Genomic DNA, 55415 nt, shown 5'->3' with positions numbered 1-55415 from the left:
CCGTCACCGACAAGCAGCATCCGCTGCGCCTCGACGACCTGCGCGGCGTCGGCGCGTCCCCCGGCCCGCTGCGGGCGGTGACCGCCGGATCGCTGTGCGCGGTGGTCAGCGACGCGCCCGAGGACCTGCGCCCCAAGCGCCGCGACGTCGGCGCGCACCAGGAGGTGCAGGAGCGGCTCATGGCCGACGGCACCGTGCTGCCGCTGCGGTTCGGGCTCGTGGCCGCGAGCGACGACGAGGTGCGGGCCGCGCTGGAGGAGCGCGCCGATGAATACACGGACCGGCTCCGGGAGCTGGAGGGCTGCACCGAGTACCACCTGAAGGTGGCGCAGGACGAGGACTCCCTGCTCCGGCAGATCCTCGCCGAGTCGCCTCCGGCGCGGCAGCTCAACGACGAGATCCGGGACGGTTCGGCGGACCCGTCGGCGGCCATGCGGCTCGGTGAGTTGGTGGCCCAGGAGGTGCAGGCCCGTCAGGAGGCGCTGGCCGCCGGGGTGGTCGAGGCGCTGCGGCCGTTCGCGCGCGAGGTGGACTCCACGCAGCCGACCGGGTCGGACTTCCTCAGTGTGTCGTTCCTGGTGGCCGACGATCAGGAAGAGCCTTTCCTGACCACGGAGTTGAGCGTCGCCCATCAACTGGGCGAGGGACTCGACTTCCGGCTGAACGGTCCGCTCCCGCCCTACAGCTTCGTCTGACCATTCATCCGAGAACAGGAAGGTCTCATGGGCCTGTTCACCCAGATCCTCACCCTCCCCCTGGCGCCGGTGCGCGGGGTCGGCTGGGTGATGGAGCGCGTCCTGGAGGCGGCCGAGGACGAGTACTACGACCCGGCGCCCGTGCAGAGCGAACTCGCCGCGCTGGAGCAGCAGTTGCTCGCCGGGGAGATCGACGAGGAGACGTTCGACCGACGCGAGGACGAACTGCTGGACCGGCTGGAGGAGATCCGGAACTTCCGCAATCCGCAACCCTGATCCGGCACCGGGGAACACACGAGTAGGGAAACACGAGGCCACCACCGTGAGTGAACCACTGGGCAACCGGCTCGGCTCCTCCCCGTCGCGGGCGGCGCAGCCGTACGGGCAGGGCTCGTCCGCCAACCTCGCCGACATCCTCGAACGCGTCCTGGACAAGGGCATCGTGATCGCGGGCGACATCCAGATCAATCTGCTCGACATCGAACTGCTCACCATCAAACTCCGGCTGCTCGTCGCCTCCGTCGACAAGGCGAAGGAGATGGGCATCGACTGGTGGGAGCACGATCCCTCACTGTCCTCGCGGGCCCGGAGCGAGCACTCGCTCGCCGAGGAGAACGCCCGGCTGCGGGCCGAACTGGCCACGCTCCGGCAGCCGGAGGAGCTTCTCGAGGCCGAGCCGGAGCTGCTGGACGAGGAGGAGGCGGAGCCCGAGGAAGAGGTGGAGGAGATCGAGGTGGAGGAGGAGCCCGAACCGGAGCCCCGCCCCGCCCGCCGCCGGAAGGCACGCCCGCGATGAGCGACCTCATGACCTACGTGTACGGCGTGACCCGCGCCGACGACGCGCTCGCGGAGCGGCTGACCGCGCTGGAGGGCGTGGTCGGGGCCCCGGTGCGCCTGGTGCCCGAGGGCGGCGACGGCCTGGCGCTGGTGGCGAGTTCGGTGCCGGTGGAGGACTTCCGTGAACAGGCGCTGCGCAGGCGGCTGGAAAACCTGGACTGGCTGACGGATGTGGCCCGCGCCCATCACGGGGTCGTGGAGGCGGTCGCCGCGCACGCCACCGTGCTGCCGTTGCGCCTGGCCACCGTGTACCTCGACGACAGCCGGGCCCGCGAAGTGCTGGACAGCGGGCGGGAGTTCTTCACGGACCGGCTGGCGCGGCTCTCGGGGCACGTGGAGTGGGGCGTGAAGGTGTACGTGGGCCCCTCGGCCGCCCCCGCGGCGCCGACCGAGCCCGCCGGGGCGGAGTTGAGCCCCGGACGCTCGTACCTGCGCGGCCGCAGACAGCAGCAGCACCACCGCGACACCGTCCACCAGGCGGCCCAGCGGGCGGCGGAGGGCATCGAGGCGGCGGGGCGCGCGCACGCCACGGAAAGGGCCCGGCACCGGGTGCAGCAGGGGACGCTCGCGGAGTCGGCGGCGGGCGAGAACGTGGTCAACGACGCCTATCTGGTGCCGCTGGAGCGGGGTGAGGCGTTCCGGGCCGAGGTGGCGCGGGCGGCGGACGGTCTGGCGGGGGTGCGGGTGGAGATCACCGGGCCGTGGGCGCCGTACTCCTTCGCGATGGCGCCCGAGGAGACCGAGGCATGACGACACCCGACCGGCAGGCCGCCTCCGAGCCGCTGGCACAGCGGCAGGTCGCGCTGATCGACCTGCTGGACCGCCTGCTGAGCGGCGGGGTGGTGCTCACCGGCGACGTGGTGCTGTCCATCGCCGGGATCGACCTGGTACGGGTGTCGTTGCGGGCGCTGATCGTGTCCATCAGCGCGGAGGTGCCCTCCCCGTTCGCGGAGACGAGGTCGGTGTCGGCGCCGGAGCTGCCGCGGGGCGGGCATGACGGCTGACGAGACGCGGGACGGGCCGGACCGGCGCAGGGCCGAGGTCGCGGCCGCCGCCGAGCGCGCGTTCCGGCTGCTGCCCGCGGCCCCCGCCGAGCTGGCCCCCTCCGGCGAGCGGGCGTCCGGCCCGGCGCGCCGGATCACCGCCGACCCCGACACCGTGGAGCGGGACCTGATGAAGCTGGTCCTGACCCTGGTGGAGCTGTTGCGTCAGCTGATGGAGCGGCAGGCGCTGAACCGCGTCGACGAGGGCGACCTCACCGAGGAGGAGGAAGAGCGGCTCGGGGCGACGCTGATGCTGCTGCACGACCGGATGACCGGGCTGTGCGAGCGGTACGGCCTGACGATGGAGGACCTCAATCTCGACCTGGGTCCGCTGGGCACGCTGCTGCCGCCCCCGGAGTGAGGGCGGCAGCGGCGGCAGGGGTCACTCGTGCCAGTGGGTGGGCTTGGTGCCGGGCGGCGGGTTGCCCGGTTCGAGCCGGACCACGAACCCCTTCGAGGTGGGCTGGTTGCTGATCTCGGCGACGCTGTCGAGCGGGATCAGCGGCTGCACCTCCGGGTAGTACGAGGCCGCGCAGCCCCGGCTGGTCGGGTAGGGGATGACCTCGAAGCCCTCCACCCGGCGGTCGACGTCGTCGTGCCAGACGCCGATGATGTCCACGAACTGCCCCCGGACCAGCCCGAGGTCGACCATGTCCTCGGGGTTGATCATGATGATGTTGCGGCGGCCGTGGATACCGCGGTAGCGGTCGTTGTTGGTGTACGGGATGGTGTTCCACTGGTCGTGCGAGCGGGTGCTCTGCAGGATCAGGTGGCCGGGGGGCGCCGCGGACATGTCCCACTCGTTGACGGTGAACATGGCCTTGCCGGTGGCGGTGGCGTAGACGCCCTCGTTGACCGGGTTGGGGAGCTTGATCCCGCCCGGCCGCGAGACCCGCCGGTTGAAGTCGTAGAAGCCGGGGATGATCTCGGCCACCCGGTCGCGGATGTTGCCGTAGTCGGCCTCGAACTCCAGCCAGGGGACGTCGACGCTGTCGCCGAGGGTGCGCTCGGCCAGGCGGCACAGGATGGCGACCTCGCTGAGCAGCAGCCGGGAGGCGGGGCGGAGCTTGCCGTAGGAGGTGTGCACCTCGCTGGAGGTGTTCTCCACGGTCACGAACTGGACGCCGCCCGCCTGGATGTCGATCTCGGTGCGGCCGAGGCAGGGCAGGATCAGCGCGGTCTCGCCGGTGACGGTGTGCGCCTTGCTCAGCTTGGTGGAGATCTGCGCGGTGACCTTGCAGCGCCGCATGGCCCGGTCGGTGATGTTGGTGTCGGGAGCGGCGCGGACGAAGTTGCCCGCCAGCGACAGGAACACCTTGACCTTGCCCTCGTCCATCGCCTTGACGGCCTTCACCGCGTCGTAGCCGTGGTGGCGGGGCGGGTCGAAGCGGAACTCGGACTTGAGCGCGTCCAGGAACTCGTCCGGCATCTGCTCCCACACGCCCATGGTGCGGTCGCCCTGGACGTTGCTGTGTCCGCGCACGGGGCTGGCGCCGCAGCCGACCCGGCCCAGGTTGCCGCGCAGCAGCAGGAAGTTGATGATCTCGCGGACGGTCGGCACGCCGTGCCGCTGCTGGGTGACACCCATGGCCCAGCAGACGATGGCGCTCTTGGCGTGCATGACGTAGTCGTGGGCCTCCTCGATCTGCTCCCGGGTGAGCTGGGTGGCGGTGAGGATGTCGTCCCACGAGATGCTGCGGGCGTGCGCGGCGAACTCCTCGAAGCCGGAGGTGTGGTCGGCGATGAAGTCGTGGTCGAGCACGGTGCCGGGCGCGGCGTCCTCGGCCTCCAGCAGCAGCTTGTTCAGGCCCTGGAACAGGGCGAGGTCGCCGCCGCTGCGGATGTGCAGGAAGAGGTCGGAGATCTTGACGCCGTCGCCGATGATGCCCCGGACCTGCTGGGGGTTCTTGAACCGCATCAGTCCGGCCTCGGGCAGCGTGTTCACCGAGATGATCTTGCCGCCGTTGTCCTTGCACTCCTCCAGCGCGGACAGCTGGCGGGGGTGGTTCGTCGCCGGGTTCTGGCCGACGAGGAAGACCAGGTCGGACTGGTAGATGTCGTCCAGCGAGACGGTGCCCTTGCCGGTGCCGAGCGTCTCGTGCAGGCCGAAACCGCTGGTCTCGTGGCACAGGTTGCTGCAGTCGGGCAGGTTGTTGGTGCCGAGGGCCCGGGCGAAGAGCTGGAGCACGAACGCCGACTCGTTGCTGGCCCGCCCCGAGGTGTAGAAGCACGCCTCGTCCGGCGAGTCCAGCGCCTTCAGCTCGTCCGCGAGCAGGTCCAGCGCGTCGGCCCAGCTGATCGGCTCGTAGTAGTCCGAGTCGGCCCGCTTGATCATCGGCTCGGTGAGCCGGCCCTGCTGGTTGAGCCAGAGGTCGGACTGCTCGTTGAGCCAGGAGACGGGGTGGGCGCGGAAGAACTCACGGGTGATCCGGCGCCCGGTGGCCTCGTCGTTGATGTGCTTGGCACCGTTCTCGCAGTACTCGTTCATGTGCCGGTGCCCCGGTGCCGGGTCGGCCCAGGCGCAGCCGGGACAGTCGATGCCGCCGACCTGGTTCATGGTGAGCAGCGTCGTCGCCGTGGTCTTCAGCGTCGCCTCGTCGAGGGAGTACTCCAGGGCGTGCGTCACCGCGGGGACGCCCGCCGCCCACTTCTTGGGCGGGCTGACGGTCAGTGGCTCGTCCGGCTCGTGCTTCGGCGCCTTCTTCATGGAAATGCCTCTCGCTCTGTCCTCGGCTCGGGGGTCAGCCGACGGGCCACTTGGGGACGCGGCTCCGGGGCGGGTCCGGCTCGGAGGGCGAGACCCGGCCATGGTGGATGGAGCCCCGCCAGGCGCCGCTGGCGTCGCCGAGGCCCTCGATGAACTCCTTGAAGTTCTCCAGCGACTCGTGCACGACCCGGCGCACCCGGTCCGCCGAGCCCGGCAGCCTGCCGCTGAGGCCGCGCGGCTCCAGGTGCAGCTTCACGGTGATCACGGTGCGGTCCGGCGCGGCCGCGCGGAAGGACACCTCGCCCCGCATCCAGGGGTCGCGTCCCACACTCCGCCAGGCGATCAGCGAGTCCGGTTCCTGCTCCACGATCTCGGCCATGAACTCCTTGCTGAACAGCCCCGCCTTCACCTTCCACCGGGTCATCGCGGGGCCCACCTGGTCCACGTGCCGCACGGCGGTCATGATCCGGGGAAAGCTCTTGAACTGGGTCCACTGGTCGTACGCGGTGCGGACGGGTACTCGGACCTCGACCGACTCTTCGACACTGCTCATGGTCCACCTGCTTCCAGGCACGGATGAATCCAGTCTTGCCGGACCGCGCACCCGTCGCCACAGCGGGAAACCGGGCACTCGAAACCGCATTTGCGAGCCTTCAGGCGAAAGGTGTGGACATGACGCGCAGCGACGAAACCCTGTCCGAGGGCATGTCCGCGCTGGTCACCGGCGGTTCTCGGGGTCTTGGCCTGCTGACGGCCGCGCGGCTGTCGGCTCGCGGATGCGAGGTGACGATCCTCGCGCGGGATTCCGAGGAATTGGGCCGTGCGATGGGCTGGATACGACGCCGGACCGGCCGCACGGTGCGTGCGGTGGTGTGCGACGTACGGGACGAGGCCGCGGTGTCGGCGGTGGTGGAGGAGACGGTGGCGGCGACCGGCGGCCTCGACGTGGTGATCGCCAACGCGGGCGTCATCCAGGTCGCCCCGGCCGAGGCGGCGGGCAGCGACGCCTTCCGGGACGCCATGGCGACGATCTTCGACGGCACCCTGTACACCTGCCTGGCCGCGCTGCCCCACCTGCGCCGCAGCCCGGCGGGCGGCCGCCTCGGCCTCATCGGCTCGGTCGGCGGGCTGGTCTCCCCGCCGCACCTCGTCCCCTACTCCTGCGCGAAGGCCGCCGTACGGGCGCTGGGCGAGGGGCTCCAGGCGGAGACGGCCGGGAGCGCGGTGAGCGTGACGACCGTCCATCCGGGCCTGATGCGCACCGGCTCGCATCTCCAGGCCGAGTTCGGCGGGCAGGCGGAGGCCGAGTACGCCTGGTTCTCCACGCTCGCGGGCACGCCGGTGCTGTCCATGGACGCGGAGCGGGCGGCGGAGAAGGTCGTACAGGCGGTGGAGCGCCGCCGTACCCGGGTGGTCCTCACCCCGGCCGCCCGGCTGGCCTCGGTCGCGCACGGGGTGGCCCCCACCGCGACGACCCGGGCGACCGGTCTGGCCGCCCGCGCCCTCCCCCGGTCCCCGGCCGACGACCACCCTCGCCCCCTGCGCCAGGGCCACTCCCTGCGCACTCCCCGCACCCCAACCTGGCGCCGGGCCCTCAACAAGGCCGGCCGAGCTCTCAACGACCGGGCGGCCCGCCGCTACAACCAGCGGACCCCGGGTCCGCCCACGAGCGCGTGACCGCGGCGGGGTGCGGGGGTCAGATCGGCTGGGGTTCGAAGTCCCAGTACGGGCGGGAGTGGGAGCGCATGTAGCGGGTCTGGTCGTGGTTGGCGCCGTGGCTGGCGGAGAGGGTGTTCAGGGCGAGGCGTTCCAGGGTGGCCGATTCCTCCCGGCGGCCCAGGGCGCGCAGGTCGAGGGCGAGGGCGGCGCGGAGGTTGGCGGACAGGACGTGGCCGGAGCCCATGGCGGGTATCGCCCGGCGCAGGGCGTCCCGGCCCAGGCGTTCGGCCTGCTCCAGGTCGCCCACGGCGGCGAGGGCGGCCGTGCAGTTCATGGCGCAGCCCAGCGCCCAGACGTGGTCCCGCCCGATCGCGGCCTCCATCTGCCGGGTCGACTCCTCCGCGAGCCGCAGCCCTTCCTCGACCTCGCCGTCGTCCAGCAGCGTCAGCGCGCAGTTGTTGCGGGCGCCGATCGCGTACGGATGGAGTTCGCCCAGCCGCTGGGCGTACGACGCGGCGGCGCTCTCGGCCAGGCCGCGTGCCTTGGGGCGGTCGCCGAGGACGCGGAGCAGCATCGCGTAGTCGAGGGAGACCATGAGCACGTCGGGGTGGTCGGCGCCGCTGACCTCCTTGAGGCGCCTGCGGGAGTCCCGCATCATCTCGCGCGCCTCCTCGAACTCGGCGTCGCGGCGCAGACACAGGGCGAGGTTGTGCTCGGCGAGCAGGGTCTGCCGGTGGGCCTCGTCGAGGGTCCGGCGCATCAGGTGCGCGTTGTACGACTGGAGGCTGCGCGCCTCCCGCAGGCGTCCGAGCAGGCGCAGCATACGGGCGGTGTAGTAGCCGGACTGGAGGGTGCGGCGGGCCCGGCCGCCGAGGAGGCCGACCCGGCGTTCGTACACCTCGCGGTGGAGCTTGCCGGACTGCTCGTAGTGGCCCTGGAGGCCGAGCGCGAGGGCGAGGTTGGTGCGGAACTGGAGGGTCTGCGGGACATAGCGGTCGCCGAGCCAGTCGGTGGCGTTCTGCGCGGCCTCCTCGTACAGGGCGCGTGCCTCGTCGTAGCGGCCGCGGGCCATCAGGGTGGCGCCGAGGCCGTCCTTGGCGCGCAGCAGTTCCAGGCCGCTGTCGACGCCCGCCCCGGCGAGGAGGCCGAGGATGGAGCGGTCGACCCGCTCCGCCTCCTGGTAGCGGCCGAGACCGCGCAGCATCCGGGCCTGCTGGTGGGCGGCGGCCAGCACGGCGCGGTCGGTCGGCTCGGAGGTGCGGCGCCAGCGGGCCAGCACCCGGCGGGTCAGCGCGTGGCCGTCCTGGTACTCGCCGCGCACCCGGAGGTAGTCGACGCAGTTCAGCAGGAGTTGGCGGACGTCGCCGTCGTCGGAGTCGAGGGCGCCGGAGGGTTCGAGGTGCGGGAGGATCTCGGCGTAGCGGTGCCAGTTGCGCGGCGAGCCGGGTTCGCCGGGGTCGGAGGCGACGAGGACGCGGGCGGCGGTGGCGGCGTAGTCGCGCTCGGTCTCGGGGGTGAGCGAGTCGCGGATGAAGCGGCGGAAGCTGCGGTGCATGCGCAGCGACACCACGCTGGTGGTGGTGTCCTGCCCGGCTTCGGTGGCGAACTCCACCCGCATGGACGTCAGTTCGGAGATCGTCAGCAACGCGGCGTCCCAGCTTCCCGGTTCGGTGACGGGTCCGGCGAGATGGCTGGGCAGGTCGCTGGGGCGGGCGGAGCGCAGCAGCCGCACCGGGAGCATGTCGGGCGAGAAGAAGGTGAGCAGGAGCAGCAGTTGGTGCACGGCGGGCGACCGCGCGGCCAGCGAGTCGAGGGTCTGGGCCCACACCTGCCGGTGCGCGACGGGGACTTCGGGCGTCTCGGGGTCGGAGCCGGTGGGCCGCAGGGCGTGCAGATAGCGGGGGATGTCGGCGAAGGGGTGGGCGTCGATCCAGGCCGCGCTCTGGTCGATGACGAGCGGCAGATCTCCCAGGGCGTCGGCCAGTTCGCCGGCCTGGGCCTCGGTCATCCGGGGTGCGCGGCGGCAGGCGAAGGCGACACTCTCGGTACGTTCGAAGGGGGGCAGGGCGTACGGCTTGGCACCGTACCGGGACCAGCCGGTGTTCTGCGCGGTGAGCAGGACCTGTCCGCGTCCCTCGGGCAGCAGGGGTGCGATCCCTTCGAGGTCCTCCGCACCGTCGAAGATGATCAGCCAGCGCCCCTTCTCGTCGCGTCTCAGCGCCCCCTGCACCGCCTCGATCTGCCCGGTGAGCTGGTCGCCCTCGCTCAGTCCGACCTCCCGGGCGAGCGCCGCGAAGCCTTCGCGGGCGGCCGCCTTGGTGGCGGCCGGGACCCACCAGATCAGGTCGTACTCGCTGCCGAACCGGCGGGCGTACTCGACGGCGGCCTGGCTCTTGCCGACGCCGGGCGGCCCGTGCAGCAGCACCCGGCTGCCGTGCTCGCCGCCGGAGTCGAGCACGTCGTGCACCTCGTTCAGCAGGTCCTCGCGGCCGGTGAACCGGGGGTTGCGGCGCGGGGTGTTGGACACGTCCGGCGGGTCCTCGGGGTAGCGCGGGCCCTCGTCGCGGCGGGAGTAGGGGGCGCCGGGCAGCAGCCCCACCTCGGCCAGCACCCGGCGCCGGGCCTCCTCCGGGCCGACCCCGCGCAGGGTGACGGCGCCCAGGCTGACCGCCTCGTCGGGCAGGGCGCGGGTGGTCACGGTGACCGCGCCGACCCGGTCGTGCAGCCGGGGCATCACCTCGCGCAGCACCCGCGCCCACTCCTGGTTGCGTCCGGTGTCGAAGCGGAGGTACCAGTCGTCCAGGACCAGCAGGACGCGGCCGGGGCGGCCGAAGAACGCCTCCAGCGACGCCATGTCGGGCAGCCTGCTGAGCGGGGACCACCGGATGGTGTCCACCGCGCAGCCCTCCTGGCCGAGCACCCACCCGATCCACTGCGCCCAGCCGTTGCTGACCCCGGCGTGGACGAGCGACACGGGCAGCGGATAGGTCAAGCGCCCTACGGTCATGGCCGGCTCCTCACAGCGGCTGCGGTTCGAAGTCCCAGTACGGGCGCAGCCTGCGCTGGGCGTCCCGGGTGTGCGGATGCTCGGGGCCGAGGGTGGCGCTCAACGTGCGTACGGCGTACCGCTCGTGTCCGGCCGCCTCGGCCGATTCGCCGAGGCCGCGCAGGTCGTCGGCGAGGGCGGCACGCGCGGAGAGCGCCAGGGGATGGGTGGCGCCGAGCAGGCGGGCCGCGCCGAGGGCGGTCTCCCGGCTCAGCTCGTGGGCGCCGGGCACGTCGTAGGCGAGGCTGCGGGCGCCGCTCAGGTTCAGCGCGCAGCCCAGCGTCCACGGGTGGTCGCGGCCGACCGCGTCGGTGATGCCCCGGAACGCCGTCTCGGCCAGGGCCAGCGCCCGCCGGTGGTCGCCGGTGTGCCCGACGGCCAGGCCGAGGTTGCCCAGCGCGCCGACGGTGTACGGGTGTTGGGGCCCGAGGAGTTCGCCGTAGAGCTGGGCGACGGACTCCGTCAGGCGCACCGCCGTCTGGAGGTCGCCGTGTTCGCGCAGGAAGGCGGCGTGGTCGGACTGGATCACCAGGGTGTCGGGGTGGCGCGGGCCGAGGACCTGGGCGGCACGCTGGGCGGCGCCGGACAGCCGTTCCTCCGCCTCGGCGTAGTCCCCGGCCCGGCGGCGGGAGACGCCCAGTTGGTGGTCGGCCAGGATGGACTGCGGGTGCCGTTCGTCGGAGAGCTGGCGGAGCATGCGCGTGATCTGCTCCAGCCGGGACACCGACTCGGGGTAGTCGCCCAGCGTCCGGATCAGGCGGGCGTAGACGGCGCCGGAGTGCAGGGTGAGGTGGTGGCGGGAGCGCAGCCGCCGCTGCCGGATCTGCAGCACGTCCCGGAGGATCGCGCGGGCCTCGGGGTAGCGGCCGAGGAGCAGCAGGGCGAGGCCCTGGTTGTGGCGGGCGGCGAGGGTCTGCGGGGCCTCGGTGCCGAACTGGTCCGCGAAGCGGGCCGCCGCCTCGGCGAACAGTTCGCGGGCCCGGGCGTACTGGCCCAGCGCCAGCAGGGTGCTGCCCAACGCGTCCTTGGCACGCAGCAGTTCGGGGTGGTCCTCGGGCCGGTCGGCCTCCAGCCGCGCGACCACCGCGCGGCCCAGCCGTTCGGCGCGCGGGTAGCGGCCGGCCATGCGCAGGATGCCGCCCAGCTTGTGCTGGAGGGAGAGCAGGGCGCCGTGGGCGGGGTCGAGGTCGCGCCGCCAGTGCGTGTGCACCTCCTCGCAGAGCACCAGCGCGGTGCGGTACTCGCCGCGCACCCGGAGGTACTCGACGCAGTTCAGCACCAAATCCTGGACGGCGGCGCGGGGCGAGTCGAAGGCGCCCGCGAAGCCGAGGTGCGGGACGAGCAGGGCGTAGCGCTCCCAGTCGCGGGTGTCGGCGGGGCGCCGGGGGTCGGCGCCGACGAGGACCTGGCAGGCCGTCTCGGCGTAGGTCCGGCGCTGCTCGGGGGTGAGGTTCTCGCGGAGGAAGCGCTGGTAGAGACGGTGCATCCGGACCTGTTCCACGGCCGGGTTCTCGGCCAGGTCCTGTTCGTAGTCGAGGCGTACGGCGGTGAACTCGGAGAGTCCGCGCAGGGCGAGGTGCCAGGAGCGGGGGTCGCGGACCAGTTCGTCCAGGGCGGGCGGGAGATCGCCGTGGCGCACTTCGGTGAGCAGGCGGACGGGAATCTCGTCGGGGGCGAAGAAGGCCAGCAGGTTGAGGAGTTCGGCGGCCTCGGGGTTGCGTTCGCGCAGGGTGGCGAGGGTGGTGGACCAGGCGGTGCGGAAACCTTCGGGGTAGCCGCCGGTGTCGTCGCCCTCGTCGCCTTCGGCGTGCTGGTCGTCTTCGGCGCCGGTGTCCGTGCCGGTGGCCCCGTCCTGTAGCAGCCGCAGGTACTCGGCGGGGGGCACGTCGGCGTTGGCGGCGAGCCAGGCGGAGCTCTGGGCGAGGAGCAGGGGCAGGTCGAGCAGGGTGGCGGCCAGCTCGTCCGCCTCGGCGGGGTCGAGCCGGGCGGCGCGGCGGCGGACGTAGGCGACGCTCTCGGTACGGGTGAAGGAGTGGACGCCGCTCACCCGGGTGCCGGGGACGCCGGACCAGTCGCGGGTGGTGGCGGTGAGCAGGACGTGGGCGGGGCCGTCCGGGAGCAGGTCGGTGAGCTGGGCGGGGTCCTCGGCGCCGTCGAAGACCAGCAGCCAGCGGCCGGGCGGCGCGGCGCGGGCCGCCTCGTGCACGGCCCTGATCCGCTCGCCGATCCGCTCCCCCACCGGCAGGCCCAGCCGGGGTGCGAGGGCGGCGAGGCGCTCGCGGGCCTTGGCGCGGTGGCTGGCGTCGATCCACCAGACCACGTCGTGGTCGCTGCCGAAGCGGTGGGTGTACTCGATGGCTATCTGGGTCTTGCCGGTGCCGCTGATGCCGTGCAGCACGATCCGGTCGGCGCCGTCCCCGGCGGTGGGCCCGGTGAACGCGGCCCGGATGTCCTCCAGTTCGGCGTCACGGCCGGTGAAGCGGCGGTTGCGGCGGGGGGTGTCGAAGACCTCGGGGGGTTCGTTGGGGAAGCGGGGCGCGGCCGCGGCCGCGGGCCGGGCCGGGAGGGCGGGGTCGATGCCGAGTCGGCGCAGCAGCCTGCGGGCCGCCTCCTGCTCGTCCAGGTCGTGCAGGTCGGCGGGGTCCAGCAGCTGTACGGCCTCCGGGACGGGCTGGGTGGCCACGGTGACGGCGGCGAACCGTCCGGCCTGTCGGCCGAGGGTGTCGCGCAGGACCCGGTTCCAGTCGTCCTCGGGGATGGGGCCGAGCCCGAAGTACCAGTTGTCCAGCACGAGGAGGACCCGGCCGGGGGCGCGGGCGAGGGTGCCGAACTCGTCCTCGAAGGGCACGTCGACGCGCGGGTCCCAGCGGGCCAGGGCGACCTGGTGGCCGCGTGCGGTGAGCTGGTGGGCGATCCAGGCGGCCCAGGGCCGGTTGAATCCGGCGTAGCTGATCGTGAGGTGCCGGTCGTCGGCGCTTCTCGGGCTGTCCATGGGTGTCGTCACCTCCGCGGGCCGCGCCGCACCGGGTGCGGAGCCTTGCTGACGGGTCAGATGGGCTGGGGTTCGAAGTCCCAGTGGGGTCGTTTGAGTGCCTCCGCCGAACGGGTGTGGGGGTGCTGGGGGCCGAGGGTCTCGCGGAGCCGGGTCACCGTGTCGCGCCGCAGTTCCTCCACGTCCTCGGGTCGGCCGAGGGTGAGCAGGTCGCAGGCGCGGGCGGTGGCGGCGGCGAGGGTGAGGGGGTGGTCGACGCCGAGGTGCCGGGCGGCCGCCCGGTGCAGCTCGCTGTCGTGGGCGAGGCTGAGCGGCGTCTGGTCGGTCTGGGCGAGCCGGGCGGCCAGGTTGAGACGGCAGCCCATGGTCCAGGGGTGGTCGTCGCCGACGGCACGGGACATCAGCTGCCAGGCGTTGTGCGCGGAGACCTCGGACTCGCCGCGTTCGTCGCCGTCGGCCCACTGGGCGAGGGAGAGGTTGGCGAGGGAGCCCGCGGTGTAGGGGTGGTCGGGGCCCAGCAGGCGCAGATAGCGGTCGTACAGGGCGCCTGCCAGGTCGTGGGCGCCGCGCGGGTCGCTCATCCGGAGCAGGGTGGCCTGGTCGGAGGCCATCATCAGGGTGTCGGGGTGGAGTTCGCCCTGCACCTGGTGCGAGCGGGCCAGGACGCTGGTGAACAGGGTGGTGGCCTCGTCGAGGCGGCCGTCGCGGCGCAGGCACTGGGCGAGGTTGTGCTCGGCGCGCAGGGTCTGCGGGTGGCGCGGGCCGAGGACCCGGCTGTGCAGCCGGGCGTTGTTCTCCTGCACGGTGAGGGCCTTGCGGTAGCGGCCGAGCAGCCGGGTCATCCAGGCCAGGCACAGTCCGGAGTAGAGCGTCTCGTAGTGGTCGGCGCCGAGGTCGTGGGCCCGTAGTTCGAACAACTCCCGGTGGATGCGCAGGGATTCCTCGTACTGCCCGAGCAGGCCGAGGGTGAGGGCCATGTTGCTGCGGGCCCGCAGCGCGCGCGGTTCCTGGGGGCCCGAGCGCTCGGCGTGGCCCCGCCAGACCTCCTCGAACAGGTCGCGGGAGCGCTGGAACTGGCCGAGGGCCATCAGGGTGCCGCCCAACCCGTCCTTGGTGCGCAGCAGTTCGGGGTCGTCGGGGGCGCGGCTGCCGGACAGCTCGGCCACCGCGGCCCGGCCGACCGCCTCGGCGTCGCGGTAACGGCCCACCCGGCGCAGCAGGTTGGCGTGCTGGTGGACCAGGATCAGCATGTCGGCGTCGCTGTCCGGGTACCGGGGCCGCCAGCGGGCCACCGCCTGCTGGCACAGCCGCAGTCCGGTGTCGTACTCGCCGCGCAGCCTGAGCGCGTCGACGCAGTCCAGCACCAGTCGGCGCACGCCCGGCTCGTCGCGGTCCAGGGTGTCGGCGAAGTCGAGGTGCGGGACGAGGGCCGTGTAGGTGTGCCAGCCGCGCCGGTCGGCCGGGCGGCCGGGGTTGGCGGCGGCCAGGACGGCGTTGGCGGTCCGGGACAGCTCCGCCCAGCGGCCGCGGCTGAGGCCGCCGCGTACGTAGCGGTGGTAGAGCCGGTGCATCCGCGCCGACTCCACGCCGTACTCCAGGGACGGGTCCTGGCTGTAGGTGAGGTGGATGGCGGTGAGGTCGGCGAGGCTGGCCAGGGCGTTCTGCCAGCGGGCGGAGTCGGCGAGGACCCGGGCGAGGCGGCCGGAGAACACCGAGGCGGGGGCGGTCTCGATGAGGCGCACCGGGATGGCGTCCGGGGAGAACAGCACCATCAGCTCGATGAGTTCGGCGGCCTCGGGGTCGTGTTCGCGCAGCGAGTTCAGCAGCAGGCCCCAGGAGCGTACGAAGCCCGTGGGGTAGTCGTCCTCGGTGCGTACCGCCAGTTCCTCCGGGGACTGGCGGTCCAGGTCGTCCAGGTAGGCGTCCACGGACTCGGCGGGGTCGGCGATCAGCCAGGCGGTGGTCTGGGCCAGCACCAGCGGCAGGTCCTCCGCGGCCTCGGCCAGGCGCACGGCCTGCTCCTCGGTGGCCCTCGGGACCCGGCGGCGGATGAACGCGGTGCTCTCCTTCCGGGTGAAGGGGCGCACCGTGTACTCCTGGAAGCCCAGCATGGCGGCCCAGTCCCGGCTGATGCTGGTGATCAGCACGTCGCCGGGGCCCTCGGGGAGCAGGTCGCGTATCTCGCCCATGTCGTCGGCGCCGTCGAAGATCAGCAGCCAGCGGCGGCGGGGCCCGCCGCGATGGCGCAGCTCGGCGTGGACGGCGCGGATGCGTTCGCCCACGTCCCGGGCGACCGGCAGATCCAGATGGGCGGCGAGCGCGGCGAGTTCCTCACGGGCGGTGCCGCGGCGGCCCGCGGTGATCCACCACACCACGTCGTAGCCGTCGCCGTAGCGGTGGGCGTACTCGGTGGCCAGGTGGCTCTTGCCGACGCCCGAGATGCCGTGCAGGACGACGCGGGCGCCCGCCGGGCCGAGGAGTTCGGACAGCTCCTCCAGGTCGTCCTTGCGGCCGGTGAAGTAGCCGTTGCGCCGGGGGGCCTCGCGGGCCTGCTGCGGGTCGTTGGGGAAGCGCGGGCCGTCCGGGTTCCGGGGGTCGTCGCCGGGCTCGATGCCGAGCCGCCCGAGGATCTTGTGGCGGGCCTCGGCCTCGTCTAGTCCGGCGACGTCGACGGGGCGCAGGATGTCCATGGCCTCGGGCAGCGGCTCGTAGGACAGGGCGATGGCGGCGAAGCGGTCGCGGTGCGGCTGGACGATCAGCCTGCATGCCTCGGACCAGGCGGACTCGTCGCGCAGGTCGGGCCGGAGGGCGCGTTCGTTGATGAGCAGCAGGACGCGGCCGGGCGCGGCGAGCAGGGCGCTCAGCGATTCGGTGGGCGTGCGGGTGGCGGTGTCCCAGTGCAGCAGGGTGGTGGTGCAGCCCGCCCGGTCCAGCTGGTGCGCGGTCCACAGCGCCCAGGGGCGGCTTTCGCCCGCGTAGCAGATGCTGATGTGCCCGGCGCCGGGGCGCTGGGAGGCCTGCTCCTCGGGGGCTGCCTCCGGCGGGCCGGGCTGCCGGACGAGCGGGGTGGGCAGGGTGTACGTGGCTCCGTCGGCGGTGTGCAGCAGTCCCCCGTCGGGGCCGACCCACTCCTCCACGGCCGTGTCCCGGCCGATGAGGATGGTCCGGGTGGAGCTGGCGGTGACGAGTTCCACCACCCGCGGATCGGTGTCGGGGACGGTGACGGCGAACTGGCCGGGATCGAGGGGCGAGTCGCTCAGCATCAGCCGGGGGCCGTCCCAACCGAGGTGCAGCCGGGTCGTCGGCAGTCCCTCCGCGATGACCGCCACATCGGCGAGGGCGAGCCGCAGCGGCGGCGGCGGTTCCGGCGGGTCGAGGGTCAGACGGACGGCGGAGAGGGTGAGCAACTGCCATGCCGTGGTGGAGCGTTGAACACGGTCGGGCAGGGTCTCCCACACCTCGGTGAACCAGCGGGCGATGGCCTCGCGCTCCTCCTCGACCAGCGCGCGCAGCGCGGGCCGCAGCGCCTCCTCGATGCGTACGTCGGCGTCGGGCCGCCCGCTCACCGCCTGCCAGGTCGCCGTCTCCTGGGCGACCATGGCCGGGGAGGCACCGGCGCGTAACTCCTGGAAGGTGGGCCAGAGCCGGTGGACGGGGTCGTTCTCGCGGGCCTCGGCGAGCCGGTCGGTGAGCTCGGCGCGCAGCTCCTCCAGCAGGGCCGGGTTCAGCTCGACGTATCCGAAGCCCCGGTGGGTGACGAGGTCGCCGAACCACAGGTCCACCTCGGCGGCGACGTCCAGTCCGGGGGCCGCGCGCAGCCGGACCGCCCGCATCAGCTCCGGTTCGATCCGGGCGGCGACGCTGAGCAGCACCGCGAGGGTCCGGCCCGGCCGCTGCTCCGCGTTCAATGCCGGGCCCCGAGTGCCTTGCCGACGGTGGTGCCCCGGTCCCAGACCACCAGCGGCAGCAGGGTGCGGGCCCAGCGGGGCCAGTGGCGCTCGGGCAGCGGTACGAGGGCGACGGGTGCGCAGCCGCGGCGGCGGATGGCGCCGACGGTGGCCCGCCACTCCTGTTCGGTGGCCCGCCACGGGTTGAGGGCGGGGCCGCCCGCGCCGAGGTCGGAGAGGATCAGTACCCGGGCGCCGGGCCGGGGCGGCAGATAGGGGCGCCGCCAGGTGGCCCGCGCGCGCTCGCCCGCCCCGCGCGTGGGGACGTCGGCGAAGCGCAGCACCTGGGTTCCGGCGACTCCGGCGAGCGCGCGGACATGACCGATCACGTCCTCCACGTCGCGGGCGAAGGGTTCCATGGCGCGGGAGGTGTCGGCGAGGATCTGCACCCCGTGGCGGAGCGTGGCCAGCGGCAGCCGGGGGATGGCGGTGAGCGGGCGGGCGTGGGCGAGTTCCTCGGTGGCGCGGTCGACGTCGAGTTCGCCCTCGGGTGCGATCCGGGACAGCACCGAGGTGAGCAGGGCGGCGGTGGAGCGGGGGGCGAGCAGCGGCAGGTGCGGGGGCTTCGGTGCGGCCTCGCCCCGGCCGCGCGGGCGGGGCAGCGAGGGGGTGCCCCAGCTGTGGTGGGGGCGGTGGGGTTCGTCGCCGGGGACCAGCACGGTGACGGTGGCGTGTTCGGCGGGCTCGTCGCGGCGGCCGAACACGCCGGGGTCGGGGTTCTCGGCGGGAGGCCGCGCGGGGTCCTCGGGGCGGGCCGGTGCCTGTCGGGCGGGTTCGTCGGGGGTGAGGTCCGCCTCGCCGGGGCCCGGTGGTCCGGCGGGGGTGCCACCCATACCGAGCAGGGCGGCGATGCGCGCGTAGTCCTCCGGGGAGCGGGTGCCGAGGGCCCGGGCGGCCCGCGCGACGTCACCGAGCCAGACCTCGCCGGTCAGTCGCCCGTCACCGGGCCGGACCTCGCCGGTCACGCCGGGTCGCCCGTCATCTGCTGCGGTTTGATCAGCACGTTGCGGGTCAGCAGCCGCCATTCGTCGTCGCCGGGGCGGATGCCGAGGGCCCGGCAGGCGCGCAGGGCGTCCATGTACTCGGCGGTGCTGGGACGGCGTACGTCCTGTTTGCCGGCCTGGTCGCGGACCTCCATCAGCTTCTCGGCGACGGCCTCGGCGAGTTCCACGTCGGCCTCGGTCACCTCGCCCGGACCGTCCTCCATGTGCTCCTTGGCGATCCTCACCAGCATGCGCTGGTCGTGCTCCGGCAGCATGTGGACCACACAGCGGCGCAACAGGGCCTGGGGCAGCTCGCGTTCCTCGTTGGTGGTGAGCACCACGAGGTGCCGGGCGCGGGCGGTGCTCTGGGCGTCCGCCGGGAGCACGGGCTGCTCGGTCTCGATGTCCCGGCCGATCTCCGCCACCCGGAAGCGGTGCGAACCGAGCGGTACGAGAAGGCTGTTGGGCACGTCCGGGTCGGCCTTGTCGATCTCGTCGATCAGGACCACCGCGTGGTCCTGGCTGCGACCGGAGTTGACCTTGTCGAAGGGGTCCGGGCACGGGTCGGTGATCTCCACGCCGTCGGGCCTGCCGCGCCTGCGGGCGGACTCGGGCGCGAGCGCCCACCACAGCACGCCCGGCTGGACGTAGGCCGCGTCGTCGGGGGCGTCGCCCCGGCGGGCGGCGACCTGGGCGTCACCGAGCCTGCGGACGCTGTCGAAGCTCCACAGCAGTTCGCGCGGCTGGGTGCGGTAGGTCACCACGTGCTCGTAGTACCGCCAGCCCAATTCGCGTGCGATGTACGGCGCGAGGGAGGATTTCCCGGAGCCGGGCCTGCCGCGCAGCAGCAGCGGGCGGCCGGTGGCGAGGGCGACCCGGACCGCGAAGTCGAGTTCCGGGGCGATGACATAGACGCGTCCGTCGCCCCGGTCGGGGGTGTCGAGCCAGTCGGTGCCGCCCCGGTCGCCGGACCGCTCACGTGTGCCGGTCTGTTCCTGGGTCACCACGCCCTCCTGCCGCTGGGACGTACGCAATCCTGCACCCGCCGGTCGACGGCCGTGACCAGAGTCTCATGACCGGCCTCGAACCGCGGGTCGAGAACCAGCACTTCGTCGGGGTTTCCCGGCCAGCTCTCCCGGACGTCGACGTCCCGGCCGGGGATGACGAGGACGCTGAGCCAGGACACTTGGCCGTGCAGCCGCTCCAGCACCCGGTGGACCACGGCCAGTTCGCAGCGCGTGGCGTCCAGCAGCAGGAAGAGCCGGCCGAAGCCGCGGGGTTCCTCGGCGCCGTCGAGTTCGTCGTCGGCGTCCAGGCCGATGGCGTACTTCACGGCCCGCTCGCACTGGTCGAGGAGGTGGTCCTCGGGGTCGTCGTCACCGGGCGGGCGCCCGTCGGCCTCGGCGATGTAGTAGCTGCGGGTGTCCACGCAGAACGCCCTGGCCAGGTAGTGGTGACCGATCAGCGGGGTGTCCACGGTCAGGACGACGACGCGACGCACGGTGCCGTCGGTGTCGCTGACGATGCGCCGGGCGTCGTCGCGGTCGACCCAGACCGGCAGGATCATCCGGGCCAGGTCCTCCACCCGTTCCCGCTCCAGACCGCCCATGCGGGCGACGAGGATCGCCTTCAGGAGGTGGTCCACCTCATGGGTGTCGAGCATCTGCGAGGCCAGCAGCAGCGGGGCGAAGCCGGGTATCAGGGCGGTGTGTTCCTCGGCGGGGATGTCGAGTTCGCGGGCCATCCGGGCGAAGACGGACTGGTCCTTGATCTCGCGGAGCACGATGCCGATGTTCTCCAGCCAGAGCCCGACCCCGTCCTCGCCCGCCTGCCGCAGCCGGGGAAAGAGTCCGGCGAGCCGGGCGACCTCCACGGCGGTGTCCGGGCCCATCCGCTCCACGTCGTCGGTGGCCAGATAGCGCAGGTCGGACTTGCGCAGCTCGCCCGCGCCGACGCCGTCCACCAGGACGGTGACCAGCACCATGCCGGGGTAGAGGGTCTTGCGCCAGTGCAGGATGTTGGTCTCGCGCCGCACCCAGGGGGAGCCCAGGGCCGCCTTGTTGACGAGGACCAGGGCCGCGTCGCACTCGCCGAGGAACCGGGCGAGCTTCAGCTCCCAGGGGCGGCCCGGCAGCTTGATGCGCTTGTCGAGCAGGACCTCGTGCTTCTTCTCGTCCAGGCCCTCGGCGAGCGCGTCCAGCAGGCGTCCGGTCCGTTCATCCGCGCTGGTGCTGTGACTGATGAACACCCTGACCACCCTCGCCCCGCCTTCAGTCCGCGATCCACTTGGCCATCCAGCCCTCGTTCTGTACGGAGACGACGTGTTCGGCCCGCTCGGCCAGCCGGTCGGCGTCCGCGTCGGTGACCGGGTCGCACCCCCGCCACCAGCGCAGCAGCCGCTCCAGCTCACCGGCGGTCCGGCCGAACTCCACCTGCTGGGCCACATAGCGCGCCGTCGCCCCGTGGGAGACCACGGCGGCCGAGACGGCGGCGACGACGGGTATCCAGGCGGCCGCCTCCTCCACCGCGAACGCTCCGGCGATCGCGCCGAGCACCACGGAGACCGCGGCGAGCGCCTGCCCCCAGCGCTCGACCAGCCGGGCCCGCTCGCCCATCTCGACCGTCTTCGGCCGGTAGTAGTCCTCCAGTTGGGGCCGCAGCCGCACCTCGACATAGTCGGTGATGTCCTGCACCGGCGGCAGCGGGCGCTCGGCCGGGCGCAGGCCCGCGAGGGCTGCTTCCAGGTCGGCGGCCTCGGCGAGCACGGCGTCGGTGCGCTCGCGCAGCACCCGGTCGCGGGCGTCCGGCTGCCGGTACTGGGCGACCCGGGCGAGACGGACGTACAGCTCGCTCTTGAGTTCCTCGGACACCGAGCGCATCCGGGTCCAGTCCCGGACCCGGTCGGGCGCGGCTCCCCGGGCGGCGAGCGGGGCCGCGCCCGCGGCCAGCAGGGCCAGGAAGGCGCACACCCGGCCGGTCACCGGGCTGTGCGGCATCAATTGCGAGGCGGCGGCTCCGAAGACGGCCGCGCAGACGACGGCGCCCAGGGTCGCCGCGCGTGCCCGGCCGATCGCCGCCTTGTGCCGGTTGGCCGCCTGGGACCATGTGCTCTGGGCCCGCCAGACGTCCTCGGCCGTGCCCACTCCCCCGTCCATGCTCACGCAAGGATTCTGACGCGGCTTCAACTGCGGTGCAATGACAATGCGTTCAATCGGTCAGGAGCGGCCCGGATCGCAGAACCGGTTCGATTCTTCGTGCGATATGCCTGATGAGCAGAGCGAGATCTGTGCAGTAAATCGACCTGTTACGGAATCCGGTGCCCGTCTGATAGCGGTGGGCGTAGTGCCCGCCTCCGCATACGCGCACGACCGGGCAGGTCAGACAGTCGCGGGACAGGGCGAGGGCGCCCAGTTGCCGGGCCGCGATGCCGGGGTGTTCCAGCACGTCGTCGAAGCTGTTGTCGAAGACGTTCATCCCGGTCGAGGGCGCGTTGGCATATGCCGATTTCAGGGAATCCACCTGTTCGACGGCACCGTCCGTCTCCACCAGGACGGCGGCGACCGGGGAGAGTCCCACGGCTTCGGCGCGGCTGGGGAATCCGAGGAGCAGACCGATGATTTCGGTGAAGATCCGAATGCGGCTGGGCCGGTGATCCTCGTCGAACCAGCGGTCGAAGACACGGGCCAGCCATTCGCCGTAGGGCGCGTCGGTGACGGTCGCCGGGCCCTTGCCGGGAGGTGGGTGCGCCCAGTTGGCGTGCGGCAGGAGGAGGTCGAGGGCGGGGGGACGGAACTCCATCAGGGAGTCGTAGACGTCCTCGGGGTCCAGGTCGAGGTCGATGGTGCACAGGATGCCCGCGTACGCCTCGGGGCGGCGGGCGAGGTGGGCGAGGCCGCGGGTGGCGGCGTCCCAGGCGGGGCGTCCGGCGTGGTCGACGCGGCGCTTGTTGTGCTCGGGGCGGCCGCCGTCGAGGCTGACGCCGACCCGGACCTCGGCCGCCGCGAGCTGGTCCACCGCGTCGGCGGTGAGCAGGGTGCCGTTGGTCTGGACGCTGACCCGCACCGCGCACTCCGGGCCCGCCGCGGCCCGTACGGCGGCGCGCACCGCGTCGACCTGCGCGAGCGCGGTACGGGGGCCGCCCAGAAGCGGTTCTCCCCCGTGCAGTTCGACCCGGATCTCGCGCAGGCCGTGGGTGCGTACGTGCTCCCCGATCCGGGCGGCGCTGCGTTCCAGCACCGGCTGGGCGACCCTGGCGGGTCTGCCGCGCCAGGAGTCGTCGGCGGCGTTGTAGACGTAGCAGTAGTGACAGAGGAGGTTGCAGCGGCTGTTGAGCTTCAGGACGAACTGGTGGAACGGGACCGGTTCGGTGCCTGCCGCGCGGAGGGCGGGCACGTCCAGCAGCCGGTGCGGCCATGGGGCCGACGCATGCACGTCCGCCGTGTCCGCCGCTCCCCCGTCCGGACCGTGGTTCACCTCAGGGACTGTCCTCGTAGTAGGCGATCGGCCGTCCCACGGTGTGCTTCTCCCGGTCCCGCAGCTCGCGCAGCACCTCGGTGAGCACGGGGTGGCCGTGATCGTGCGGCGGACGGTCCTGGCCGCTTCCGGGCACGGGACGGAGCCGGACGGCTCGGCCGGGGCCGACGGCCACGAAGTGGTCGTCCAGCCGGGGATTCGACACTCTGCTCCCTCCGCGTTCAGCCACTGCGGGCGTGGCTGTGCCCCGGTCGCGTCGCGCGCGACGGGCAACGGGGCCAATCGTAGAGGCAGCCGGGTGCCCGTGAGCCGCCAACGGCCCTTCCGCCCCACGCGAGTCGGGCAGGTGAGCGAACGCGGTGAGCCCGCTCCGGTCCCGTCCGGGGTCACGCCGCTTCGCGCAGCGTCCGTTCCAGTGCCGCCAGGCCCTCGGTGTAGATGCCGTGGAACAGGGCGACCGCCTCCTCCTCGGTGGCGCCGGCCGGGGTGAACGTGCCGGACCACTCGACGCGGGCGGCGCCGGGGTCGGGCAGCTCGCGCACGGTCAGGGTGGAGAGGTAGCCGGTGACCGGGAAGGGGGCCTTCAGGATGGCGTACGTGTAGCTGCGCGCCTCCTCGTCGAAGGCGGTCAGGCGTTCGACGATGACCTCGCCCCCGGCGTTGGTGAGGGTGCGGACGCGGCCGCCCTCGGAGAGGGTGCTGCCGGGGATGTAGGGCAGCCAGTCGGGCAGCGAGCCGAAGCCGCCGATGAGCCGCCAGACGTGCTCGGGGGTGTGGGGGACGTCGATGTGGGTGCTGGTGCTTGCCATGGTGATGCTCCGGAGCCGGGGTCAGACGGTGGGGACGGGGGCGAAGGCGGAGATCAGGTGCTCCGCGCGCAGGTCGGCCCAGAACGCGGCCGGGACGGTCTCGTGCAGCGCGGCCACGTCCTCGGCGATGCGGCTGGGCCGGGTCGCGCCGGGGACGACGGCGGCGGTGGCGGGGTGGGCCAGGGCGAACTGGAGGGCCGCCGCCTTGATGGAGACGCCGTGCCGTTCGGCCAGGGCCTTGATCCGGTCGACCTTGTCGAGGATGGCCCGCGGGGCCTCCTGGTACTCGAAGTGCCGCCCGCCCGCGAGCACTCCGGAGCTGTAGGGGCCGCCGACGACCATGTCGACGCCCTGTTCGGCGGCGGCCGGGAGCAGCCGCTGGAGGGCGCGGTCGTGGTCGAGCAGGGTGTAGCGGCCCGCGAGGAGGAAGGCGTCGGGGCGGGGCTCGTCGAGGTCGAGGGTCAGCTCGATCGGCTCGACCTTGTTGACGCCGAGGCCCCAGGCCTTGATGACGCCTTCGTCGCGCAGCTTCTGCAGGACGCGGAAGGCGCCGGTGCGGGCGGTCTCGTAGCGGGCGAGCCACTGGTCACCGTGGAAGTCCTGGGCGATGTCGTGGACCCAGACGATGTCCAGCCGGTCGGTGCCCAGCCGCTTCAGGCTGTCCTCGACGGAGCGCAGGGTGGCGTCGGCGGTGTAGTCGTCGGTCATCCGGTTGGGGCGGCCGTGCTCGAAGAGGCCCCCCTTCTCGCCCAGCTCGCGGGCGGCCGGGTCCTCGATGTCGTCGTGGATGACGCGGCCGACCTTGGTGCTGAGCACGTAGTCGTCGCGCGGGCGGCCCGCGAGGGCCTCGCCGAGGCGCAGTTCGGACAGACCGGCGCCGTAGAAGGGCGCGGTGTCGAAGTAGCGGATGCCCTGGTCCCAGGCGGCGGCGACGGTCGCGGCGGCCTCTTCCTCGGGGATGGCCCGGAACATGTTGCCGAGCGGGGCGGTGCCGAAGCCCAGGGGGCCGGGGAGGAGGGACTTGATACCCATGTGAGCGTGATCCTTGCCTTTGCGGGGGTTTCGCGGGCCTTGCGCTGGTCCGCGTCGCTTGCCCTGTCGAGGCTAGGATCGAAGCTTGAGACTGTCCAAGACTTGCTTGGACATACTTGAGTCCCTGGAGGTCTCATATGCTGGATCTGCGCCAGCTCCGCTATTTCGTGGTCGTCGCCGAGGAGGAACACGTGGGCCGCGCGGCCGACCGCCTGCACATCTCGCAGTCGCCGCTCAGCCGCCAGATCGCGGCGCTGGAGAAGAACATCGGGCTGACCCTGTTCGAGCGCGGCCAGCAGCGTATCCGGCTCACCGCGGACGGGCGGGTGTTCCTCTCCGAGGCCAAGGCGCTGCTGCGGCACGCCGACCGGCTGGAGAACCTGGGCCGTCGGCTCGGCCGGGGCGAGGAGGGCGGGCTGTGCATCGGGTACACGGTCGACGCCATGCACACCGGGGTGCTGCCGCGGGCGCTGCGGGAACTGCACGACGAACGGCCGGGCATCCACGTCGCCCTCTACAACTTCCCCGCCGCCGAGCAGTTCGAGGGCCTGCGCCAGCGGAGCCTGGACATCGCCCTGGTCCCGGAGCCGCCCGCCGAGGACGACCCGGACCTGCGGGCCGCGCTGCTGACCGACGACCCGCTGCTGCTGGCCGTGCCGACCGGGCACCCGCTCGCCGAGTCGGCCGGGGTGGACCCGGCCGACCTGGCGGAGCAGCCGTGGATCGCGGTGGAGAACAGCCGACGCCCAGCCTGGCGGGACGAGTTCATCGCCGCCTGCGCGGCCGCCGGGTTCACGCCCGACATCCGGCTGGAGGCGTCCGAGCCGCTGACCGCGCTCGGTCTCGTCGCCTCCGGGCTCGGGGTGGCGCTGATCCAGCGCAGCATGCTGCGCGGTCCGGTGGCGGGGGTCACGGTGCGCGAACTGCCGTGGCTGGACATGTTCGTTCGGCTGTGGGCGGCCTGGCACGCGGTCGATCTGCGGCCCGTGGTGGCGTCGTTCCGGAAGACCGTGCTCGACACCCGCGCGGAGCCCGGCGACGTCAGTACCTGAGCAGCGCCGCCACTCCCCCGGCCTCGGCGAGGGTGCCGTCGGGGACGAACAGGATCTGGGAGTCGGCGTCGATGGCCCGGTCCACGAGCTGCTCGATGATGTCGGTGGCCACGCCGAGGGTGTGCGGCGGCGGTTCGACGTCCGGCCTGGGGTCGGGCAGGGTGACCGGCTCGGGCACCTCGACCAGTTCCAGCACCCGGCCGTCCTCGGTGATCCGGCCCGCGAGGTCCAGCCCCTCCTCCACGATCAGCCGTGCCACCCGCTTGTCCGCGACGGCGGTCCAGACCTCCAGCGGCCCGCCCGCGTACTTGCCGAGCCCGCGCGCCTCGCCCAGCTCGTCGACGGCCTCCGCGACCTGCTTCTCGCGGAACTCGGCGAGGACCGGCTCCAGCCGCTTCATCAGGTCTTTCGCCCGGTCCTTGTCCATCCCGGTCAGCGGGAGGGTGCCCGCGACCATGTCGCCGTGCGTGGTGACGGCCTTGAACGCCGCGAGGATCTTGTCGCCGCCGATGACGAACAGCGGCAGGTCCCCGTCGTGCTCCTCGACCGCGTCACCGAGCCGCTTGTCGACCATGCGGAGATACTGCTCGACCCGCGCCTTGTGTCCCTCGTACGGCGCGGAGTGCGGGATCGCGCCGGGCAGCGCGTCCTCCGGGGACGGGATCTCCGGCGCGCACGGGAAGCCGTGGTGCTCGACCTCGTCCAGGCGCTTCACCGAGCCGTGGTAGAGACGGCACATCTCCTGGTCCAGGACGAGCACGAGGAACGGCCGGGACCGCTGCTCGGCGGCCTCCAGATACCGCGTCAGGAACTGGTCGGCGAACTCCACGCGCGGGCGCACCGGCGCCAGGGAGGTCATCTGCCAGACCTGGACCGGCTCGTCGGCCGCCACGTAGACCACCATGGCGTCGTCGGGGTGGAAGGGGTCGGCCACCTGCTCGATCACCGAGGTGTCCAGCATGTGGTTCCGCAGCTCCAGCCGGGTCTCCCGCGAGACCTCCGGGTCGTCCGCGAGGCGGCGCTTGGCCTCGGTGACGAGGTCGCGCAGCAGGATGCGGTCCTTCTCGCTGAAGGGGAAGTCCGGGTCGGTCGGCATCACCAGGGTGATGGCGGGGTACGGCCTCGGCTCGCTCAGAGCGGCACGGATCTCAGGAGTCAGCTCAGAGGTATGCACCAAGTCAGCGTCGCACCGCGCCCCCGCGCCCGCACCTCGAAACGGGGCCCGGCCCGGTCGCCCGAATGGCGGAGCGGACATACCATGAACCGTAACGAAACGGGCGCCGTCGTACGCCGGTGACCCGATCTCCCCGAACAACATCTCCCCGAACAACATCTCCCAGGACGCATCTCCCTGGACACGCAGACCTGATGCGAGCAAGGAGTCGAGTCATGCGTAAGAACTCTCCGGTGAAGGGGCATCACGGCCTGGGCGCGCGGGGGCAGGGCAAGCAGCTCTACTACCACACCCAGATCCCCGAGGCAGCGGCCCGACAGGCCAAGGACCAGCCCCACAACCAGCGTCAGCAACAGGAGCGCAAGCAGCCCAACGGCCGCTGGACCTGAACCCTCACCCCTGGCGCGAGCCGGGGCGGAACTTCGGGACCCGTACGGTGATCTTCGTGCCGGCACCCACGCCGGTCTCGATGACCAGACCGTACGGGTCTCCGTACACCTGGCGCAGTCTGCGGTCGACGTTGCTCAGGCCGATGCCGGTGTCGGGTCCGGCGGTGCCGCGCAGCAGGGCGCGGAGCCGGTCCGGTTCCATGCCGACGCCGTCGTCCTCGATCACGACGCGGGCCTCGGTGCCCTCGTCCTCCGCGATGATCGTGATGCGGCCGCGCTCCGCGGACTCCTCCAGACCGTGTTTGAGCGCGTTCTCCACGAGCGGTTGCAGACACAGGAACGGCAGGGTCACCGGCAGCACCTCGGGCGCGATCCGCAGGGTGACCGCGAGGCGGCGGCCGAAGCGGGCGCGGGCGAGTTCGAGGTACTGCTCGATGGAGCGCAACTCCTCGGCGAGCGTGGTGAAGTCGCCGCCTCTGCGGAACGAGTAGCGGGTGAAGTCGGCGAACTCCAGCAGGAGTTCACGGGCCCGCTCGGGGTCGGTGCGGACGAACGAGGCGATGCTCGCCAGGGAGTTGTAGATGAAGTGGGGGGAGATCTGGGCGCGCAGGGCGCGGATCTCGGCCTCGATCACGCTGGAGCGGGCCCGGTCCAGGTCGACCAGTTCGAGCTGGACGGAGACCCAGCGGGCAACCTCCTCGGCGGCCCGCAGCAGCACCCCGGACTCGCCGTCGCCGAAGGCGGCGAGCACGCCGGTGACCCGGCCGTCCACGGTCAGCGGGGCGAGCACCCCCTGCCGTACGGCGCAGTCGGCGTGCGCGCAGTCCAGCTCCACGCTCTGCGTACGGCCCCCGCGCACCACGGCGGACAGCCGCTCGGTGATCTCGGCGCGGTGGTGGTCCCCCGCGCCGTCCCAGGCGAGGACGGACTCCTCGTCGGTGAGGGCCAGCGCGCCGGTGCCGAGCAGCGGCCGCAGCCGCCGGGCCGCCTTGCGCGCGGTGTCCGGGTTGAGCCCGGCCCGCAGCGGGGGCGCGGCGAGCGAGGCGGTGTGCAGGGTGTGGAAGGTGGCCTGCTCGACGGGGGTGCCGGGGCCCGCCGGGTTCGCCTGCTGACGGCGGAGCGCGACATGCCCGAGCGCGGCCCCCAGCACGAACAGCGCGAGCCCCGCGACGGCCAGCAGCAACACCCCGAGCACGCTCACGTCCGCCACCTCACGCCCGCCCCTCCGGCAGATGCAGCCGCGCCATGGTGGCCGCCGTGCCGGGCGGTATCCGGCGCCGGGTGGCCAGCGAGACCAGCACCATCGCGGCGAAGCCGACCGGTACCGACCACACGGCGGGCCAGGCCAGCAGGGTGTGGGTCCAGCCCTCGCGGGCGCCGCCCACGATGGTCGCGGTGACCGCGGTGAGCGCCGAACCGCCGCCGAGGACCAGCCCGGCGACGGCACCGGGCGGGGTCAGGCCGCGCCACCAGATGCCGAGGATCAGCAGCGGGCAGAAGGAGGACGCGGACACGGCGAACGCCAGCCCGACCGCGTCGGCCACCGGCAGCCCGCCGACCACCGTCCCGGCGGCGGTGGGCACGGCGATGGCGGGGACGACGGCGAGCCGGAAGTGCCGGAGTCCCAGCGCCGGGAGCACGTCCTGCGCGAGCACCCCGGCGACGGACATGGTGAGCCCGGACGCGGTGGACAGGAAGGCCGCGCAGGCGCCGCCCGCGACCAGCGCGCCGAGCAGGTCGCCGCCGACCCCGCCGATCAGCCGCTGCGGCAGCATGAGGACGGCGGCGTCGGTGTCGCCGGTGAGCAGCAGGTCGGGCGCGTACAGCCGGGCCAGCGAGCCGTACAGCGGGGTCAGCAGGTAGAACGCGCCGAGCAGGCCGAGCACGATGACGGTGGTGCGGCGGGCGGCCCGGCCGTCGGGGTTGGTGTAGAAGCGGACGACCACGTGGGGCAGGCCCATGGTGCCGAGGAAGGTGGCGAGGATCAGTCCGTAGGTGGCGTACAGGCCGTGTTCGCCGCGGCTCGGGGCGAGTGAGGCGGAGCCCGTCGCCCGGTCCGGCAGCGGCACTTGGGCGCCGGGGGGAAACCGGAGTTCGGTGTGGGCGCCGATGTGGTGGCGGCCTTCGGTGAGGGTGAGGGCGGCCCCGCGCAGGGGGTGTCCGTCGACGCTGCCGGAGACGGTGACGCGTACGGGTTCGCGCACGGTGACGTTCACCGGCCGATCGACGCGGACCTCGGTGGACCGGTGGAAGACGGGCCGCTCGTCCCAGGCGGGCATCGGGGCGCGGTCGGCGTGCCAGGCGGCGAGCAGGAACACCACGGGCACCAGCAGGGCGGTGAGTTTCAGCCAGTACTGGAACGCCTGGACGAAGGTGATGCTGCGCATGCCCCCGGCGGCGACGGCGGCGGTCACCACGACGGCGACGACCAGTCCCCCGAGCCAGCCGGGCGCGCCGGTGATCAGCCGCAGGGTGAGCCCGGCGCCCCGGAGTTGAGGCAGCAGGTACAGCCAGCCGACGCCGACCACGAGCATCCCGGCGATCCGGCGCACCGCCCGCGACTCCAGCCGGGCTTCGGCGAAGTCGGGCAGCGTGTAGGCGCCGGAGCGGCGCAGCGGGGCGGCGACGAAGGTGAGCAGGACGAGGAAGCCCGCGGTGTAGCCGATGGGGAACCAGAGCATGTCGACGCCCTGGGCGAGCAGCAGTCCGGCGATGCCGAGGAAGGAGGCGGCGGAGAGGTACTCGCCGCTCACCGCGAAGGCGTTGAGGCGGGGGGCCACGGTGCGGGAGGCCACGTAGAAGTCGGAGGTGGTCCGGGAGACGCGCAGGCCGAGCGCGCCGACGAGTGCCGTGGCGAGCACCACGGCGGACACCCCCGCCATTCCGTAGGTCTGGTTCAACGCCCGGTCACGTCACCCTCGTTGCGCTCGGCGCGGCGGATGTACCAGGCGCCGGTGGCGAGCAGGACGGGGTAGGGCGCGAGGCCCAGCAGCAGCCAGGCGGCGCCCTGGCTCGTGTCACCGGGCGGCAGCAGCCGGAACACCACGGGGAGCAGGCCGAGGGGAAGGGCGAGCAGGGAGCAGGCGCCGAGGCCGATCCGCAGCTGACGGCGCATCAACTGTCTTACGGCAGCGTCGTCGTGGCCCGATTTTCGCGTGTGCGCAATGCCGGTCCGGGTGGGGCGGGCGGTGCCGGGGGCTCCGGTGACCACCTCCCGGCGCGGTGCGGGTTCCGCACCCATGACGCACCCCCCGAGACACCGGTGATCACCTTGTTGCGGCGAGTGTACGCAGCGCTCCGGTGGTGAGACAGGGCCCGGACGGGGTTCGGCACAGGGTCGCCACAGTGGGCCGCCGGACCCCGGCCGCTCAGCGGACGCGGGCCGCGGTGCCGGTGGCACGGCGGGCCAGCAGGTCGCGCAGTTCACGGGCGTTGCGGCGGCTGACGGGGAGCACGCGGCCGCCGACCCGGACCGTCAAGTTGCCGCCGTCCAGCCGGAGTTCCTCGATCCGGGTGAGCGCGACGAGATGGCTGCGGTGGATGCGCACGAACCCGTGCGTGCGCCACTGCTCCTCCAGCGTGGACAGCGGTACGCGCACCAGGTGGCTGCCGCGCCGGGTGTGCAGCCGGGCGTAGTCGCCGTGTGCCTCGGCGTAGTCGATGTCGGCGACGGGCACGAACCGGGTCACCCCGCCCAGTTCCACCGGGACCTGACCGGCGGTGGGCGGTGCGGCCGGGTGGGCGCGGGGGCCCTGACCGGCGTGGGTCAGTTCGGCCACCCGGCGCACGGCCTCGGCGAACCGCTCCTTGCGGAGCGGTTTGAGGAGGTAGTCGACGGCCTTGAGGTCGAAGGCGCGGACGGCGAAGTCCTCGTGGGCGGTGACGAAGACGATGAGCGGCGGTGCGGTGAACCCGCCGAGCAGGCGGGCCAGTTCGAGGCCGCTCAGGCCCGGCATGTTGATGTCGAGGAAGACGACGTCGACGGCCTCCGTACCCCCGTCGACCGCCCGGCCGAGGGTGCGCAGTGCCTCGGTGGCCTCCAGCGCGGGCAGCACGCTGCCGACCCGGGGGTCCTGGTCGAGCAGGTACAGCAGCTCCGAGAGCGCGGGTTCCTCGTCGTCCACGGCGAGGACCCGCAACAGGCCCTCGCCGTGGCCGCCTTGTGCCTCGGTTCCCCGCGTCCGCCCTGTCCCGCTCATCCCCGACGACCCCTCTCTCCCGTGCCCGTGGGAGGAATCGTGGGCCCTGTCGCGGGTGGCGTCCAGCACGGCGGCGCGGTCGGTCCACCGCGAGGCCGGTGAGGCTCAGGCCACCGTCGCCGTCTCGTCGTCCTTTCCGGCGAACTGGGTGCGGTACAGCTCGGCGTACCGGCCTCCGGCCGCGAGGAGCTGGTCGTGGGTGCCGCGTTCCACGATCCGCCCGGCCTCGACGACGAGGATCTGGTCGGCGGCGCGGACGGTGGAGAGCCGGTGGGCGATGACGACGGCGGTGCGGTCCTGGAGCGCCTCGGCGAGGGCCTCCTGCACGGCCGCCTCGGAGGTGTTGTCGAGGTGGGCGGTGGCCTCGTCGAGGATGACGACGCGCTGCCGGGCCAGCAGCAGCCGGGCGATGGTCATGCGCTGGCGTTCACCGCCGGAGAGCCGGTAGCCGCGCTCGCCGACGACGGTGTCGAGCCCGTCCGGCAGGGATCGTACGACCCCGTCCAGCCGGGCCCGGCCGAGCGCGTCCCACAGGGCGTCGTCATCGGCGTCGGGGCGGGCGAGGAGCAGGTTGGCGCGTACGGTGTCGTGGAAGAGGTGGCCGTCCTGGGTGACCATGCCGACGGTGGCCCGCAGCGAGGTCGCGCTCAGGTCGCGTACGTCGGTCCCGCCGACCCGCACGGCGCCGCTGTCGGTGTCGTACAGCCGGGGCAGCAGCTGGGCGATGGTGGACTTGCCCGCGCCGGAGGAGCCGACCAGGGCGACGGTCTCGCCGGGGGCGGCGCGGAAGGAGACGCCGTGCAGGACCTCGGCGCCACCGCGTACGTCGAGTGCGGCGACCTCCTCCAGGGAGGCCAGGGAGACCTTGTCGGCGGCCGGGTAGGCGAAGCGCACGTCGTCGAACTCGATGGCGACCGGGCCGTCCGGCACCGCGACCGCGCCGGGTTTCTCGGCGATGAGCGGCTCCAGGTCCAGCACCTCGAAGACCCGCTCGAAGCTGACCAGGGCACTCATCACCTCCACCCGCGCTCCGGCGAGCGAGGTCAGCGGGGCGTAGAGCCGGGTGAGCAGCAGGGCGAGGGAGACGACGGCGCCCGCCTCCAGGGTGCCGCGCAGCGCGAACCAGCCGCCGAGGCCGTAGACGAGGGCGAGCGCCAGGGCCGAGACCAGGGTGAGGGCGGTGATGAACACGGACTGCGCGGTGGCGGTGCGCACCCCGATGTCCCGGACGTGCCGGGCGCGGGCGGCGAACTGGGCCGACTCCTCCTCGGGGCGGCCGAACAGCTTGACGAGGGTGGCGCCGGGCGCGGAGAAGCGTTCCGTCATCCGGGTGCCCATGGCCGCGTTCAGCTCGGCCGCCTCCCGCTGCATCCGGGCCATCCGGCGGCCCATCCGGCGGGCGGGCAGCACGAACACCGGCAGCAGCACCAGGGCGAGCAGGGTGATCTGCCAGGACAGGGTGAGCATCACGGCGAGGGTGAGCAGCAGGGTGACCACGTTGGTGACCACGCCGGACAGGGTGGAGGCGAAGGCCCGCTGGGCGCCGATGACGTCGTTGTTGAGGCGGCTGACCAGGGCGCCGGTGCGGGTGCGGGTGAAGAAGGCGACGGGCATCCGCTGGACGTGGTCGAAGACGGCGGTGCGCAGGTCGAGGATGAGCCCCTCCCCCAGCGTCGCCGACAGCCGCCGAACGAAGATGCCGAGCCCGGCCTCCGCCAGCGCGACCGCCGCGATGAGCAGCGAGAGTCTGACCACCCGGCCGGAGTCGTGGCCCGCCACGATGGCGTCGACGACGCGTCCGGCGAGCACCGGCGTGGCGACCGCGAGCAGGGCGGTGACGATACCGAGCAGGACGAACCGGGTGATGCCCGCGCGGTGCGGTCGGGCGAAGGCGGCGATACGGCGCAGCGTGGCGCGGGCGAGGGGCCTGCGCTGCTGCTGCGCGGTCATCACGCTGTGCAGCTGCGTCCAGGCGGTGGTTTCCATGCTCATGGGTCCAACGTAGGACCTCAAGTTTGCTTGAGGTCAACCGTCGGGCGTCCCGGTGGGGCACAGTGGCCCCTTCAGCAGCTCGGCGAGGAGGGGTCCCCGGTGCCGGTTCGGGTGGAGACACAAGGCCATGTGACGACGGTCGTCCTGTCGCGCCCGGCGGCGCGCAACGCGGTCGACGGCCCGATGGCGGCCGAACTGGCGGCCGCGTTCCGGGCGTTCGAGGCGGACGACCACGCCCGGGTGGCGGTGCTGTGGGGCGAGGGCGGCACGTTCTGCGCGGGCGCCGACCTGAAGGCGATCGGCACCGAGCGCGGCAACCGGGTCGCGCCGGACGGCGACGGCCCGATGGGGCCGACCCGGATGCGGCTGTCCAAGCCGGTGATCGCGGCGGTGGCGGGGCATGCCGTGGCGGGCGGTCTGGAGCTGGCCCTGTGGTGCGATCTGCGGGTGGCGGAGGAGGACGCGGTGTTCGGCGTGTTCTGCCGCCGCTGGGGCGTACCGCTGATCGACGGCGGCACGGTGCGGCTGCCCCGGCTCATCGGCACCGGCCGGGCCATGGACCTGATCCTCACCGGCCGTCCGGTACCGGCCGCCGAGGCGCACGCGATCGGTCTCGCGGACCGCGTCGTCCCGACGGGCCGCGCCCGCGCCGAGGCGGAGGAGCTGGCGGCGGCGATCGCCCGCTTCCCGCAGGACTGTCTTCGGTCCGACCGGGCCTCCGCACTCGACCAGGAGGGACTGCCGGAGGAAGCGGCGATGCGGGGTGAACTCCGTTACGGGATGGCCGTGTTGCCCGAGGCGTCGGAGGGGGCGGCGCGGTTCGCCGGGGGTGCGGGGCGGCACGGCATCTTCGGCGAGGCGTGAACTCACGGGGAGACACGGGGAGAAGAAACGTGACCTCACAAGGAGAACAGGCGTGAACTCCCGAGGAGAACACGCCTGTCACCGGTCGGCCGTCACTTGTAGATGATGACCCTGCCGTCCCTGCCGTTGTGACCCCGGCGTCCCCAGGGGCCACGATCGCCGTCGTCACCGTCGTCGCCGTGCTCCCCCGTGACGCCCCTGGGCCCGATCGGGCCGGCATCGCCGGACGGGCCCGAGGGGCCGGGCGGGCCGGGCGGACCCTGATGCTTGCCGACGCCGCCGTCCTCGAGACTGACGCGCTGCATCTGCATTTCGTCGAGCTGCTGTTGGTGGGCGACGAGCAGCACCGCCTGCGCGACCAGTACGACGGTCAGCGCCGCACCGGCCGCCATGCGGCGCCGCGAACCGCCCAACACCTCTTTGATGCTTCTCATTGATCCTCACACTGTGTGACGGTGCGACACGAAGGACGCCGGTTCACGGGGTAGCCGCGAGCGCGGCCCTAGCTCGCCGGCGGGGCGACGGCGTCCTTGCCGTCCTTGCCGTCCTTGCCGTCCTTCCCGGGCGGACCGGCCGCGCCGTCCGCGCCGTCCGTCCCGTCCTTCCCGGCCGGACCGATGGGACCGGCGGGGCCGGTGGGACCGGGCGGACCGGAAGGACCGGGCGGACCCGGCTCCATGTCCTTCTCGAAGTCGACCGACTGCGTCTGCAGACCCTGGATCTGCAGGTGCTGCTCGACGATGACGGCGGACTGCACGACGAGCGCGATGGTGAGCACGGCGCCGAGCACGAAGGGACGCCGCGGGCTTCGCAACGTTTGAGTCACGCTTCTCATATTTATCCTCACGCTGAGTGACGAGCGAAAGTGTAAAGGACGATAAGTCCAGAAATGCGAATCTCCGCGTCGAGTGTCCGCGCGGCTCTTCGGAGGCACCCGGCACCGGCGTGAACTGCCTCCCGCATGCGGCAGGATGACCACACGTGCCCTTCATCGAACCTTCGTACAGTGAGCACGTTCGCCCATCCCGGACAGCGAACAGGTGACAACGTGACGCAACATCACATCCGGTCGGCATCGGCGTCCTCGGGCGTCGCGGGACGTCCCGGCGGGGGTGACCGATGAACCGTGGCGTGACCCTGGACGACCTGGTCCTCGCCGGTATCGCGCTGGCCGCCGGTCTGGTGCTGGCCTTCCTGTCCCGCACGGTGCTGCGCTGGCTGGCCAAGCACGCCAAGCGGACCCGCTGGAGCGGTGACGACGTCATCGTGGACGCGCTGCGCTCCGTCGTGCCGTGGGCCGCGATAGCGGGCGGTGCCGCGGCGGGCGCGGCCGTGCTGCCGCTGACCGGCACCGTCCAGAAGCACGTCAACCAGACGCTCCAGGTCTGGCTGATCTTCGTGGTGACCCTGTCGGCGGCGCGGGTGATCGCGGGCCTGGTGCAGAGCGTCACCCAGTCCCGCTCGGGCGTCGCGGGCTCGGCGACCATCTTCGTCAACATCACCCGCGTCCTGGTGCTGGCCATCGGCTTCCTGGTGGTGCTCCAGACGCTGGGCATCTCGATCGCCCCGCTGCTCACCGCCCTCGGCGTCGGCGGTCTGGCGGTCGCGCTGGCGCTCCAGGACACGCTGGCCAACCTGTTCGCGGGCATCCACATCCTCGCCTCCAAGACCGTGCAGCCCGGTGACTACATCCGGCTGAGCAGCGGCGAGGAGGGGTACGTCGTCGACATCAACTGGCGTCAGACGACCGTGCGTCAGCTCTCCAACAACCTGGTGGTCATCCCCAACGGCGAGCTCGCCAAGACCAACATGACCAACTTCACCCGCCCCGAGCAGGAGTTGACGGTGCTGGTGCAGGCGGGGGTGAGCTACGACTCGGACCTGGAGCACGTGGAGAAGGTGACGGCGGAGGTCGTCGACGAGGTGATGACCGAGATCACCGGCGCCGTCCCGGAGCACGAGGCGGCCATCCGCTTCCACACCTTCGGCGACTCGCGGATCGGGTTCACGATCATCCTGGGCGTCGGCGAGTTCAGCGACCAGTTCCGGATCAAGCACGAGTTCATCAAGCGCCTGCACCGCCGCTACCGCGAGGAGGGCATCCGCATCCCGGCCCCGACCCGCACGGTCGCGCTCCAGCAGGGCTCGGTACTGATACCGCACCAGCGCACCGCCGACGACGTGACGACACCGTCCGAGCAGTGAGCACGGTGGCGGCGCCCTCCCGGCCGGGGGGGCGCCGCCACTTCTCTCAGTCCTGGTCCGGCGTGCTCCGCGACCAGCCGCGCCGCTCGCCCTCGTCGATGAGGTGCCGGCCGGCCGTCCACAGCGACGCGGAGGCGTCCCCGATCACCGCCTTGCGGGCCCGGATGTCGTCGGCGGTGACGCCGGGGGTGCGCCAAGTTCCGCCACGAGCCATCCAGTTGAGCAGGAGTGGCTGGAGCCGGTCCATCGCCTTGGCGAACCGGGCCTCGGGGGTGGCGCGTTCCTCGAACTCGTCCCACAGCGCCCGCATCCGCCGGGCCTGGTCGTCCGGGAGGAGCGCGAAGAGGTCGTCGGCCGCGACCGATTCCCGTTCCTGCTGACCGGTGCCGCCCGCGCTGTCGTACAGCGGGGTGTCCCCGGCGTAGATCTCCACCAGGTCGTGCAGCAGCACCAGCTCGATGGTGTGACCCACGTCGACGGGTTCGTCGGAGTGCTCGGCGAGGACCGCGACCATCATGGCCAGATGCCAGGAGTGCTCGGCGTCGTTCTCCCGGCGGTCCGCCGCGGCGAGCGGCGACTGGCGCAGTACGGTCTTGAGCTGGTCCACCTCCACCAGGAAGGTGAGCTGGGCCCGCAGCCGTTCCTCGATGCCGTCGGGCAGGGGCGTCTTGTCCACGAGCAGGTTCCGGGGTTCGTCACTCACCGGCCCATCGTGGCACGAGCGGCCGGGGGCTCCTACAGCCGGGCTAAGCTCGAAATGGTATGACTTCTCCCCGCGATCCCGAGCCGACACCCGAGCCCTTCACCCCGCCCTCCCCCGCCGCGCTGGACGCCCGGCTGGACTCGATCACCCGGCAGCCGTTCCGGGCGAAGTTCCATCTGCGCGGGCGGGACCGGGTCACCGCCGAGCTGAAGGGCCCGGCCACCATCCGCTGGCACGCGTACGACCTGATCGCGGGGCGGCTCGCCCCGGCGCGGCCGTACAAGGACGGAAAGCAGACGCCGTACCGGGGCCATCCTGTCTTCGTCGCCCAGCACGCCACCGGCACCTGCTGCCGCACCTGTCTGCTGCGCTGTCACGGCATTCCCAAGGGCCGGGACCTGACCCGCGCCGAGCATGTGTACGTCGTGGACGTGATCTGCCGCTGGATCGAGCGGGAGATGACCGGCGGGGCTCGCTGAGCGGTCAGCCCCGGACCCCTGTCGAACCGGACCCGGTCACGAGATATCTTGATGTCGAGCAATGTTGCAGACGTGGAGCGGAGCACCCGGTGACTGACTCGACCATCATCTACACCTACACGGACGAAGCGCCGGCCCTGGCGACCCATTCGTTCCTGCCGGTGATCCAGGCGTACGCCGCGCAGGCCGGGGTCCCCGTGGAGACCCGCGACATCTCGCTGGCCGGGCGCATCATCGCCGTCTTCCCGGAGTACCTCGCCGAGGACCAGCGCATCCCGGACGCGCTCGCCGAGCTGGGCGACCTCGCCAAGACCCCGGCCGCGAACATCGTAAAGCTGCCGAACATCTCGGCCTCGATCCCGCAGCTCAAGGCCGCCGTCGCCGAGCTGCAGGCCAAGGGCTACGCGCTGCCGGACTACCCCGAGGACCCGAAGACCGACGAGGAGCGCGAGGTCCGCGCCCGCTACGACAAGATCAAGGGTTCCGCCGTGAACCCGGTCCTGCGTGAGGGCAACTCCGACCGCCGCGCCCCCGCCTCGGTGAAGAACTACGCCAAGACCCACCCGCACCGCATGGGCGCCTGGACCTCCGAGTCCAAGACCAACGTGGCCACCATGGGTGAGAACGACTTCCGCTCCACCGAGAAGTCCGTGGTCGTCCCGGCCGACAGCACCCTCCGTATCGAGCTGGTCGCCGAGGACGGCACCACCACCGTGCTGCGCGAGTCGGTACCGGTCCGCAAGGACGAGGTCGTCGACGCCTCCGTCATGCACGTCGCCGAGCTGGAGCAGTTCCTCGCCGCGCAGGTCGCCCGCGCGAAGGAGGAGGGCGTCCTGTTCTCCGTGCACCTCAAGGCCACGATGATGAAGGTCTCCGACCCGATCGTCTTCGGCCACGTGGTGCGCGCCTTCTTCCCGAAGACGTTCGCCAAGTACGGCCAGACCCTGAAGTCGGCCGGCCTGTCCCCCAACGACGGCCTCGGCGGCATCTACAAGGGCCTGGAGAGCCTGCCGGAGGGCGCGGAGATCAAGGCGTCCTTCGACGCCGAGCTGGCCGACGGCCCCGCGCTCGCCATGGTCGACTCCGACAAGGGCATCTCCAACCTGCACGTCCCCTCGGACGTCATCGTGGACGCCTCCATGCCCGCGATGATCCGCACCTCCGGCCACATGTGGGGCCCGGACGGCGAGGAGCACGACACCCTCGCGGTGATCCCGGACTCCTCCTACGCCGGTGTGTACCAGGCGGTCATCGACGACTGCCGCGCCAACGGCGCCTACGACCCGTCGACCATGGGCACCGTCCCGAACGTCGGCCTGATGGCGCAGAAGGCCGAGGAGTACGGCTCGCACGACAAGACCTTCGAGGTCGCCACCGCGGGCACCGTCCGCGTGGTCGACGCCGACGGCAACGTGCTCATCGAGCAGCCGGTCGCCGAGGGCGACATCTTCCGCGCCTGCCAGACCAAGGACGACCCGATCCGCGACTGGGTCAAGCTGGCCGTCACCCGCGCCCGCGCCACCGGCGACCCGGCCGTGTTCTGGCTGGACGAGACTCGCGCGCACGACGCCAACCTGATCGCCAAGGTCAACCAGTACCTGACCGAGCACGACACCGAGGGCCTGGACATCCGCGTCCTGCCGCCGGTCGAGGCCGCCAAGCTGTCGGTGGAGCGCATCCGCCGCGGCGAGAACACCATCTCGGTGACCGGCAACGTGCTGCGTGACTACCTGACCGACCTGTTCCCGATCCTGGAGCTGGGCACCAGCGCCAAGATGCTGTCGGTCGTCCCGCTGATGGCGGGCGGCGGCCTGTTCGAGACCGGCGCGGGCGGCTCGGCCCCGAAGCACGTCCAGCAGCTCGTCAAGGAGAACTACCTGCGCTGGGACTCCCTCGGCGAGTTCTTCGCCCTGGTCCCCGCCTTCGAGCAGTACGCGGAGACCACCGGCAACACCCGCGCCAAGGTCCTCGCCGACACCCTGGACCGCGCCACGGCGACCTTCCTCAACGAGGACAAGTCCCCGACCCGTCGCGTCGGCGGCATCGACAACCGCGGCAGCCACTTCTTCCTGTCCCTGTACTGGGCGCAGGAGCTGGCCAAGCAGACCGACGACGCCGACCTGGCGAAGGCGTTCGCCCCGTTCGCCGAGTCCCTCGCGGCCGACGAGCAGCGCATCGTCGACGAGCTGAACGCCGTGCAGGGCTCCCCGGCCGACATCGGCGGCTACTACCAGCCGGAGAAGGCCAAGGCCGACGCGGTCATGCGCCCGTCCGCCACCTGGAACGCGGCGCTCGGCTCGCTGAGCTGACACCTGCGGTAGCCGTATGAGCGTGCCCCGGCCGGAGTCCTCCGGCCGGGGCACGGTCGTGTCCGGGCTCCACTGCGGCCGTGTTGCGGGGATGTGGCGTACATGAAGTCCTCGTGTCAGGGTTCGTTCCGGGCTGTCCGGGGGTGTCCGCCCGTGCTTTTCTCGTGCCCGAGTCCGCGCCCGCACCGCACGAGGAGCACCATGAGCAGCCAGCCCATCGACTCGGTCACCGCCGGTCACACCCCGGACGAGCCGCCCGCCGGTCCCGACACCTCGGCCTGGTCCTTCGAGACCCGGCAGATCCACGCCGGTGCCGTACCCGACCCGACGACCGGGGCACGGGCCACGCCGATCTACCAGACGACGTCCTTCGTCTTCCAGGACACCCAGCACGCCGCCGACCTGTTCTCGCTCGCCGAGCCCGGCAACATCTACACCCGCATCCACAACCCGACGCAGGACGTGTTCGAGCAGCGGATCGCCGCGCTGGAGGGCGGAGTCGCCGCCGTCGCGCTGGCGTCCGGGCAGGCCGCCGAGACCCTCGCCCTGCTGACCCTGGCGGGCGCGGGCGACCACATCGTCTCCAGCGCCTCCCTGTACGGCGGCACGTACAACCTGTTCCGGCACACCCTGCCGAGGCTGGGCATCGAGGTGTCGTTCGTGGCCGACCCGGACGACGTGGACGCCTGGCGGGCCGCGATCCGCCCGAACACCAAGGCGCTGTTCGCGGAGACCCTGGGCAATCCGCGGGGCAACGTGCTCGACGTACGGGCGGTCGCGGACGTGGCGCACGACGCGGGCGTGCCGCTGATCGTGGACAACACCGTGCCGACCCCGTATCTGCTGCGGCCCATCGAGCACGGCGCGGACATCGTGGTGCACTCCGCGACCAAGTTCCTCGGCGGGCACGGCACGGCCATCGCCGGGGTGGTGGTGGACGGCGGCACCTTCGACTTCGGCGCCCATCCCGAGCGGTTCCCGGACTTCTCCGAGCCCGACCCGAGCTACCACGGCCTGCGGTACTGGCCCGCGCTCGGTCCGGGCGCGTTCGCGGTCAAGCTGCGGGTGCAGCTGCTGCGCGACCTCGGCCCGGCGCTCTCCCCGCACTCGGCGTTCCTGCTGCTCCAGGGCGTGGAGACGCTGAGCCTGCGCCTGGAGAGGCACTCCGCCAACGCGCTGGCCCTGGCCGAGTGGCTGGAGGGCCGCGACGAGGTGGCCGCCGTCCACTATCCGGGGCTCACGTCCAGCAAGTGGTACGAGGCCGGGCGGAAGTACCTCCCGCACGGCTCCGGCGCGGTCGTCTCCTTCGAGCTGCGGGACGGGGTGGAGGCGGGCAAGCGGTTCGTGGACGCGGTGGAGCTGTTCAGCCACCTCGCCAACATCGGTGACGTACGCAGCCTGATCATCCACCCCGCGTCCACCACGCACAGCCAGCTGGACGAGGAGCAGCTGACGGCGACCGGTACCGCGCCGGGGCTGGTCCGGCTGTCGGTGGGCATCGAGAACCTGGCCGATCTGAAGGCGGACCTGGAGGCCGGGTTCCGCGCGGCCAAGGGCGCCTCCTGAGCACCGTTCCGCACGCCCGCCCGGCCCCGCTCCCGGCGGTCAGCGGCGCCTGGTGGGACGGGGACCCCGCCGGGCGCCGCCGGTGGCACACGGCCGACGCGCCGCTGTCGCTGGAGGCAGGTGGTGAACTGCCGGGCTTCCGGATGGCGTTCGAGACCTGGGGGCGGCTCGCACCGGACCGGTCCAACGCCGTGCTGGTGCTGCACGCGCTGACCGGCGACAGCCATGCGGCGGGTCCGGCCGGGCCGGGGCATCCCACGCCCGGCTGGTGGGACGCGCTGGTCGGGCCGGGCCGGGCGCTGGACACCGACCGCTGGTTCGTGGTCGCGCCGAACGTCCTGGGCGGCTGCCAGGGCAGCACCGGTCCGGCCTCTCCCCGGCCGGGCACCGGCCGGCCCTGGGGCGGGGCGTTCCCGTTCCTCACCCAGCGGGACCAGGTGGCGGCCGAGGCGGGGCTCGCGGACGCCCTCGGGATCGAACGGTGGGCGCTGGTCGTCGGCGGCTCGATGGGCGGGATGCGGGCGGTGGAGTGGGCGGTGTCGTACCCGGAGCGGGTCGGCGCCCTCCTGCTGCTGGCCACGGCCGCGTCCGCGAGCGCGGAGCAGATCGCCTGGGCCGAGATCCAGTTGCGGGCCATCCGCACCGACCCGCACTGGCGGGGCGGCGACTACCACTCCGGCGGACGCGGCCCGGTGGACGGACTCGGTCTGGCCCGCCGCGTGGCCCATGTGACCTACCGCGCCGAGGCGGAGCTACGGACCCGGTTCGGCCGGGCTCCGCAGGGCGCGGAGGACCCGTGGCACGGAGGCCGGTACCAGGTGGGCTCGTACCTGGACCACCACGCCGGGAAGCTGATCCGCCGCTTCGACGCGGGGAGTTACGTGGTGCTGACCGAGGCGATGAACGCGCATGACGTGGGGCGCGGGCGGGGCGGTACGCGGGCGGCCCTGGCACGGGTACGGGCGCCCGCCCTGGTCGCCGGGGTGGACTCCGACCGGCTCTATCCGCTGTCCCAGCAGCGGGAGTTGGCCGCGCTGATCCCGTCGGCGGACGGGGTGCGGGTGGTGGAGTCGCCGTACGGGCACGACGGGTTCCTGATCGAGACGGAGCAGGTTGGCAGACTGGTGGCCGAGTTGCTGCGCTGATCACTGGGAGCCGATGTGTCCGAGCCCTCGTTCGAGCTGCTGCCGGGTGACCCCGCGTCGCCGGTCCTGCTGCACGTACCGCATTCCGCGCGGGCGATCCCGGACGGGGTGCGGGCCGGGCTGCTGCTCGACGATGCCGCCCTGGAGCGGGAGTTGGACCACATCACGGACGCGCACACGGCCGAACTGGCGTACCGCGCGGCCGGGTTGGCCGGAGTGCGGCCGTGGCGGTTCGTGAACCGGCTGTCCCGGCTGGTGGTGGACCCGGAGCGGTTCCCGGACGAGCGGGAGGAGATGCGCGCGGTGGGGATGGGCGCGGTGTACACCCGGACCACGCACGGAGAGCCGCTGCGGGCCGAGGACACCACCCAAGGGCCGCTGATCGAGCGGTACTTCGAGCCGTACGCCCGCGCGATGACGGAGGCGGTGTCGGAGCGGCTGGCGGCGGCCGGGCGGGTGGTGGTGATCGACGTCCACTCCTACCCGTCCCGCCCGCTGCCGTACGAGCTGCACGGCGAGGGCCCGCGCCCGGCGGTGTGCCTGGGCACGGACGCCTTCCACACCCCGCCGGGGCTGACGGCGGCGGCGCGGTCGGCGTTCTCGCCCTACGGGAAGACGGGAGTGGACAGCCCGTTCGCCGGGACGTACGTACCCCTCGCGCACTACGGGCGGGAGCGGCGGGTGAGCGCGCTGATGGTGGAGATCCGCCGGGACACGTACATGACGGAGCCCGGCGGCCCGCCCGGCGCGGGCCTCGGTCAACTCGCCGGGGCGCTGGCCGTGTTGGTGGACTCCCTGGGTTAGCCCCTGACGTGGGCCGCCCAGTCCAGGATCTGCACGGCGGCTCCCGCGGCTTCGAGGCCCTGGCAGTGGCCGTGGTGGCGGCGGGCGATGCCGTCGAGGTCGAGGTGGGTGCCGAAGGCGGGGTGGGCGGCGAGGCGGCGGGCGTAGGACCACAGGGCGGTGAAGCCGGTGATCCGGTGCACGGCGGAGGCGTCGAGGTGGCAGCGGTGCACGGTGTCGAGCTGGACCAGGGAGACCCAGAGGTCGATGTCGGCGGCGGTGAGGCGGCCTCCGGCGAGGTACTGCTCGTCGGTCAGCCAGCGCTCCAGCCGCCCCAGGTTGTCGAGGAGCACGTCGAGCGCGGCGGCCCGTCCGGCCGGGTCCTCGTCGGCGCGGCCCGCCTGCTGCGCGGCCTGTTCGATGCCCTCGGCGCAGAGCCGTTCCACGGCGTCGACGGTGGACTCCCAGCCGTGGGGCCGCAGCGGATCGCCACCGGCGCGGGTGAAGAGGTCCAGGTCGCGCAGGATGTCCGGGGCGTGGGTGCTGACGATGCGTCCGGACCAGGCGTCGCTGAGCACCGGGGCGGGCGCGGGGCCGGAGTAGCGGTGCGCGCTGGCCTCGTAGAGCGGGCGCAGCGCGGTGTGGCTGCCGTCCGGGGCGTCGGGGACGGCGGGGAGCAGGGTGACCGGACAGCTCGCGTCGAGGCCGAGCAGGCTGTGGGCGATGGCGAGGCGCAGTCCGTCGGGGTCGGCGGTGGAGAGGTGCAGCCGGTAGCGGTGCGGCACGGCGTGATGGCCGCTGCGGGCGTCCTGGCCGAGCCGCCCCCGGAAGGCGGAGCTGTGCCGGACGGTCGGTAGGGCGGTCGGCGCGGTGATGGGCATACGTACGTCTCCCCAGGGGCGAGGGCGCGCGGGAGCACGCCTGCGGAACAGCGGCGGCTGGCGTGGGAGGAGTGGGGCGGAGGGCGCGTTCGACGGGGCCGGGGCCCAGGTCAGAGGCGCGGTCCGATGGCGCTGCACACGCGCAGGAGGTCGATGTGCAGACGGGAGGTGAGGAGGGGGGAGATGAGCCGGGGCGCGCGCCACGGTGTGCGGCCGCTGCGGCCGGTCACCGTCTCCAGGCGCGTCATGCGTCCCCACCTGTTCGCTGGACTTCCCCGACTTGGAGTGTCGGCCCGCGCCGGACGCCGCGTCAAGAGGGGGTCCATCCCTGGAGCAGGGCCTTACGTACCATCACACCCATGAGCCAGATCCTCTCGATCGCCCGCCCCGACAGCGTGCGGAGCGTGCGCGTGGAGACCGTCCGGGGAACCTTCGCCGCGTTCACGGCCGGTCCCCCGGACGGGGTCCCGCGCGGTACGGCCCTGCTGGTGCCGGGCTTCAACGGCAGCAAGGAGGACTTCCTGCCGCTGCTGCCGGGCCTGGCCGAGGCGGGCTACCGGGTGGTCGCCATCGACCAGCGGGGCCAGTACGAGACGGGCCCGGCGTCGGAGGCTCCGTCGTACGCGCCCGAGGATCTGGCGTCGGACGTGGTGGCGCTCGCGGGGGTGCTGGGCCCGGTGCATCTGGTGGGGCACTCGTACGGCGGGCTGGTGTCGCGCCTCGCCGTGCTGAACTCCCCTGCTGCCGCCGGCACGTGGGCCTCGCTGACGCTGCTGAACTTCGGTCCGGGGGCCGTGTCGGAGTCGACGCGGGAGCGTCTGCGGCTGCTGCTGGACGCCCTGCGCACGACCCCGGTCCCGGACCTGTGGCCGTTCCTCCGCCCGGAGGGCGGCGGGGTGCCCGAGGAGGTGCTCTCCTTCCTGTCGGACCGCTGGGCCCGCAACGCCCCGGAGGCACTGCGCCTGGCCGCGGAGCGGATGATCGGCGAGCCGGACCGCAGCGGGGCGCTGCGCGGGTCCGGTATCCCCCTGTCGGTCGTCTTCGGCACCCCGGAGGAGACCTGGCCGGAGCGTGAAGCGGCTGTGATGGCAGGGGAGTTGGGCGCCCGCTACACGGAGATCATGGGCGGTGGGCACTCGCCGAACGTGTACGAACCGGAGGCCGTGATCGAGGCGTTGACGGGATTCTGGGACTCGCTGGCGTGAGGTGCCGTCAGCGCTCTCCCCGCGCGGCGACCGCCTCGCGCAGCTCGTCCGGCGTGAAGCCGAGGTCACGCAGGATGCCCGCGGCCTGGCTCCCCTCGACCCGGATCAGCCCCAGCAGCATGTGCTCGGTGCCGACCCGGTCGTGACCCAGCTCGGCCGACGCGTTCCGCGCCTGCTCGATGGCCTCCTTGCTCTCCTCGGCGAACGCGATGTGCCCGCGCAGCGCCTTCGTGCCGGCGGGCGGCAGCACCTCCACGACCGCGTCGCGCACGCGCTGTTCCGTACCGGCCTTCGCCATCAGCACCTCGTACGCCAGTCCCTGCGACTCCGCGAGGAGCCCGAGGAGCAGGTGTCCGGTGCCGATGGACTCATGCTTGTGCGTCCGCGCGGCCTCCTGCGCGAGCACGATGCCGTGCCGGTTGGTCTCGGTGAAGCGCTCGAACGGTCCGGGCGCGTGGCGCTGTTGAGCGGCCTGCTTGGACACCCCGATGGCGTCCCCGATCTCGGTCCAGGACGCGCCGGACCGCTTGGCCTTGCTGACGTAGTGGTCGATGAGCTGGTCCCCGAGATCGGACAGGGTCTGCGCACGCAGCCGCGCCTCACTGATGTGGGCGAGGTCGTCGGCCTCGGGCAGTTCTTCGTCGAGTCGGGCGATCAGGTCGGTGAGATTGATGTCGAGTGGACTCATGCGTCAAGATTAAGTTGACGATCGTGGAGCGTCAAGAAGAAATTGACGCGCGGTGCGATGAATCTCTGTCCTACGGTTCCGGCATGAGCAACTCCTACGCGTCCGCCATCCTCACGACGGCAGACCTCTCCGAGGCGATACGCGCCGTACGCACCCTGCTGAGCTGGACGGACACCGCCAAGGTGGGAGTCGACTTCGAAGGAGTGATCCGGTCGCCGGACACCCTGACGCGCGTACGCCACGTCCTGCCCGATCTCGTGTGGTGGGCGTCGGCGGGCAGCGAGCACGGTTCGTCGGAGACCGGCGACGACCCCGCGGACTGCCTGCCGATCCGGGTCTTCGACTGGTGCCGCCCGCTGGACCGCGCCGAACCCTTCATCGAGGCGCTGGGGCCGGACTCGGCGGCCGTCATCCGCTGGGATCTGGACGCCTGGCGCGCGGTGCCCGAGGCGGGGCTGGAGGAGGTCCACGAGAAGTACGCCTACCTCACCCTGAGCGTGCACTCCCTGGACCTCTACCAGGAAGAACCTTCCGAGGACCACACGGTCCACGTGCACGACCGGTACGGCGCGGGCGTCGAGCGCGTCCACTGGTTCGCCGAACAGGTGGGGGGCCGGTTCACGGGGAGGGTGCAGGGGGCACCGCTGTAGTCCCCCGGCGCACCGGCCGACACCGCCTCCGGCTCCCGGCGACGGCCAGTGCCGTGCACAGGGCCGCGAGGGGGAGTTCCACGCACACGGCCATGGCCACGGCGAGGGCCAGCTCCGGGCCGGGCGGAGAGGTGGCCACGTCGACGCAGGCGTCGGCGAGGAGGAGTACGGCCGCCGCGGCGGCGGGGGCGCGGTGGCGGGGGTCGTGGCGCAGCAGGCGGCTCCCGGCGGTGAGCAGCGCGGCGGCCTCCACCGCGTCGAGGGCGACCCAGGCGGCGGCCTCGGCGGGCGGCAGGGTGCCCGCCAGATAGCCGAGCCAGGGCAGCAGGGCGAGACCGGCGGCCACGAGTACCCGGCCGTGGCCGGAACCGCTCGTGAGGGCCTGGGAGATGAGGGCCATGTCGGGAGTCCCCTTCCAGGGTCGGGAACCCGGCCGTCGGGCTCGTGATCAACCTTCCGGTGTCCGCTCCCCGGCGTCAGTAACGTCCCTGTCCGTCCTGGGGTGGCACTGGCTGCACCTCCGTCCCGGATGGCAGGTGCATGGATGAACGCCGGGACCGAGACCTACGGTTGGCCCCATGAAGATCCCGCCCCGGCCGCGGCGGGCGCTGACGCGCCTGACGCGCGATGCCTCCTTCCTCGCCCTGGGGGCACCGCTGCACCTCCTCCTGGGGTTCCTGCTCTTCATGGACTTCGGCCTCGTCTGGGAGTGCGTGGGCGGAGGGGACCCCGGCGCGCCGGTCATGCTCGGGGGCGCGCTGGTGGTGACGGTGTGCTGCGTACCGGCTCTGACCGTGGCGCAGTGCCGGCGTTTCCGACGGTTCCTGGGGCTCGACATCCCCCGGCCGGGGTTGCGGCGGCCGGGGCGGCAGTTCGGCTACCACTGCCTGGCCGGGGCGCTGCTGAGCGGGCTCGAAACACTGGTGGTGGGGCTGCTGGTGGCGGGGGCGGCCGCGGCGCTGGCCCCGGTGTGGGTCTACGCGCTGCCGTGGCAGTGGCGGATCGAACACCTCGGTCTCTCCACCCAGGCCGCGTACCTCTGCGCGGCGGGGCTGGTGGCGCTGGCCGCCGTTCCCCCTTCGGCCGCCGCCCTGGTCCGTCTGGAGAGCCAGGTCGGTCCCTCCTGGCTGGGGCGCGGCAGGGAAGCGGACCTGGCGCGGCGGGTCGAGGACCTCACCGAGAGCCGGGCCGGGGTGGTGGACGCCGCGGACGCGGAACGGCGGCGCATCGAACGGGACTTGCACGACGGCGCGCAGCAACGCCTCGTCTCCCTCGCCCTGAATCTGGGTCTGGCCAGGGCCACGCTGGTGGATCTGCCACGGGAGGCGCGCGAGGTCATCGACACCGCGCACCGGGAGGCGAAGGAGGCGATCGAGGAACTGAACAGCCTCGTACGCGGGCTGCACCCCGCCGTGCTGGACGAACTCGGCCTGGACGCCGCCCTGTCGGGCCTCGCGGCCCGCGCCCCGCTGCCCGTACGGCTGCGGGTGGACCTGGCACGGCGGCCCGCTCCGGCGGTGGAGGCGGTGGCCTACTTCGTCGTCTGCGAGGCGCTGACGAACGTCGCCAAGCACGCACGGGAGGCGACCCGTTCGGAGGTGACGCTCACCCTGCTGGGCGGGATACTGCGGGTGGTGGTCTCGGACGACGGCCTGGGCGGTGCGGACCCCGCCGACGGGACCGGCCTCACCGGTCTCGCCCAGCGCGTGCGGTCCGTCGACGGAACATTCCGGCTGAGCAGTCCCGTGGGGGGACCGACCCTGATGAGTGTGGAGCTGCCGTGCCCGGCACGATGAACGAGGAGCCGACGGTGCGACGCGCGGTGATCGCCGAGGACTCCGTCCTGTTGCGGATGGGCCTGGTCAAGGTCGTGGAGATGGCGGGCTTCGAGGTGGCCGCCGAGGTGGGCGACGGACCGGGGCTGCTGGCCGCGGTGGCGGAACACCGCCCCGACCTCGCGCTGGTGGACGTCCGTATGCCGCCCGGCTTCTCGGACGAGGGAGTACGCGCCGCACTCACCATCCGCCGCACCCACCCCTCGACGGCCCTGCTCCTCCTCTCCCAGTACGTCGAGGAGCGCTACGCCACCGACCTCCTCGCCGCCAACACCAGCGGCGTGGGCTACCTCCTCAAGCAACGGGTCGCGGACGTCGAGGAGTTCGTCGAAGCCCTCCGCCGAGTGGCGAACGGCGGTACCGCCCTGGACCCCCAGGTGGTGGCCCAACTCCTCGTCCGCCGCACCGACACCCCCCTGACCCGACTGACCCCCCGCGAACACGAGGTCCTCACCCTCATGGCCGAAGGCCGCTCCAACGCGGGCATCGCCAACCAGCTCGTCATCAGCGAGAGCGCCGTCGCCAAACACATCAACAACATCCTGATGAAACTGGACCTCCCCCGAGCGGACGCCGACCACCGCCGGGTACTGGCGGTGCTGCAGTTCCTGGGGGTGGGGGGTCGACACCCCGACGTCGGATGAACCTCAGGGGCGGGCCTCGGCCACGTGGTTCGTCATCCCCACGGTCGCGGCTCCGCCGTGAAGGGCGTGTGAGCCCCTATCGTCACCCAGGGTTGCGGTAACGACCCTACGCAGAGGGGCTCCCGGTGCGTCACTGGCTCTCCGAACGACGTCGGGCCTCGGCGAGCGTGCTCGTCGCGGCGGGCACCGCGACGGTCCTGGTCCTGCTCGTCCTCACCGGGCACGCGGTGCGGCTCTCGGCCGGGGACATCGGGGTGCTGGCGCTGTTCGCCTATCTGCTGCCCTACCTCGCGCTCACCGTCGCCGCCTTCTCCCGCGCCTCCCCGGAGCGAATCCGGGCCTGGGCCGAGCGGGACAGCCGCGGCACGGTGCTCCAGCGGTACGTCATCGGTACCGCGCCCGGTCCGGGGGTGTCGCTCTTCATCGCGGCGGCCGCACTGGCGGTCGCGGTGGTGTGGCTGCCCGGCCACCTGGGAACCACGTTCCCCGTGGTCCCCCGCGTCCTGGTCGCGCTCGCGCTCGTCGCGGTCGCCTGGGTCTGCGTGGCCGTGTCCTTCGCGGTCACCTTCCAGGCCGACGACATCGTGGAGGGCGGCACCGCGCTGGACTTCCCCGGCCCCGACTCCCCGCTCTGGGGCGACTACCTGTACTTCGCCCTGTCCGTCATGACCACCTTCGGCGCGACCGACGTGAGCGTGACCTCCCGGGAGATGCGGCGCACCGTGTCGGCCAACTCGGTCATCGCCTTCGTCTTCAACACCGTGACGGTGGCGAGCCTGGTCTCCGCGCTGGGGGCGGGCTGAACGCCCGAGGGGGGAGGAAATGAGGTCGTACGACCTTGTCGTCGAGGGTGCCGGTGCGACGCCCGAGTAATGCTGTCCGTGCTGGTCAGCGAGGGTGTACGGGGTCGACATTGGCCGAACTGCGTAGCCGAATCGGCTGATTGTCATACGTTCGCGTCCGCGAAGTTGGCGCTGTCCGGGCGCGCGTCCTAGAGTCGACTTGGTTGGTCTAGGCAACCTTTATTCGGGTGTCTTCCCGTCCGGTGCCTTCCCGTCCCCCCACAGAACAACAGCAACAACCTGCCGGTGCGCGGTGCGCGCCCGGCCCAGGAGGACCCCCCATGCTCGACGTCGCAGCCCCACGCTTCCGCAACCCGGTGGAGGACATCCTCGACGCCCTGCGGGAGAACCCCGCCCGCGAGGCCCTGGTGCACGGCGAACACCGTGTGAGCGCAGGGGAGTTCCGTGACCTGGTGCACCGGATGGCATGGGCCATGCGGGACCTGGGGATCGAGCGCGGCCAGACCGTCACCCTGCTCAGCGGCAACCTGCCCGAGGCGATAGCCGTGCGGTACGCCGCCAACCTGATCGGCGCCCAGGTCAACCACCTGTACAGCAAGCTCTCCACCGACGTGCAGGCCGCGATCGTCGCCGATGTCGAGACGCGGGCCCTGGTGGTCGACCCCCGGCTGACCGACCGGGCCGCCGAGATCACCGCGTCCGTGCCGGTCAAATCGGTCCTGACGCTGGGCCCTTGCGACAGCGCCGAGGACCTGCTGGCGCTGGCCGCCCTCCAGTCCGCCGAGCCGTTCCCGAGCCGGGCCGAGCCGGACGACATCTGCGGCATCCGCCACACCGGCGGCACCACCGGCCACCCCAAGGGCATCTGCACCACCTTCCGCCAGGTGCAGGAGACGCGCGCCGCGAGTCCGGTCGCCGATGAAGAGAGTGGCGTACGGCGCCAGTTGGTCGCCACGACCATCGCTCACGCCGCCGGGATGCTCGCCGACTCCGTGCTGGAGACCGGCGGCACGGTGGTCCTGCTGGACGACTTCGAGCCGGGCCAGGTGCTGCGCACCATCGAGCTGGAGCGCATCACCCACCTGTGGCTGCTGCCGCCGCTGCTCTACCAGCTCCTCGACCACCCCGACATGGCGCACACCGACACCTCCGGCCTGCGCCAGGTCCTCTACGGCGGCTGCCAGTCCTCCCCCGCCCGCATCGCCGACGCCGTACGCCGCCTCGGCCCGGTGCTGATGCAGGGGTACGGGCAGAACGAGGGCGGTCTCATCAGCGTGCTGCCCCCGCAGGACCACGACCCGGACAATCCCGCGCTCCTGCGTACCGCCGGGAAGATCCTGCCGAGCGTCGACGTGGAGATCCGGGACCCGGACGGCAGCGTCCTCCCGAACGGCGAGCACGGCGAGATCTGCGTCCGCTCCGCCATGGTCATGCAGGGCTACTGGAAGCAGCCGCGGCTCACCGCCGAGGTGCTCCAGGACGGCTGGCTGCACACCGGTGACGTCGGCTTCCGTGACGACGAGGGCTATCTGACAGTGGTGGACCGCCTCAAGGACATGATCGTCGTGGTCGGCGGCCATGTGTACACCACCGAGCTGGAGGACCTCCTCAACAGCCACCCGGACGTCCTGCAGTCCGCGGTCTTCGGCGTGCGCGACGAGGACCGCATGGAGCGCGTCCACGCCGCCGTGCTCCTCTCCCCCGGCGCCACCACGTCCGCCGGCGACCTCCGCGCGCTGGTACGCGCCGAGCGCGGCGCCATGTACGAGCCGACCCGCATCACCTTCCCGGCCGCCCTCCCCCTCACGGACGTCGGCAAGCCCGACAAGAAGGAACTCCGCCGCCGCGCGACCGTCTGAGCCACCCGGCGGGCCGCCTTCCGGAGCGGCCCGCCGAGGTTTCGACATTTGCGCAGCCTGGACTGCGCAAGTTAGCCTGTACACATGATCGAGACCCCTGACACCACCGGTGTGTCCGAATCCGCGGTGCGCGCGGCGCACGAGTTCCGGGTGGTGTTCAGCCGACTGCGGCGGCGGATGCGGGAGAGCTACGACCCCGGCGACCTGACGCCGTCGCAGACGTCCGTGCTCAGCAGGCTCGACAAGGACGGCGAGGCGTCGGTCAGTGAGCTGGCCGCCGCTGAGCGGGTGCGGCACCAGTCGGTGGCCGCGACCGTGGCCGTACTGGAGGAGCGCGCGCTCGTGTCCCGACGGCAGGATCCCTCCGACGGGCGGCGCCAGCTGGTGTTCGTCACCGACAGCGGGCACGCCTTCCTGGAGGACCGCCGACGGGCCGGGGAGGGCTGGCTCACCCGCGCGCTGGAGGACCAGTGCACGGAGGCCGAACGGCGGACCCTGCTGGAGGCGGCGGCCATACTGGACCGGGTCGTCCGCTCGTGACCCTGCGCCAGCTGCTTCCCGGCCGGGCGAGCAAGAGCGACGGTTTCGACCGGCGGCTGCTCGCCCCGATGATGCTGGGGTCCGTACTCAACCCGGTCAACTCCTCCGTCCTCTCGGTCTCCCTGGTGCCGATCGGCGCCGCGTTCGGCGCACCGCCCGCGCAGACCGCGTGGCTCGTCTCCGCCCTGTATCTGGCCACGTCCATCGGCCAGCCCGTCGTGGGGCGGCTGATCGACCTGTTCGGGCCGCGCCGGCTCTTCCTGGTGGGGACCGCGCTGACCGGTGTCGCGGGCGTCGTGGGCATGCTCGCCCCGAGTCTCGGCGTGCTCATCGCCGCGCGGGTGCTCCTCGGCTTCGGCACCTGTTCCGGCTATCCGGCCGCCATGTACCTGATCCGCAGCGAGGCCCGGCGCACCGGGCGGGAGAGCCCGACGGGCGTGCTCACCGCGCTCGCCGTCACCACCCAGACCGTCGCCGTCATCGGCCCCAGCCTCGGCGGACTGCTGATCGGGCTCGGCGGCTGGCGCGCCACCCTCGCCGTCAACATCCCGCTGGCCCTCGTCGGCCTGTACCTCGGCGCCCGCCGCCTCCCCGCGACCACACCGGCGCCGCGCGCCCAGGACCGGCACCCCCTCGCCGCGCTCGACCTGCCCGGCATGGGCCTGTTCGCGACCGCCCTGATCTGCCTGCTGCTCTTCCTCATGGAGCCCGGCGCCGCCCACTGGTACCTGCCCCTGCTGACCCTCCTCGCGGCGGCCGCCTTCACCTGGCGGGAACTGGGGACACCGCAGCCCTTCATCGACCTGCGCGTCCTCAGCGGCAACCTCCCCCTGCTCGCCACCTACGCCCGCGCGCTGCTCACGTACATCGTCAGCTACGCCTTCCTGTACGGGTACGCCCAGTGGCTGGAGGAGGGACGGGGACTGTCGGCCTCGCAGGCCGGACTGGTCCAACTCCCGCTGTTCGCGACCGCGTTGGTCGTCTCGACGCTCACCGGGCGGCGGCAGGCCATCCGGGGCAAGCTGCTGGTGGGCTCGGTCGGCCAGCTCGCCGCGTGCGCGCTGCTGCTGACCCTGACCGACGTGAGCCCGGTGTGGATGCTGCTGGCCGTCGTCCTCGTCCTCGGTGTGCCGCAGGGCCTGAACGGCCTCGCCCTGCAGAACTCCGTCTTCCACCAGGCCGACCCCGAGCGCATGGGCTCCTCCGCCGGACTGCTGCGCACCTTCGGCTACCTCGGCGCGATCGTCGCCTCCGCCGCGAGCGGTGCCCTCTTCGGGCAGCGCGCCGACACCGGCGGACTGCACCATCTCTCCTGGCTGATGCTCGCCGTCAGCGCCCTCTTCCTCGCCGTGACGCTCGCCGACCGCTCCTTGCGCGGCCTGGGCACCCCGCGCGACGAGGCCACACCCCGGCAAACCCGTGAGGACCGAGCGTGACCCGTACCGCCTGCTCGTGATGGACGCCCAGCGGGCCATCACCGAGCGCGTCTGCGGTGACGCCGACCCCGAGGTGCACCGGGTGCTCACCGGGAAGGTGTTCCCCTGCCAGGCCGAGGTCACCACCGTGGACGAGTGGATCTCCGGCCTGTCCTGACCACTCGGCCGTCCCGACCTGACTACCCGGCCGTGGCGGTGAGGACGAGGACGGCCTGGTCGTCGTCGATGTCGTGACCGCCGGTGAAGGCGTGCACGGCCTCGGTCAGCGAGTCGATCAGGCGCCCGGCGGCGGGCGGGCGCGGCGACCCGGCCAGGGCCTGGGCCACGCGCACGTCGCCGAACTGCTCGCCGTCCGGGGCACGGGCCTCGGTGAGACCGTCGGTGTAGAGCACCAGGCTCTCCTTCGGGCCCAGTCGCAGCCGACGCGGGCTGACATGCGGGTCGGGAGCGACGCCCAGGAGGAGCCCGGAGGCGTCCACCGCGCGCACGGTGTTTCCGGCGTCGACGACGAGGGGCGACGTGTGCCCGGCCCGGATCAGCTCGATGTCCAGACCCTCCGGGGTCGGGGTGAACTGCCCGTAGACCAGCGTGACGAAGCCGGTGCCGTGGCTGCCGGGGCGGTCGCACAACGCCCGGTTCACGGCCTCGACGACGGCCTGCGGGCCGGGCAGCAGCGGAGCGACGGCTCGGGCGGTGTGCCGGACCAGGGCGGTGGTGGTCGCGGCGGTCGCGCCGCGGCCGCACACGTCGCCGAGCATGAACGCCCACCGGCCGTCCCGCAGCGGGAAGACGTCGTAGAAGTCGCCGCCGATGTCGAGTCCCTCACCGGCGGGGTGGTAGTACGTGGCCACGTCGGCGCCGGGCACCTCGGGGACGCCGGGCAGCAGCAGACCGGCCTGGAGGTCGCGGGCCAGGGTGACGCGGTGGGTGTACTGGCGGGCGTTGCGCGCGGCGGCGGAGGCCCGGCGGGCGAGTTCCTCGGCCAGCGCGACGGTGTGTCCGTCGAAGGTGTGGTCGCCGACGCTCAGCAGGGTCATGGTGCCGACCGCGCTGCCCCGGTCGAGCAGCGGGACGCACAGATAGCCGGTGACGCCCAGGTCGTGCCAGGGCCCCGGACCGGTGGGCGTACGGCGGGCGACCTCGCTCACCCCGGAGGCGAGGACCCGGGCCACCGCGTCGTCGGCGGCGTCGTACACCGGGATGTGGGAGGCCAGCAGGGCGCGCTGCGCGGCGTCCGGTGCCGCGGTGGCCACCCGGCGTACGCGGCCCGCCTCCACGATGTCGACCGCGCTCAGCGGTGCGAGGGCGGGGCTGCACGCGTCGGCCAGGCGCTGGAGCGTCTGGGCGGCGTCCAGGTCGTGGGCGAGGGAGGTGCTGGCGTCCAGCAGGAAGGCGAGGTCGGCACGGGCGGCCTTCTCGCGGGCCTCGGCGGCCTGGCGGGCCTGCTCCGCCTGGTGGCGTTCGATGGCCAGGGCGGCGGTGCCCGCGAAGATCCGGGCGAGCGCGAGGTCGTCGTCCTGGGGTTCGCGGGGCGTGCGGTGGTACATGGCGAAGGTGCCGAGCAGCGATCCGTCGCGGGCCAGCACCGGGGTGGACCAGCAGGCGGCGAGCCCGGCCCGCCCGGCCAGCTCCCGGAAGTCGGCCCAGTACTCGTGGGTGGCGATGTCGGAGACGATCACGCTCTGCCTGCGGTGGGCGGCCGTACCGCAGGAGCCCACACCGTCACCGGTGGCGATGCCGTCGATGGCCTGGTTGTAGAAGTCGGGCAGGCTGGGGGCGGCGCCGTGGCGC

Annotated in this window: 52 protein-coding genes (2 of these 52 only partly in view); 25 read left to right on the top strand and 27 right to left on the bottom strand. The window is 72.8% G+C overall.

What is annotated here, in order from left to right; translation table 11 throughout:
- The 6 genes in view from ACIPPM_RS04680 to ACIPPM_RS04655 are tightly spaced (at most 46 nt apart) and all read left to right on the top strand, a layout consistent with a single transcriptional unit that may run on beyond the window.
- A protein-coding gene (locus ACIPPM_RS04680; protein ID WP_389005740.1) for a GvpL/GvpF family gas vesicle protein crosses the window boundary here: on the top strand, positions 1 to 695 show its 3' portion. 19 nt of this gene lie to the left of the window's left edge; only the last 695 of its 714 coding nucleotides appear in the window; its start codon lies beyond the left edge, outside the window; it ends in the stop codon at positions 693 to 695.
- 27 nt (positions 696 to 722) lie between these two features.
- Positions 723 to 971 carry a gas vesicle protein GvpG gene (locus tag ACIPPM_RS04675; protein WP_401442916.1) on the top strand — a complete coding sequence of 83 codons (249 nt, stop codon included), beginning with the start codon at positions 723 to 725 and terminating at the stop codon, positions 969 to 971.
- A gap of 46 nt (positions 972 to 1017) precedes the next feature.
- Positions 1018 to 1491, top strand: coding sequence for a gas vesicle protein (locus ACIPPM_RS04670; RefSeq protein ID WP_401442913.1), 474 nt, complete (start codon positions 1018 to 1020; stop codon positions 1489 to 1491).
- The gene (locus tag ACIPPM_RS04665) at positions 1488 to 2282 is read left to right on the top strand and encodes a GvpL/GvpF family gas vesicle protein (RefSeq protein ID WP_401442910.1); all 795 of its coding nucleotides are present in this window, start codon (positions 1488 to 1490) and stop codon (positions 2280 to 2282) included. Before ACIPPM_RS04670 ends, ACIPPM_RS04665 begins: the two co-directional genes overlap by 4 nt.
- The gene (locus ACIPPM_RS04660; protein WP_401442907.1) at positions 2279 to 2536 is read left to right on the top strand and encodes a gas vesicle protein; all 258 of its coding nucleotides are present in this window, start codon (positions 2279 to 2281) and stop codon (positions 2534 to 2536) included. Before ACIPPM_RS04665 ends, ACIPPM_RS04660 begins: the two co-directional genes overlap by 4 nt.
- Entirely contained in the window at positions 2526 to 2936 is a 411-nt protein-coding gene (locus ACIPPM_RS04655) for a gas vesicle protein K (RefSeq protein ID WP_401442905.1), read from the top strand. The genes ACIPPM_RS04660 and ACIPPM_RS04655 overlap by 11 nt, the downstream gene beginning before the upstream one ends.
- A 21-nt stretch (positions 2937 to 2957) precedes the next feature.
- Here ACIPPM_RS04655 and ACIPPM_RS04650 read toward each other — a convergent pair whose 3' ends face one another.
- Both ACIPPM_RS04650 and ACIPPM_RS04645 read right to left on the bottom strand, forming a co-directional pair.
- Positions 2958 to 5282: an FdhF/YdeP family oxidoreductase gene (locus ACIPPM_RS04650; RefSeq protein WP_401442903.1), complete on the bottom strand. Its 2325-nt coding sequence runs from the start codon at positions 5280 to 5282 to the stop codon at positions 2958 to 2960.
- Between the two features lie 34 nt (positions 5283 to 5316).
- Positions 5317 to 5835, bottom strand: a complete 519-nt coding sequence (locus tag ACIPPM_RS04645) for an SRPBCC family protein (protein ID WP_401442901.1) — start codon at positions 5833 to 5835, stop codon at positions 5317 to 5319.
- 119 nt (positions 5836 to 5954) lie between these two features.
- On the opposite strand from ACIPPM_RS04645, the gene ACIPPM_RS04640 reads away from it, so the two are divergent.
- Complete coding sequence (locus ACIPPM_RS04640; RefSeq protein ID WP_401442899.1) at positions 5955 to 6959, top strand: SDR family NAD(P)-dependent oxidoreductase; 1005 nt, start codon at positions 5955 to 5957, stop codon at positions 6957 to 6959.
- Between the two features lie 19 nt (positions 6960 to 6978).
- Here ACIPPM_RS04640 and fxsT (ACIPPM_RS04635) read toward each other — a convergent pair whose 3' ends face one another.
- From fxsT (ACIPPM_RS04635) to ACIPPM_RS04585, 11 genes are all read right to left on the bottom strand, one after another.
- Entirely contained in the window at positions 6979 to 9948 is a 2970-nt protein-coding gene (gene fxsT, locus ACIPPM_RS04635) for an FxSxx-COOH system tetratricopeptide repeat protein (protein WP_401442897.1), read from the bottom strand.
- Between the two features lie 10 nt (positions 9949 to 9958).
- Positions 9959 to 12979, bottom strand: a complete 3021-nt coding sequence (fxsT, locus tag ACIPPM_RS04630; protein ID WP_401442894.1) for an FxSxx-COOH system tetratricopeptide repeat protein — start codon at positions 12977 to 12979, stop codon at positions 9959 to 9961.
- Between the two features lie 56 nt (positions 12980 to 13035).
- On the bottom strand, positions 13036 to 16887 hold the full coding sequence (gene fxsT / locus ACIPPM_RS04625; RefSeq protein WP_401442892.1) for an FxSxx-COOH system tetratricopeptide repeat protein: 3852 nt from the start codon (positions 16885 to 16887) through the stop codon (positions 13036 to 13038).
- The gene (locus tag ACIPPM_RS04620) at positions 16884 to 17891 is read right to left on the bottom strand and encodes a hypothetical protein (RefSeq protein WP_401442890.1); all 1008 of its coding nucleotides are present in this window, start codon (positions 17889 to 17891) and stop codon (positions 16884 to 16886) included. Before ACIPPM_RS04620 ends, fxsT (ACIPPM_RS04625) begins: the two co-directional genes overlap by 4 nt.
- Positions 17888 to 18913 carry an AAA family ATPase gene (locus tag ACIPPM_RS04615; protein ID WP_401442888.1) on the bottom strand — a complete coding sequence of 342 codons (1026 nt, stop codon included), beginning with the start codon at positions 18911 to 18913 and terminating at the stop codon, positions 17888 to 17890. Before ACIPPM_RS04615 ends, ACIPPM_RS04620 begins: the two co-directional genes overlap by 4 nt.
- Complete coding sequence (locus ACIPPM_RS04610; RefSeq protein ID WP_401442885.1) at positions 18910 to 20157, bottom strand: toll/interleukin-1 receptor domain-containing protein; 1248 nt, start codon at positions 20155 to 20157, stop codon at positions 18910 to 18912. The genes ACIPPM_RS04615 and ACIPPM_RS04610 overlap by 4 nt, the downstream gene beginning before the upstream one ends.
- Before the next feature lie 22 nt (positions 20158 to 20179).
- Positions 20180 to 21064, bottom strand: a complete 885-nt coding sequence (locus ACIPPM_RS04605) for a DUF4231 domain-containing protein (protein WP_401444192.1) — start codon at positions 21062 to 21064, stop codon at positions 20180 to 20182.
- 52 nt (positions 21065 to 21116) lie between these two features.
- Positions 21117 to 22382: an FxsB family cyclophane-forming radical SAM/SPASM peptide maturase gene (locus ACIPPM_RS04600; protein ID WP_401442882.1), complete on the bottom strand. Its 1266-nt coding sequence runs from the start codon at positions 22380 to 22382 to the stop codon at positions 21117 to 21119.
- Between the two features lies 1 nt (position 22383).
- Entirely contained in the window at positions 22384 to 22587 is a 204-nt protein-coding gene (locus tag ACIPPM_RS04595; protein ID WP_401442879.1) for a hypothetical protein, read from the bottom strand.
- A 181-nt stretch (positions 22588 to 22768) separates the two neighbouring features.
- The gene (locus ACIPPM_RS04590; protein ID WP_401442877.1) at positions 22769 to 23191 is read right to left on the bottom strand and encodes an SRPBCC family protein; all 423 of its coding nucleotides are present in this window, start codon (positions 23189 to 23191) and stop codon (positions 22769 to 22771) included.
- 21 nt (positions 23192 to 23212) lie between these two features.
- Entirely contained in the window at positions 23213 to 24223 is a 1011-nt protein-coding gene (locus ACIPPM_RS04585; RefSeq protein ID WP_401442875.1) for an aldo/keto reductase, read from the bottom strand.
- Between the two features lie 137 nt (positions 24224 to 24360).
- Here ACIPPM_RS04585 and ACIPPM_RS04580 point away from each other — a divergent pair, with 137 nt between their 5' ends.
- The gene (locus ACIPPM_RS04580; protein WP_401442873.1) at positions 24361 to 25275 is read left to right on the top strand and encodes a LysR substrate-binding domain-containing protein; all 915 of its coding nucleotides are present in this window, start codon (positions 24361 to 24363) and stop codon (positions 25273 to 25275) included.
- Here ACIPPM_RS04580 and ACIPPM_RS04575 read toward each other — a convergent pair.
- Positions 25265 to 26449, bottom strand: a complete 1185-nt coding sequence (locus ACIPPM_RS04575; RefSeq protein WP_401442871.1) for a hypothetical protein — start codon at positions 26447 to 26449, stop codon at positions 25265 to 25267. The genes ACIPPM_RS04580 and ACIPPM_RS04575 overlap by 11 nt on opposite strands.
- 215 nt (positions 26450 to 26664) lie before the next feature.
- On the opposite strand from ACIPPM_RS04575, the gene ACIPPM_RS04570 reads away from it, so the two are divergent.
- Positions 26665 to 26838, top strand: a complete 174-nt coding sequence (locus tag ACIPPM_RS04570) for a hypothetical protein (protein WP_217463662.1) — start codon at positions 26665 to 26667, stop codon at positions 26836 to 26838.
- Positions 26839 to 26842: 4 nt separating this feature from the next.
- On the opposite strand, the gene ACIPPM_RS04565 is transcribed toward ACIPPM_RS04570, so the two are convergent.
- The 5 genes from ACIPPM_RS04565 to ACIPPM_RS04545 form a co-directional block, all read right to left on the bottom strand.
- Positions 26843 to 28039: a sensor histidine kinase gene (locus ACIPPM_RS04565; protein ID WP_401442868.1), complete on the bottom strand. Its 1197-nt coding sequence runs from the start codon at positions 28037 to 28039 to the stop codon at positions 26843 to 26845.
- 10 nt (positions 28040 to 28049) lie between these two features.
- A complete protein-coding gene (locus ACIPPM_RS04560; protein ID WP_401442866.1) occupies positions 28050 to 29738 on the bottom strand; it encodes a cation acetate symporter in 1689 nt (562 codons plus the stop codon).
- Positions 29735 to 30079, bottom strand: coding sequence for a hypothetical protein (locus ACIPPM_RS04555; protein WP_401442864.1), 345 nt, complete (start codon positions 30077 to 30079; stop codon positions 29735 to 29737). The genes ACIPPM_RS04560 and ACIPPM_RS04555 overlap by 4 nt, the downstream gene beginning before the upstream one ends.
- 127 nt (positions 30080 to 30206) lie before the next feature.
- The gene (locus tag ACIPPM_RS04550) at positions 30207 to 30980 is read right to left on the bottom strand and encodes a LytR/AlgR family response regulator transcription factor (RefSeq protein WP_401444189.1); all 774 of its coding nucleotides are present in this window, start codon (positions 30978 to 30980) and stop codon (positions 30207 to 30209) included.
- 162 nt (positions 30981 to 31142) lie between these two features.
- On the bottom strand, positions 31143 to 33023 hold the full coding sequence (locus tag ACIPPM_RS04545) for an ABC transporter ATP-binding protein (RefSeq protein ID WP_401444186.1): 1881 nt from the start codon (positions 33021 to 33023) through the stop codon (positions 31143 to 31145).
- A 105-nt stretch (positions 33024 to 33128) separates the two neighbouring features.
- Here ACIPPM_RS04545 and ACIPPM_RS04540 point away from each other — a divergent pair, with 105 nt between their 5' ends.
- The gene (locus ACIPPM_RS04540; protein ID WP_401442862.1) at positions 33129 to 33893 is read left to right on the top strand and encodes a crotonase/enoyl-CoA hydratase family protein; all 765 of its coding nucleotides are present in this window, start codon (positions 33129 to 33131) and stop codon (positions 33891 to 33893) included.
- A gap of 92 nt (positions 33894 to 33985) precedes the next feature.
- Here the strand turns inward: ACIPPM_RS04540 and ACIPPM_RS04535 are convergent, their stop codons facing one another.
- Together ACIPPM_RS04535 and ACIPPM_RS04530 are read right to left on the bottom strand one after the other, a co-directional pair.
- Positions 33986 to 34327 carry a hypothetical protein gene (locus ACIPPM_RS04535; protein WP_401442860.1) on the bottom strand — a complete coding sequence of 114 codons (342 nt, stop codon included), beginning with the start codon at positions 34325 to 34327 and terminating at the stop codon, positions 33986 to 33988.
- Between the two features lie 68 nt (positions 34328 to 34395).
- Positions 34396 to 34719, bottom strand: a complete 324-nt coding sequence (locus ACIPPM_RS04530; RefSeq protein ID WP_401442858.1) for a hypothetical protein — start codon at positions 34717 to 34719, stop codon at positions 34396 to 34398.
- 293 nt (positions 34720 to 35012) lie between these two features.
- Between ACIPPM_RS04530 and ACIPPM_RS04525 the strand changes: the two genes are divergently transcribed.
- The gene (locus ACIPPM_RS04525; protein ID WP_401442856.1) at positions 35013 to 36098 is read left to right on the top strand and encodes a mechanosensitive ion channel family protein; all 1086 of its coding nucleotides are present in this window, start codon (positions 35013 to 35015) and stop codon (positions 36096 to 36098) included.
- Between the two features lie 46 nt (positions 36099 to 36144).
- Here the strand turns inward: ACIPPM_RS04525 and ACIPPM_RS04520 are convergent, their stop codons facing one another.
- Positions 36145 to 36801: an HD family hydrolase gene (locus ACIPPM_RS04520; protein WP_401442853.1), complete on the bottom strand. Its 657-nt coding sequence runs from the start codon at positions 36799 to 36801 to the stop codon at positions 36145 to 36147.
- A 59-nt stretch (positions 36802 to 36860) separates the two neighbouring features.
- Between ACIPPM_RS04520 and ACIPPM_RS04515 the strand changes: the two genes are divergently transcribed.
- From ACIPPM_RS04515 to ACIPPM_RS04495, 5 genes are all read left to right on the top strand, one after another.
- Positions 36861 to 37280 (top strand): DUF4186 domain-containing protein, encoded by a 420-nt coding sequence (locus ACIPPM_RS04515; RefSeq protein ID WP_401442851.1) that lies wholly within the window; start codon positions 36861 to 36863, stop codon positions 37278 to 37280.
- Between the two features lie 89 nt (positions 37281 to 37369).
- On the top strand, positions 37370 to 39589 hold the full coding sequence (locus tag ACIPPM_RS04510) for an NADP-dependent isocitrate dehydrogenase (RefSeq protein WP_401442848.1): 2220 nt from the start codon (positions 37370 to 37372) through the stop codon (positions 39587 to 39589).
- A gap of 201 nt (positions 39590 to 39790) precedes the next feature.
- Entirely contained in the window at positions 39791 to 41155 is a 1365-nt protein-coding gene (locus ACIPPM_RS04505; RefSeq protein WP_401442846.1) for a bifunctional o-acetylhomoserine/o-acetylserine sulfhydrylase, read from the top strand.
- Positions 41152 to 42300, top strand: coding sequence for a homoserine O-acetyltransferase (locus tag ACIPPM_RS04500; RefSeq protein ID WP_401444184.1), 1149 nt, complete (start codon positions 41152 to 41154; stop codon positions 42298 to 42300). Before ACIPPM_RS04505 ends, ACIPPM_RS04500 begins: the two co-directional genes overlap by 4 nt.
- A 15-nt stretch (positions 42301 to 42315) precedes the next feature.
- The gene (locus ACIPPM_RS04495) at positions 42316 to 43104 is read left to right on the top strand and encodes an N-formylglutamate amidohydrolase (RefSeq protein ID WP_401442843.1); all 789 of its coding nucleotides are present in this window, start codon (positions 42316 to 42318) and stop codon (positions 43102 to 43104) included.
- Here the strand turns inward: ACIPPM_RS04495 and ACIPPM_RS04490 are convergent.
- Positions 43101 to 43964: a glutathione S-transferase C-terminal domain-containing protein gene (locus ACIPPM_RS04490; protein WP_401442840.1), complete on the bottom strand. Its 864-nt coding sequence runs from the start codon at positions 43962 to 43964 to the stop codon at positions 43101 to 43103. The two genes, ACIPPM_RS04495 and ACIPPM_RS04490, sit on opposite strands and share 4 nt — an antisense overlap.
- Positions 43965 to 44074: 110 nt before the next feature.
- Positions 44075 to 44212, bottom strand: coding sequence for a putative leader peptide (locus tag ACIPPM_RS04485; RefSeq protein ID WP_401442837.1), 138 nt, complete (start codon positions 44210 to 44212; stop codon positions 44075 to 44077).
- Between the two features lie 111 nt (positions 44213 to 44323).
- On the opposite strand from ACIPPM_RS04485, the gene ACIPPM_RS04480 reads away from it, so the two are divergent.
- A complete protein-coding gene (locus ACIPPM_RS04480) occupies positions 44324 to 45169 on the top strand; it encodes an alpha/beta fold hydrolase (protein WP_401442834.1) in 846 nt (281 codons plus the stop codon).
- A gap of 7 nt (positions 45170 to 45176) precedes the next feature.
- Here the strand turns inward: ACIPPM_RS04480 and ACIPPM_RS04475 are convergent, their stop codons facing one another.
- Positions 45177 to 45857, bottom strand: a complete 681-nt coding sequence (locus tag ACIPPM_RS04475) for a Clp protease N-terminal domain-containing protein (RefSeq protein ID WP_401442831.1) — start codon at positions 45855 to 45857, stop codon at positions 45177 to 45179.
- A gap of 83 nt (positions 45858 to 45940) precedes the next feature.
- On the opposite strand from ACIPPM_RS04475, the gene ACIPPM_RS04470 reads away from it, so the two are divergent.
- Positions 45941 to 46507 (top strand): hypothetical protein, encoded by a 567-nt coding sequence (locus ACIPPM_RS04470; RefSeq protein WP_401442828.1) that lies wholly within the window; start codon positions 45941 to 45943, stop codon positions 46505 to 46507.
- Here ACIPPM_RS04470 and ACIPPM_RS04465 read toward each other — a convergent pair.
- The gene (locus ACIPPM_RS04465; RefSeq protein ID WP_401442826.1) at positions 46476 to 46907 is read right to left on the bottom strand and encodes a hypothetical protein; all 432 of its coding nucleotides are present in this window, start codon (positions 46905 to 46907) and stop codon (positions 46476 to 46478) included. The genes ACIPPM_RS04470 and ACIPPM_RS04465 overlap by 32 nt on opposite strands.
- 178 nt (positions 46908 to 47085) lie before the next feature.
- On the opposite strand from ACIPPM_RS04465, the gene ACIPPM_RS04460 reads away from it, so the two are divergent.
- The 7 genes from ACIPPM_RS04460 (at position 47086) to ACIPPM_RS04430 (ending at position 53781) form a co-directional block, all read left to right on the top strand.
- The gene (locus ACIPPM_RS04460) at positions 47086 to 48303 is read left to right on the top strand and encodes a sensor histidine kinase (protein WP_401442823.1); all 1218 of its coding nucleotides are present in this window, start codon (positions 47086 to 47088) and stop codon (positions 48301 to 48303) included.
- Positions 48300 to 48986, top strand: a complete 687-nt coding sequence (locus ACIPPM_RS04455) for a response regulator (protein ID WP_401444181.1) — start codon at positions 48300 to 48302, stop codon at positions 48984 to 48986. The genes ACIPPM_RS04460 and ACIPPM_RS04455 overlap by 4 nt, the downstream gene beginning before the upstream one ends.
- A 125-nt stretch (positions 48987 to 49111) precedes the next feature.
- Positions 49112 to 49789 carry a DUF1345 domain-containing protein gene (locus ACIPPM_RS04450; protein ID WP_401442820.1) on the top strand — a complete coding sequence of 226 codons (678 nt, stop codon included), beginning with the start codon at positions 49112 to 49114 and terminating at the stop codon, positions 49787 to 49789.
- A 320-nt stretch (positions 49790 to 50109) separates the two neighbouring features.
- On the top strand, positions 50110 to 51648 hold the full coding sequence (locus ACIPPM_RS04445) for an AMP-binding protein (RefSeq protein WP_401442817.1): 1539 nt from the start codon (positions 50110 to 50112) through the stop codon (positions 51646 to 51648).
- 84 nt (positions 51649 to 51732) lie between these two features.
- Positions 51733 to 52188, top strand: coding sequence for a MarR family winged helix-turn-helix transcriptional regulator (locus ACIPPM_RS04440; protein WP_401442814.1), 456 nt, complete (start codon positions 51733 to 51735; stop codon positions 52186 to 52188).
- 68 nt (positions 52189 to 52256) lie between these two features.
- Complete coding sequence (locus tag ACIPPM_RS04435) at positions 52257 to 53624, top strand: MFS transporter (RefSeq protein WP_401444179.1); 1368 nt, start codon at positions 52257 to 52259, stop codon at positions 53622 to 53624.
- Positions 53608 to 53781 (top strand): hypothetical protein, encoded by a 174-nt coding sequence (locus ACIPPM_RS04430; protein ID WP_401442812.1) that lies wholly within the window; start codon positions 53608 to 53610, stop codon positions 53779 to 53781. The genes ACIPPM_RS04435 and ACIPPM_RS04430 overlap by 17 nt, the downstream gene beginning before the upstream one ends.
- 22 nt (positions 53782 to 53803) lie before the next feature.
- Here the strand turns inward: ACIPPM_RS04430 and ACIPPM_RS04425 are convergent, their stop codons facing one another.
- Positions 53804 to 55415, bottom strand: partial view of a SpoIIE family protein phosphatase gene (locus tag ACIPPM_RS04425; RefSeq protein ID WP_401442809.1) — the 3' portion only. 596 nt of this gene lie beyond the right edge of the window; only the last 1612 of its 2208 coding nucleotides appear in the window; its start codon lies off the right edge, out of view — the gene reads right to left on this strand; it ends in the stop codon at positions 53804 to 53806.

The sequence above is a fragment of the Streptomyces sp. NPDC090119 genome, from assembly GCF_044747085.1.
GTDB lineage: Bacteria > Actinomycetota > Actinomycetes > Streptomycetales > Streptomycetaceae > Streptomyces.
This window is presented reverse-complemented; position numbering and strand designations above follow the sequence as displayed.

What these genes read in the sequence shown, in the direction of transcription:
- ACIPPM_RS04660 (WP_401442907.1), top strand. Translation starts at nt 2,279, where the DNA reads ATGACGACACCCGACCGGCAGGCCGCCTCCGAGCCGCTGGCACAGCGG.
- ACIPPM_RS04665 (WP_401442910.1), top strand. Translation starts at nt 1,488, where the DNA reads ATGAGCGACCTCATGACCTACGTGTACGGCGTGACCCGCGCCGACGAC.
- ACIPPM_RS04515 (WP_401442851.1), top strand. Translation starts at nt 36,861, where the DNA reads ATGACTTCTCCCCGCGATCCCGAGCCGACACCCGAGCCCTTCACCCCG.
- ACIPPM_RS04465 (WP_401442826.1), bottom strand. Translation starts at nt 46,907, where the DNA reads ATGGCCCTCATCTCCCAGGCCCTCACGAGCGGTTCCGGCCACGGCCGG.
- ACIPPM_RS04535 (WP_401442860.1), bottom strand. Translation starts at nt 34,327, where the DNA reads ATGAGAAGCATCAAAGAGGTGTTGGGCGGTTCGCGGCGCCGCATGGCG.
- ACIPPM_RS04590 (WP_401442877.1), bottom strand. Translation starts at nt 23,191, where the DNA reads ATGGCAAGCACCAGCACCCACATCGACGTCCCCCACACCCCCGAGCAC.
- fxsT (WP_401442897.1), bottom strand. Translation starts at nt 9,948, where the DNA reads ATGACCGTAGGGCGCTTGACCTATCCGCTGCCCGTGTCGCTCGTCCAC.
- ACIPPM_RS04585 (WP_401442875.1), bottom strand. Translation starts at nt 24,223, where the DNA reads ATGGGTATCAAGTCCCTCCTCCCCGGCCCCCTGGGCTTCGGCACCGCC.
- ACIPPM_RS04555 (WP_401442864.1), bottom strand. Translation starts at nt 30,079, where the DNA reads ATGGGTGCGGAACCCGCACCGCGCCGGGAGGTGGTCACCGGAGCCCCC.
- ACIPPM_RS04485 (WP_401442837.1), bottom strand. Translation starts at nt 44,212, where the DNA reads ATGACGCGCCTGGAGACGGTGACCGGCCGCAGCGGCCGCACACCGTGG.
- ACIPPM_RS04440 (WP_401442814.1), top strand. Translation starts at nt 51,733, where the DNA reads ATGATCGAGACCCCTGACACCACCGGTGTGTCCGAATCCGCGGTGCGC.
- ACIPPM_RS04675 (WP_401442916.1), top strand. Translation starts at nt 723, where the DNA reads ATGGGCCTGTTCACCCAGATCCTCACCCTCCCCCTGGCGCCGGTGCGC.
- ACIPPM_RS04580 (WP_401442873.1), top strand. Translation starts at nt 24,361, where the DNA reads ATGCTGGATCTGCGCCAGCTCCGCTATTTCGTGGTCGTCGCCGAGGAG.
- ACIPPM_RS04460 (WP_401442823.1), top strand. Translation starts at nt 47,086, where the DNA reads ATGAAGATCCCGCCCCGGCCGCGGCGGGCGCTGACGCGCCTGACGCGC.
- ACIPPM_RS04605 (WP_401444192.1), bottom strand. Translation starts at nt 21,064, where the DNA reads ATGGACGGGGGAGTGGGCACGGCCGAGGACGTCTGGCGGGCCCAGAGC.
- ACIPPM_RS04570 (WP_217463662.1), top strand. Translation starts at nt 26,665, where the DNA reads ATGCGTAAGAACTCTCCGGTGAAGGGGCATCACGGCCTGGGCGCGCGG.
- ACIPPM_RS04525 (WP_401442856.1), top strand. Translation starts at nt 35,013, where the DNA reads ATGAACCGTGGCGTGACCCTGGACGACCTGGTCCTCGCCGGTATCGCG.
- ACIPPM_RS04545 (WP_401444186.1), bottom strand. Translation starts at nt 33,023, where the DNA reads ATGGAAACCACCGCCTGGACGCAGCTGCACAGCGTGATGACCGCGCAG.
- ACIPPM_RS04505 (WP_401442846.1), top strand. Translation starts at nt 39,791, where the DNA reads ATGAGCAGCCAGCCCATCGACTCGGTCACCGCCGGTCACACCCCGGAC.
- ACIPPM_RS04650 (WP_401442903.1), bottom strand. Translation starts at nt 5,282, where the DNA reads ATGAAGAAGGCGCCGAAGCACGAGCCGGACGAGCCACTGACCGTCAGC.
- ACIPPM_RS04475 (WP_401442831.1), bottom strand. Translation starts at nt 45,857, where the DNA reads ATGAGTCCACTCGACATCAATCTCACCGACCTGATCGCCCGACTCGAC.
- ACIPPM_RS04455 (WP_401444181.1), top strand. Translation starts at nt 48,300, where the DNA reads ATGAACGAGGAGCCGACGGTGCGACGCGCGGTGATCGCCGAGGACTCC.
- ACIPPM_RS04655 (WP_401442905.1), top strand. Translation starts at nt 2,526, where the DNA reads ATGACGGCTGACGAGACGCGGGACGGGCCGGACCGGCGCAGGGCCGAG.
- fxsT (WP_401442894.1), bottom strand. Translation starts at nt 12,979, where the DNA reads ATGGACAGCCCGAGAAGCGCCGACGACCGGCACCTCACGATCAGCTAC.
- ACIPPM_RS04645 (WP_401442901.1), bottom strand. Translation starts at nt 5,835, where the DNA reads ATGAGCAGTGTCGAAGAGTCGGTCGAGGTCCGAGTACCCGTCCGCACC.
- ACIPPM_RS04640 (WP_401442899.1), top strand. Translation starts at nt 5,955, where the DNA reads ATGACGCGCAGCGACGAAACCCTGTCCGAGGGCATGTCCGCGCTGGTC.
- ACIPPM_RS04470 (WP_401442828.1), top strand. Translation starts at nt 45,941, where the DNA reads ATGAGCAACTCCTACGCGTCCGCCATCCTCACGACGGCAGACCTCTCC.
- ACIPPM_RS04480 (WP_401442834.1), top strand. Translation starts at nt 44,324, where the DNA reads ATGAGCCAGATCCTCTCGATCGCCCGCCCCGACAGCGTGCGGAGCGTG.
- ACIPPM_RS04435 (WP_401444179.1), top strand. Translation starts at nt 52,257, where the DNA reads ATGATGCTGGGGTCCGTACTCAACCCGGTCAACTCCTCCGTCCTCTCG.
- ACIPPM_RS04490 (WP_401442840.1), bottom strand. Translation starts at nt 43,964, where the DNA reads ATGCCCATCACCGCGCCGACCGCCCTACCGACCGTCCGGCACAGCTCC.
- ACIPPM_RS04445 (WP_401442817.1), top strand. Translation starts at nt 50,110, where the DNA reads ATGCTCGACGTCGCAGCCCCACGCTTCCGCAACCCGGTGGAGGACATC.